This window comes from Neobacillus paridis (assembly GCF_016765675.1).
GTDB classification, from domain to species: domain Bacteria; phylum Bacillota; class Bacilli; order Bacillales; family Cytobacillaceae; genus Neobacillus; species Neobacillus paridis.
In genome coordinates, this window is the sequence record NZ_JAESWB010000355.1 from 1 (window position 1) to 55,884 (window position 55,884).

Consider the following 55,884-nt stretch of genomic DNA (forward strand, 5'->3'; position numbering starts at 1 on the left):
TCAGGTTTAACTGTAAATAAATTTCCAAATGGACAGAGCCACCTTTAAATGGGTATTTATCTTTTTGGCCCTAAAAAGGTGAAATATTTTAACTGAAAATTCCGATACTTTTTATGCAACACTAGTGCAAAGAAATATAAAAATCATAAAGTTGAAGTCATTTTTACAAGAGAAAATGAAACGGCTGATGAACGGATTGAAAAAATGGCAATTAGTTTAAATAATCGAAAAACACAGATCCATGTAGCCACTTCCGATTATACAGAGCAATGGGCCATTTTTGGACAAGGGGCACTGAGAATATCTGCCCGCGAGCTGCTGCATGAGATGACATCAGTTGAAAAAGGCATAAAACATCAAGTAAAAAGCATTCAAGAAAAAAAACCGGGATCGAAAATACCTATTAGTGATGAAATGGCAGAAATTTTCGAAAAATGGCGCCGAGGACATAAATGAGCCCTCGACTAGAAAATATTTCTAATGTATAATAATATTATCTACGCTTGTCGGTGGAGGGGATTACGCTTGAGTACGGACTTCGGAGCAAAGGTCAATGGGCAGCTGGTCATGATGGAAGACGAGGAAATTGTTGATCTGGTGCATAAAGGTGATAGTGATGCGTTGGATTATTTAATCCATAAGTATCGTAATTTTGTGCGTGCTAAAGCAAGATCCTATTTTCTGGTTGGGGCAGATAAGGAAGATATTGTTCAAGAGGGGATGATCGGTCTTTATAAGGCTATCCGTGATTACCGCGAGGACAAGCTCACTTCATTTAAAGCGTTTGCTGAGTTATGTATTACCCGCCAGATTATCACTGCCATAAAAACAGCAACAAGGCAGAAGCATATTCCATTAAATTCTTATGTATCATTGGACAAGCCGATATATGATGAAGAATCAGACCGTACCTTAATGGACGTATTGTCTGGCACCAAGGTATTGGATCCGGAAGAACTGATTATCAATCAAGAGGAATTTGACCATATTGAGATCAAAATGACCGAATTATTAAGCGATCTGGAGCGAAAGGTATTGGCTCTTTATTTAGATGGACAATCCTATCAGGAAATTTCAGAAGAGCTTAATCGCCATGTGAAGTCGATTGATAATGCTTTACAGCGGGTAAAGCGGAAGCTTGAGCGCTACTTGGAAATACGGGAATTAACCTTATGACATCTGGCGGGATAAAAAATTTGCCGTTGTTATCTGACGAATGGTTGATAGTTATTGACAAAAAAATGGACGTCATGTTAAAGTTTTAGGGATATATTGAAGGTGTTAAGATGAGTAAAAAAGTGATTCTGGCTTGTGCCGAATGCGGTTCAAGGAATTATTCCACTGAAAAAAAAGCGACACAATCAGATAGATTAGAATTAAAAAAATTCTGCAAAACTTGTGCAACCCATACAATCCACCGAGAAACAAAATAAGATTCAGATTCTGGCAATGCTATTTGCTCTAGTTGGGGGTTTCAAACATGCAACGCATAAAGAAGTTCTTCAGTGATATTGTCCGTGAAATGAGAAAAGTCAGCTGGCCCAAACGAGGAGAGCTTATTCGTTCGACGATTACCGTATTAACGACGGTTGCTTTTTTTGCTCTTTTTTTCACGGTGTTAGATTTAGGAATTTCAAGATTGATTCGTTTAATTCTTGAATAATAAGCGGTAGTTCATGGTATAATGGTAATCAATAAAGAAATTTTTAGCAAAAGCCCGTTTAAACGGGTTTTTTAATTTGCTTAGAAAACTGAAAGCGACCGGTAATAGGTATATTGTATTTGCAATTTCCTTGGTGGTGCAAGAAAGAGTAAAATGAATGGTAAGTTAATGAGTAGGGAGGGACGGACATTTAGTCCTACAAAATGGAAAAGAATTGGTATGTGGTTCATACTTATTCAGGTTATGAAAATAAGGTCAAAGCGAATTTGGAAAAACGTGTAGAGTCTATGGGTATGACGGATAAAATCTTCCGTGTGATTGTACCGGAAGAGGAAGAAACCGATGTCAAGAACGGAAAGAAAAAGGTAGTGAAACGCAAGGTATTCCCTGGATATGTATTAGTTGAACTCGTGATGACAGATGATTCCTGGTATGTCGTACGCAATACTCCCGGGGTTACTGGCTTCGTTGGGTCTGCAGGATCTGGTTCCAAGCCAACGCCGCTGCTTCCGGAAGAAGTGGGCGTTATTCTCAAGCGGATGGGTGTAGAGGAAAAACGGATTGATGTCGATTACCAAATCGGCGAAACGGTACGTGTAAAGGAAGGACCATTTGCCAACTTTACCGGCAATATTGAAGAGATGGATAAGGATAAAGCGAAGCTAAAAGTACTCGTTAATATGTTTGGCCGTGATACACCGGTTGAATTGGACTTCTCACAAATTGAGAAAATCTAATTAGATTGTAAAAAAACTTGAAATCAACTTTAAAAAATGTTAATATTTCATAGGTCAATATGTCTCAGTTTAAGAGACAGGACTTTTGTCAAGCTCTTTATTTTTTTATATAAAGACTATTAATGAGTGGGAGGGAATATTCCCAATTGGGTCCCTATTAACCACATCACGGACTTTAAGGAGGTGTGTCTCGTGGCTAAAAAAGTAATTAAAGTTGTTAAATTACAAATCCCTGCTGGTAAAGCGAACCCAGCACCGCCAGTTGGTCCTGCACTAGGTCAAGCCGGTGTTAACATCATGGGATTCTGTAAGGAATTTAACGCTCGTACAGCAGATCAAGCTGGATTGATTATTCCTGTTGAAATTACGGTATTTGAAGACCGTTCATTTACATTTATTACGAAAACTCCTCCTGCTGCCGTTCTTTTGAAAGTAGCAGCTGGAATTCAGTCTGGTTCAGGCCAGCCTAACCGTAATAAAGTAGCAACAGTAAAGCGTGATAAAGTACGCGAGATTGCGGAACAAAAGATGCCTGACCTTAACGCAGCAAGCGTTGAAGCAGCAATGCGCATGGTTGAAGGTACTGCACGCAGCATGGGTATCACCATCGAAGACTAATCCATGTAACTGTTAATGTGTAATGAGGGGGTTGCGTAGTTTTAAAATACTCGCAACCTTTTTCGTGGGAGTTATTTAACGACGTTAAAACCACATATCAAGGAGGAAAATAATAATGGCTAAAAAAGGTAAGAAGTATATAGAAGCTGCGAAGCTTGTTGACCGTTCAAAAGCTTATCCGGTTGCAGAAGCAATCGATCTTGCAAAGAAAACAAGCTATGCAAAATTTGATGCAACAGTTGAAGTTGCTTTTCGTTTAGGGGTTGACCCTAAGAGAGCGGACCAAAATATCCGCGGTGCTGTAGTACTACCAAACGGAACTGGTAAAACCCAACGCGTTTTAGTCTTTGCGAAGGGTGAAAAATTGAAGGAAGCAGAAGCAGCTGGCGCTGATTATGTAGGCGATACAGAATATATCAACAAAATTCAACAAGGCTGGTTCGATTTCGATGTCATCGTAGCAACACCTGACATGATGGGGGAAGTTGGTAAGCTTGGTCGTGTATTAGGACCTAAAGGCTTAATGCCAAACCCTAAAACAGGCACAGTTACATTTGATGTAGCCAGAGCAATTGCTGAAATTAAAGCTGGTAAAGTTGAATACCGTGTTGATAAAGCTGGAAACATCCACGTGCCAATTGGTAAAACTTCGTTTGAAAACGAAAAGTTAGTAGAAAACTTCACGACTGTATTTGACACAATGCTAAAAGCCAAACCTTCTGCAGCTAAAGGTACTTACATGAAGAACGTAACCGTTTCCTCTACAATGGGACCTGGCGTAAAAGTTGATCCTTCTTCAGTAGCTGCAAGATAATTTTTGCAAGGTAATTTTACCAATTGACAACAACAACGACATTTACTATAATGTGATTTGTTGTTAAAAATAAAACATTTGTACCGTAGACAGCAGGTGCTTATCAGGCTTAATTTCCTGCCGAGGTGATCCGAATAGATTTAGCATAATGCTATTTATGAGGCCTCTATGTCTATGAAAAGATGTGGAGGCTTTTTCATTGCCCGGTATAAATGGAGATAATCTACAGGAGGTGTTAAGAATGAGCAGTGCTATCGAAGCTAAAAAACAAATTGTTGAAGAGATTGCTGATAAATTAAAAAACAGCGTATCAACAGTTGTTGTCGATTACCGCGGACTTTCAGTTGCCCAAGTAACGGAACTGCGTAAACAACTTCGTGAAGCTGGTGTAGAATTCAAAGTTTACAAAAACTCGATGACTCGCCGTGCTGCTGAAGCAGCTGGACTTTCCGGCTTAAATGATGCATTAACTGGTCCTAACGCCATTGCGTTCAGTACTGAAGATGTAGTAGCTCCAGCCAAAATCTTAAATGATTTTGCCAAGAACAATGAGGCACTTGAATTAAAAGCAGGTGTCATCGAAGGCAATATCGCAACAGTTGAAGATGTAAAAGCTCTTGCGGAACTTCCATCACGCGAAGGCTTGCTATCTATGTTGCTTTCCGTACTACAAGCTCCAATTCGCAATCTGGCTCTTGCTGCAAAAGCAGTGGCAGATCAAAAAGAAGAACAAGGCGCATAGAAAAGCGAAAGCGACCACCCTTGGGCGCTTAGCATTTAAGTTTGACAATCTACCCGGTCTTTAAAATAATCAAACGAAAATTAAGGAGGAAACTTAATCATGACTAAAGAACAAATCATTGAAGCAGTTAAAAATATGACTGTTCTAGAACTTAACGATTTAGTAAAAGCAATTGAAGAAGAATTTGGTGTAACTGCAGCTGCTCCAGTAGCAGTTGTTGGTGGTGCAGGTGCTGCTGCTGCTGAAGAAAAAACTGAATTTGATGTTATCTTAGCTGGCGCTGGCGACCAAAAAATTAAGGTTATCAAAGTTGTTCGTGAAATCACTGGTCTTGGTCTTAAAGAAGCAAAAGACCTTGTTGACAACGCTCCAAAACCACTTAAAGAAGGTATTGCTAAAGAAGAAGCTGAAGAAATCAAAGCTAAACTTGAAGAAGTTGGGGCTAACGTCGAAGTTAAGTAATTTAAACGCTAAGAAAAGCTCGCTGGATAAGCGGGCTTTTTTTGCCTATCCGCGATATTCTTCTAAAATTAAACTCCTCAGGGGGTGAGTCAGGTGACTGAACACTACTATTCTCATGTTCAAAAGGTTGAAAGTGATCCAAAACACTGGGATTATACCTTAAGAAATCATTCTTTCCGCTTTAAGACTGACAATGGTGTTTTTTCAAAAAGAGAGGTAGATTTTGGCTCGCGTTTACTCATTGAGTCATTTGTGATGCCGGCTGTAGCTGGTCAGGTGTTGGATGTAGGCTGCGGTTATGGGCCAATTGGGTTAGCGATTGCCATGGATTATCCTGACCGGCTGGTGCACATGGTCGATGTAAATGAACGCGCCATCCAGTTGGCAAAGGATAATGCTGCCCTTAACCGGATTGATAATGTCAAAATCTATGAAAGTGACCGACTATTATCTGTTAAAGAAAAAGATTTTGCTGCGATCTTAACCAATCCGCCAATTCGGGCAGGAAAAAGAACAGTTCACGATATTTTTGAACAGAGTGCACAAATTCTTGTTCCAAGTGGTGAACTTTGGGTAGTGATTCAAAAGAAACAAGGTGCCCCTTCCGCATTGGAGAAGCTAAAAACTATTTTTTCAGTAGTTGAGACGGTAACGAAATCAAAAGGATATTATATATTTAAAGCAAAAATTAGTTGACTATATGTTACCTTTGTGGTAGCATTATAAAATGCCATCATAATATTTACCGTTTTATTCCTGCAAATGCTTATTTTTCAGTATAAAATAAGGATAAAACGGAAATGATGACAAAATAATAGTCAAAATGTGAAATTGTGGTTTTTGAGCAAAAAACCCTTTTTCTTTTTGTCTTTTGAAAAGGGGCTTTTCCCCTTCTTAAAAGTTCATAGATTTTTCAAATTACGCTTGATTTGAGGGGTGAATCAGTTGACAGGTCAACTAGTTCAGTATGGACGCCACCGTAAGCGGAGGAGTTACGCACGAATCAGTGAAGTTTTAGAATTACCAAATCTAATTGAGATCCAAACCTCTTCATATCAGTGGTTTCTTGATGAGGGGCTGCGTGAAATGTTCCAGGATATTTCACCAATTGAGGACTTTACAGGTAATCTATCACTGGAATTTATTGATTACAGTCTTGGCGATCCAAAGTATTCTGTCGAAGAATCAAAAGAACGGGACGTTACATATTCTGCTCCGTTACGTGTAAAAGTACGTCTGGTAAACAAAGAAACAGGTGAAGTAAAAGATCAAGATGTTTTCATGGGTGATTTTCCCCTAATGACAGAAACAGGCACGTTTGTGATTAATGGAGCAGAGCGCGTTATTGTTTCCCAGTTAGTACGTTCACCGAGCGTCTACTTTAGTGCGAAAGTCGATAAGAATGGGAAAAAAGGATTTACAGCAACAGTTATTCCGAACCGCGGCGCTTGGCTGGAGTATGAAACAGATGCCAAAGACGTCGTATATGTCAGAATTGATCGTACTCGGAAACTGCCCGTTACGGTTCTTTTGCGTGCATTAGGATTCGGCTCTGATCAAGAAATTATCGACTTAATTGGCGATAACGAATATTTACGAAACACCTTGGAAAAAGACAACACAGAAGGTATCGATAAAGCATTACTTGAAATCTACGAACGGCTTCGTCCCGGTGAGCCACCGACCGTTGAAAATGCGAGAAGTTTATTGATTTCCCGCTTTTTCGACCCAAAACGCTATGATCTAGCGAACGTAGGCCGTTACAAAATTAATAAAAAGCTTCATTTAAAAAATCGTTTATTTAATCAACGGTTAGCCGAAACACTGGTTGATCCTGAAACAGGTGAAATTATCGCTGAAAAAGGGACGGTTCTTGACCGCCGCAACCTCGATAAAATTTTACCGGCACTTGAGAAAAATATTAACTTTAAGAGTTTTACCCCTGTTGGCGGGGTAGTGGAAGACGAAATAATTCTTCAGAGCATTAAAATTTATGCTCCTGGTGATGAAAATGAAAAAGTGATCAATGTATTGGGAAATGCTTATGTGGCTGAGCCAATCAAGCATATTACCCCTGCAGACATCATTGCGTCAATCAGCTATTTCTTTGACTTGCTTCATGGTGTCGGCGATACAGACGATATCGACCATCTGGGAAATAGACGTTTGCGTTCTGTCGGTGAACTATTGCAAAACCAATTTCGGATTGGTTTATCCAGGATGGAGCGGGTTGTTCGTGAAAGAATGTCAATCCAAGACACAGCAACGATCACACCACAGCAGTTAATTAATATTCGCCCGGTGATTGCGTCGATCAAAGAGTTCTTTGGAAGTTCGCAGCTTTCCCAGTTCATGGACCAAACCAATCCGCTTGCAGAATTAACTCATAAGCGACGGTTATCAGCACTGGGACCTGGTGGATTAACGCGTGAACGTGCCGGGATGGAGGTTCGTGACGTTCACTACTCCCACTATGGCCGGATGTGTCCAATTGAAACGCCGGAAGGTCCAAACATTGGTTTGATTAACTCGTTATCAACTTATGCGAAGGTTAATCGGTTTGGCTTTATTGAAACACCTTACCGCCGGGTTGATCCTGACACCGGCAGGGTAACGGACAGAATTGATTATTTGACTGCTGATGAAGAAGATAACTATGTCGTCGCCCAGGCAAACTCTCGCCTTGACGAAAATGGCGCCTTCCTGGATGAAGAAGTAGTTGCTCGTTTCCGCGGGGAAAATACTGCCGTAAAACGTGAACGGATCGACTATATGGACGTTTCGCCAAAACAGGTTGTTTCAGCGGCCACAGCTTGTATTCCGTTCTTGGAAAATGACGACTCTAACCGTGCCTTGATGGGGGCAAACATGCAGCGTCAAGCGGTTCCGCTGATGCAGCCGGAAGCTCCAAGAGTGGGTACTGGTATGGAATATGTATCCGGTAAAGACTCCGGGGCAGCCGTGATTTGTAAACACGACGGTATTGTTGAACACGTAGAAGCCCGCCAAGTATGGGTTCGTCGTGTTACGGAAATAGACGGACAAGAGGTTAAAGGCAACCTTGATAAATACCGCTTATTAAAATTTGTCCGCTCTAACCAAGGAACCTGCTACAATCAACGCCCAATCGTAAAGCCTGGCGACCGTGTCGTAAAAGGTGAAATCCTTGCCGACGGTCCTTCAATGGAATTGGGAGAATTGGCCCTTGGACGTAATGTGCTGGTAGCCTTTATGACTTGGGATGGTTACAACTATGAAGATGCGATTATTATGAGTGAACGTCTTGTAAAAGACGATGTTTATACTTCGATTCATATTGAAGAATATGAATCAGAATCACGTGATACCAAGCTTGGCCCTGAGGAAATTACCCGTGATATTCCAAACGTTGGCGAAGATGCGCTAAAGAATTTGGATGAACGGGGAATCATCCGCATCGGTGCTGAGGTAAAAGACGGTGATTTGCTAGTTGGTAAAGTAACTCCCAAAGGGGTTACAGAACTTACTGCTGAGGAAAGACTTCTTCACGCCATTTTTGGTGAGAAGGCACGTGAGGTACGGGATACCTCCCTTCGCGTTCCACACGGTGGAGGGGGAATCGTTCACGATGTCAAAGTATTTAACCGTGAAGATGGCGATGAGCTTCCTCCGGGTGTAAACCAGCTTGTCCGTGTTTATATTGTTCAAAAACGTAAAATACACCAAGGCGATAAGATGGCTGGACGACATGGTAATAAAGGGGTTATCTCAAGGATTTTACCTGAAGAAGATATGCCGTTCATGCCGGACGGTACACCTGTTGATATCATGTTAAACCCATTAGGGGTTCCTTCCCGGATGAATATCGGACAGGTGCTGGAGCTTCACTTAGGAATGGCCGCAAGACAATTGGGCATCCATGTTGCCACACCGGTATTTGACGGTGCCACCGAGGATGATGTGTGGGCAACGATTGAAGAAGCCGGTATGGCACGTGATGCGAAGACCATTCTTTATGATGGCCGTACAGGTGAACCATTTGATAACCGTGTGTCTGTCGGGATCATGTATATGATTAAATTAGCACACATGGTTGATGATAAACTGCATGCCCGTTCAACCGGACCTTACTCACTAGTTACGCAGCAACCGCTTGGCGGTAAAGCTCAATTCGGCGGACAGCGTTTTGGTGAAATGGAAGTTTGGGCGCTTGAGGCTTACGGCGCAGCTTATACGCTTCAAGAAATTCTTACAGTTAAATCAGATGATGTTGTCGGACGTGTCAAAACATATGAAGCCATTGTAAAAGGTGAAAATGTTCCGGAACCAGGGGTTCCTGAGTCATTCAAGGTATTAATTAAAGAACTTCAAAGTCTTGGTATGGACGTGAAAATTCTCTCCGGTGACGAAGAGGAAATCGAAATGCGGGATATCGATGACGAAGACGACTTGCAGCAAGTTGATACGTTAAACCTTGCTCAGGATACACCAAATCTGGAATCGGAAAAGGTTGGTACGAAAGAATAACATAAATGGGCAAGCGCACGATTGGGTGTGCGCTTGCGTTCTCTCTTTATATTAAGGCAACTCGAAAACGTTGCAGCGATTTACAACTGTCAGAGGCTAGATGTCAGAACAGAAGTAATCGACGAATTAGCCGATTTCTTCAATCAAAAGGGAGGTAGGCCCCTTGCTGGATGTTAATAATTTTGAGTATATGAAAATTGGCCTTGCTTCACCGGATAAGATCCGTTCATGGTCTTACGGAGAGGTCAAAAAACCAGAAACCATTAACTATCGTACGTTAAAACCGGAAAAAGACGGCTTATTCTGTGAAAGAATTTTCGGTCCAACGAAGGATTGGGAATGTCACTGCGGTAAATACAAGCGGGTACGTTATAAAGGCGTTGTCTGCGACCGTTGTGGGGTTGAAGTGACACGGGCAAAGGTACGCCGTGAGCGTATGGGGCATATTGAATTGGCTGCTCCGGTTTCGCATATTTGGTATTTTAAAGGGATTCCAAGCCGGATGGGGCTTGTGTTGGATATGTCCCCAAGGGCGTTGGAAGAAGTTATTTACTTTGCTTCCTATGTAGTAACGGAAGCTGGTGACACGGCTCTGGAAAAGAAGCAGTTATTATCTGAAAAAGAATACCGTGCCTATCGCGAAAAGTATGGCAATAAGTTCCAAGCGTCTATGGGTGCAGAAGCAATTAAACGGCTTCTTTCCGATATCGACTTGGATAAGGAAGTAGATATTTTAAAAGAAGAATTGAAGACAGCACAAGGTCAGCGTCGTACTCGTGCGATTAAACGACTGGAGGTATTAGAGGCATTCCGCAACTCTGGAAATGAACCATCTTGGATGGTACTGGATGTGCTCCCGGTTATTCCTCCGGAACTTCGTCCAATGGTCCAGCTTGATGGCGGAAGATTTGCCACATCTGACCTGAATGATCTTTACCGGCGCGTGATTAACCGTAATAATCGCTTAAAGCGTTTGTTAGATTTAGGCGCACCAAGCATTATCGTACAAAACGAAAAGCGGATGCTGCAAGAAGCAGTGGATGCATTGATTGATAACGGCCGCCGCGGCCGTCCGGTTACAGGACCAGGCAATCGTCCGCTTAAGTCGCTTTCCCATATGTTAAAAGGGAAGCAAGGACGGTTCCGTCAGAACTTACTTGGTAAACGGGTTGACTACTCAGGCCGTTCGGTTATTGTTGTTGGTCCATACTTAAAAATGTACCAATGCGGCCTTCCAAAAGAAATGGCGTTGGAACTATTCAAGCCATTTGTGATGAAAGAGCTTGTAGAGAAAGGTTTAGCCCATAACATCAAATCTGCTAAACGTAAAATTGAACGTGTCTCTCCAGATGTCTGGGATGTGCTTGAAGATGTCATAAAAGAACATCCAGTTTTATTAAACCGCGCCCCTACATTGCATCGATTAGGGATTCAGGCATTTGAACCAACACTTGTAGAAGGCCGGGCGATCCGCCTGCATCCGCTTGTATGTACTGCCTACAATGCGGACTTTGACGGGGACCAGATGGCTGTACACGTACCGCTGTCGGCTGAAGCTCAAGCTGAAGCAAGACTGTTGATGCTGGCAGCGCAAAACATTCTAAACCCTAAAGATGGGAAACCAGTTGTCACTCCTTCTCAGGACATGGTATTAGGTAACTACTACCTGACATTGGAAAGAGAGGGTGCTATCGGCGAGGGAATGATTTTTAAAGATATAAACGAAGCATTGCTTGCCTATCAAAATGGTTTTGTCCATTTCCATTCCCGCGTTGCTGTCCATGCCGGTTCATTGCGGAACGAAACCTTTACCGAAGAACAAAACAATAAGCTTCTTATCACAACAGTGGGAAAACTTATTTTTAACGAAATTCTTCCAAAATCTTTCCCTTATCTCAACGAACCTACTAAGAGCAACTTAGAGGAAAAAACACCTGAGAAGTATTTTGTTGAAAAAGGTGAAGATGTAAAAGCGAAAATAAAGAGTATGCCGCTGGTTGATCCATTTAAAAAGAAAGTCCTTGGTAATATCATTGCCGAAGTCTTCAAGCGTTTCAAAATTACCGAAACGTCGAAAATGCTTGACCGTTTGAAGGATCTTGGTTTCAAATATTCAACCAAGGCCGGGATTACAGTCGGCGTGGCGGATATTGTCGTACTTGGTGAGAAGGAGCAGATCCTTCACGATGCTCAGGTCAAAGTCGATAACGTGCAAAAGCAGTTTAGACGGGGTCTCATTACCGAAGATGAACGGTATGACCGGGTGATCTCCATTTGGAGCCAGGCGAAGGATACCATTCAAGGACGCCTAATGAAGTCTTTGCATAAAACAAATCCAATCTTTATGATGAGCGATTCTGGTGCCCGTGGTAACGCCTCTAACTTTACACAGCTCGCCGGGATGCGCGGCTTGATGGCGAACCCGGCTGGTCGAATCATCGAGTTGCCGATTAAATCAAGTTTCCGTGAAGGACTGACGGTGTTAGAGTACTTTATTTCCACTCACGGCGCACGCAAAGGGCTTGCCGATACAGCGCTGAAAACAGCTGACTCTGGTTATTTGACACGCCGTCTGGTCGATGTAGCCCAGGACGTTATTGTCCGCGAAGATGACTGTGGAACGGACCGTGGTTTCTCCATCCGTGCCTTAAAAGATGGTACAGAAATCATCGAAACTTTGGAAGAGCGGTTAATTGGCCGTTATGCCCGTAATACGATCAAGCATCCTGAGACAAATGAAGTACTGGTTCGTGAAAATGAACTGATTACTGAAGACATTGCCAAGGCAATCGTGGATGCAGGAATAGAAGAAGTGAAAATCCGCTCCGCGTTTACATGTAATACCCGTCATGGAGTATGTAAAAAATGTTATGGGCGCAACCTGGCGACTGGTCAAGAGGTGGAGGTGGGTGAAGCAGTTGGTATTATTGCTGCTCAGTCCATCGGGGAACCAGGTACACAGTTAACGATGCGTACATTCCATACCGGCGGGGTAGCAGGAGACGATATTACTCAAGGTTTACCGCGGATTCAAGAAATTTTTGAAGCACGTAATCCTAAAGGTCAAGCGGTTATTTCTGAGATTGGCGGTACAGTTGTCGGCATTAATGAAGGCCGCGACCGCCAGCATGAAATTGTTGTTCAAGGTGAAGTAGAAACACGTACGTACAATGCTCCTTATACAGCACGTTTGAAAGTTGCTGTCGGTGATCAAATTGAACCTGGCCAAGAGTTAACGGAAGGCTCGATTGATCCGAAGGAATTATTGAAGGTAAAAGATGTTCTATCCGTTCAAGAGTACTTGCTGCGCGAAGTACAAAAGGTATACCGCATGCAAGGGGTTGAAATTGGCGATAAACACGTTGAAGTAATGGTACGGCAAATGCTGCGCAAAGTTCGTGTAGTTGATGCTGGGGAAACAGATGTATTACCTGGTACGCTGTTAGATGTTCACCAATTTACTGATGCCAACGAAAAGGCATTATTGGAGGGCAGATTACCAGCAACAGGTCGTCCGATATTGCTTGGTATCACAAAAGCATCTCTGGAAACAGATTCATTCTTATCCGCTGCATCGTTCCAAGAGACAACAAGAGTTCTAACCGATGCGGCGATCAAAGGCAAGCGGGATGAATTGTTGGGCTTGAAGGAAAATGTGATCATCGGGAAACTTGTTCCAGCAGGTACCGGCATGCAGCGGTATCGCAAAGCGGAGCCCATGTTTCGTGAAGTAACATCGGAAGAGCCGGTTTCAATTGATTAATTTGAAAAGCGGTACCTAGAAAAATTGGGTACCGCCTTTTTAAAGCTCCATTAATGAAACTGAAATTTTTGTTTGACATCTTATTTTGAAGATGGTAATATATCAAAGGTGCTCCTATACACCTGATACTTTGGAGGATATGAAAGATGTCTTATGAAAAAGTATTGCAGGCTGGTAAATTTATTATAGGAACAAAACAAACAGTGAAAGCACTGCAAGAGGGAATCGTCCGGGAACTTATTATTGCCAGCGATGCAGACCATAAGGTAGTTGCAAAAGCGGTGAATGAGGCCAAGGAGCGAAACATTCCGATCTATTACGTCGACTCTATGAAAAAGTTGGGGAAAGCGTGCAAAATAGAAGTTGGTGCGGCAGCTGTTGCAATTATTCGTTAAAAACTGTTTTTGTAGATTGTGCTGTCTACAAAAACTTTGTTTTTGCAAAAAAATGAACCACCTGGATGTGTGGGCTTAACAATCGTGAAGGGAGGAAATAAAAATGCCTACAATTAACCAATTAGTGCGCAAACCACGTCAAGCAGTGACGTATAAATCAAAATCTCCTGCACTGAATAAAGGTTATAACAGTTTTAAAAAATCTCAAACGAACTTATCATCACCACAAAAACGCGGGGTATGTACTCGTGTTGGTACGATGACACCAAAGAAGCCAAACTCAGCGTTACGTAAATATGCACGTGTACGTTTGACAAATGGTATTGAGGTAACTGCCTATATTCCTGGTATCGGCCACAACCTGCAAGAACACAGCGTTGTTCTAATCCGTGGCGGACGTGTTAAAGACTTACCAGGGGTACGTTATCACATTGTTCGTGGAGCCCTTGATACAGCTGGTGTTAACAACCGGATGCAAGGCCGCTCTAAATATGGTACAAAGAAACCAAAAGCAGCTAAGAAATAATCTGATTAATTAGGGAAGCTTCTTTGAAAGGAGGAAAAAACATGCCACGTAAAGGTCCAGTAGCAAAAAGAGACGTGTTACCAGATCCGCTTTACAATTCAAAATTAGTTACACGTTTAATCAATAAAATGATGATTGACGGTAAAAGAGGTAAATCTCAAGCAATTTTATACTCTGCTTTTGATATTATCCGCGAACGCACAGGCAAAGAACCAATGGAAGTGTTTGAAGCAGCATTAAAGAACATTATGCCGGTTCTTGAAGTAAGAGCCCGCCGCGTAGGTGGTGCAAACTATCAAGTTCCTGTTGAGGTGCGACCTGACCGCCGTACAACTCTTGGACTTCGCTGGTTAGTGAACTATTCCCGTCTTCGTGGAGAAAAGACGATGGAAGAACGTTTAGCTAACGAAATTATGGATGCGGCAAACAACACTGGTGCATCTGTTAAGAAGCGTGAAGATACACACAAAATGGCTGAAGCAAATAAAGCATTTGCTCACTATCGTTGGTAATTTTACATTCAAAAATACATTCTTACTAGGAAGGAGAAAGACTTAAATGGCAAGAGAGTTCTCCTTAGAAAAGACTCGTAATATAGGCATCATGGCACACATCGACGCCGGGAAAACCACGACCACTGAGCGTATCCTTTATTACACTGGTAAAATTCATAAAATCGGTGAAACTCATGAAGGTGCGTCTCAAATGGACTGGATGGAACAAGAGCAGGAACGCGGAATTACGATTACTTCTGCTGCAACTACCGCGCAATGGAAGAATCACCGCGTTAATATCATTGACACTCCAGGACACGTAGACTTTACCGTTGAAGTAGAACGTTCTCTTCGCGTACTTGATGGTGCTGTTGCCGTTCTTGATGCCCAGTCTGGAGTAGAACCACAAACAGAAACCGTTTGGCGCCAAGCAACAACATACGGCGTGCCGCGAATCGTGTTTGTTAATAAAATGGATAAAATCGGCGCAGACTTCTTATACTCTGTAAAAACATTGCATGAACGTCTGCAAGCGAATGCCCATCCAATTCAGCTGCCAATTGGTGCTGAAGACCAATTTAAAGGCATTATTGACCTGGTCGAAATGAAAGCGGAAATTTATGGAAATGACCTGGGGACAGATATAGAGGAAACAGAAATTCCTGAAGAGTACAAAGCTCAAGCTGAAGAGTACCGTGAAAAATTAATTGAAGCTGTTGCTGAAATTGATGAAGAATTAATGGAGAAGTACCTTGGCGGTGAAGAAATTACTGTCGAAGAACTGAAAGCAGGGATTCGTAAAGGTACTGTTAATGTAGAATTCTATCCTGTACTTTGTGGTTCAGCCTTTAAAAACAAAGGCGTACAACCAATGCTTGATGCTGTTATTGATTATCTTCCATCTCCATTAGATGTTCCTTCTATTAAAGGACATGCAGTGGATGACGAGGATGAAATTATTGAACGTCACTCAAGTGATGATGAGCCATTCTCTGCTCTTGCATTCAAAGTTATGACTGACCCTTATGTCGGTAAATTAACATTCTTCCGTGTATACTCTGGTACACTGGAGTCCGGATCCTATGTCCAAAACTCTACTAAAGGAAAGCGGGAACGTATCGGACGGATTCTGCAAATGCACGCAAATCACCGTCAAGAAATTTCTCAAGTATATGCCGGTGACATCGCTGCAGCTGTAGGTTTAAAAGATACGGCAACGGGCGACACTCTATGTGATGAGAAAAACCTGGTTATCCTAGAGTCAATGGTATTCCCTGAGCCGGTTATCGAACTTTCGGTAGAACCAAAGTCAAAAGCAGACCAAGACAAAATGGCCACTGCATTACAGAAACTTCAAGAGGAAGACCCAACATTCCGGGCTTCAACAAATCCTGAAACCGGACAAACGATTATCGCTGGTATGGGTGAACTTCACCTTGATATCATCGTTGACCGGATGAAGCGTGAATTTAAAGTTGAAGCAAACGTAGGTGCTCCGCAGGTAGCCTATCGCGAAACATTCCGTGGAACTGCACAAGTTCAAGGTAAGTTCGCGCGCCAATCAGGTGGACGTGGCCAATACGGGGATGTTTGGATCGAATTCTCACCAAATGAAGAAGGAAAAGGCTTTGAATTTGAAAATGCTATTGTCGGTGGTGTCGTTCCGCGTGAGTACATCCCTGCAGTTGAAGCAGGATTAAAAGATGCGCTTGAACGCGGCGTGCTTGCCGGTTATCCAATGGTTGACATCAAAGCGAAATTATTTGATGGTTCATACCATGATGTTGACTCATCAGAAATGGCATTTAAAATCGCAGCTTCATTAGCATTAAAAAATGCAGCAGCAAAGTGTAATCCAGTTATTCTCGAACCGGTCATGAGAGTAGAGGTTGTTATTCCTGAAGAATACTTAGGAGATATTATGGGACAACTTACTGCCCGCCGCGGCCGTGTTGAGGGAATGGAAGCACGCGGCAATGCCCAAGTTGTTCGCGCAATGGTTCCACTTTCAGAAATGTTTGGTTATGCTACAGCTCTTCGTTCAAGCACTCAAGGTCGCGGTGTATTTACCATGCACTTTGATCATTACGAAGAGGTTCCAAAATCAATTTCTGATGAAATTATCAAAAAAAATAAAGGGGAATAATTGATTTTCCCTATTCTTTAAAGTATAACTATTTTAGTAAGAATGGAGGCTGTAATCACAGGAACTCCTGGTATTACAGTTTCCACTTAAATATACTTAACAATTTAATCCAAAGGAGGATTTTCTAAAATGGCAAAAGCGAAATTTGACCGCTCAAAACCACACGTTAATATTGGTACAATTGGTCACGTTGACCACGGTAAAACTACTTTAACAGCTGCAATCACTTCTGTTCTTGCAAAACAAGGTAAAGCAGAAGCTCGTGCATATGATCAAATCGACGGTGCTCCAGAAGAAAGAGAACGTGGTATTACAATCTCTACTGCACACGTTGAGTATGAAACTGATAATCGTCACTATGCACACGTTGACTGCCCAGGACACGCTGACTATGTTAAAAACATGATCACTGGTGCTGCCCAAATGGACGGTGCGATTCTAGTTGTATCTGCAGCAGACGGTCCAATGCCACAAACTCGTGAGCACATTCTTCTATCTCGTCAAGTAGGTGTACCTTACATCGTTGTATTCTTAAACAAATGCGACATGGTTGACGACGAAGAACTTTTAGAATTAGTTGAAATGGAAGTTCGTGACCTTCTATCAGAATACGACTTCCCTGGTGATGATATTCCGATCATCAAAGGTTCCGCTCTGAAAGCATTAGAAGGCGATGCTCAATGGGAAGAAAAAATCGTTGAACTTATGAACGCGGTTGACGAATATATTCCAACTCCAACTCGTGACAACGACAAACCATTCATGATGCCAGTTGAAGACGTATTCTCCATTACTGGTCGTGGTACAGTTGCTACCGGCCGTGTAGAGCGTGGTATGGTTAAAGTCGGTGACGTAGTTGAGATCGTTGGTTTCACTGAAGAGCCAAAATCTACTACTGTAACTGGTGTAGAAATGTTCCGTAAACTATTAGACTTTGCTGAAGCTGGTGACAACATCGGTGCCCTTCTACGTGGTGTTTCTCGTGAAGAAGTTGAGCGCGGACAAGTTTTGGCTAAGCCAAAATCCATCACTCCACACAAAAAGTTTAAAGCACAAGTTTACGTATTATCTAAAGAAGAAGGCGGACGTCATACTCCATTCTTCTCAAACTATCGTCCACAATTCTATTTCCGTACTTCTGATATTACTGGTATCATTACTCTACCAGAAGGTACTGAAATGGTAATGCCTGGCGATAATACTGAAATGACTGTTGAGCTTATCGCTCCAGTTGCGATTGAAGAAGGAACTAAGTTCTCTATCCGTGAAGGTGGACGTACTGTAGGTTCTGGTTCAATCACTACCGTTATCGAATAATAAATGAATTCATGAAAGCAGCTGGAAACCTAGGATCCAGCTGTTTTTTCATCTAATTACCATACGTTTCTTCTATTATAATATATTAATCATTTTCTGACTCTAAAGACGGTAATTAGGAATTATTGGTGGGTGTTTTAAAGCTATTGAAAAAGACAACATCGCCCGCTATAATAGGAAAAGTGAAATTCACCGCAGTGAATGCAAGATAAATGTTGCGTTCACCCTGTGTTTTATGTATAATTAACAATGTTGGTCTTTGACTGCGATGATGTGGGAGGTTGCTGACACACCCGGCCGCTTTGCCATGGCGCTGTGTTAGGGAAATTCTCACGGAGAATGTCTATTTTAAAAATAGGCGAATAAAGGAGGGAAAATAATGGCAAAACAAAAAATTCGTATCCGCTTAAAGGCATATGATCACAGAATTCTTGATCAATCCGCTGAAAAAATTGTTGAAACAGCAAAACGTTCAGGTGCAGCCGTTTCTGGTCCGATTCCGCTTCCAACTGAAAAATCTGTTTACACTATTCTTCGTGCGGTACACAAGTACAAAGATTCTCGTGAACAATTTGAAATGCGGACACATAAGCGTCTAATCGACATTGTAAATCCAACACCACAAACTGTGGATGCACTCATGCGTTTAGATTTGCCATCAGGTGTTGATATTGAAATTAAACTCTAATCAAAATAAATGTTAAGAAAAATAGGAGGTGTGACTGAAATGACCAAAGGAATCTTAGGAAGAAAGATTGGTATGACTCAAGTATTTGTAGAAAACGGTGATTTAATTCCGGTAACTGTAGTTGAGGTAGCTCCAAACGTAGTTCTTCAAAAGAAATCAGTTGAAAACGACGGGTATGAAGCCGTACAGCTTGGTTTCGAAGATAAACGCGAAAAGCTTGCCAACAAGCCGGAAAAAGGTCATGCTAGCAAAGCAAATACTGCTCCTAAGCGCTTCGTTCGTGAATTTCGCGGAGATGACTTAGCAGGCTATGAAGTTGGTCAAGAAGTCAAAGTTGATATTTTCGCTGCAGGCGATTTAGTAGATGTAACAGGAATCTCAAAGGGTAAAGGTTTCCAAGGCTCGATCAAACGCCACGGACAATCTCGCGGCCCGATGGCACATGGTTCACGTTATCATCGTCGCCCTGGTTCTATGGGACCGGTTGCTCCAAACCGCGTATTCAAAGGTAAAATGTTACCAGGACGTATGGGCGGAGAACAAGTTACAGTTCAAAACCTTGAGATCGTTAAGGTTGATACAGAACGCAACTTGCTTTTAATTAAAGGTAATGTGCCAGGTGCAAAAAAAGCATTACTAAAAATCAAAAGTGCGGTAAAGGCATAACGATTTCATAAGAAAGGAGGAACAATAGAATGCCAAAAGTAACATTATTCAACCAAAACGGTTCACAAGTCGGCGAAATCGAGTTAAATGAATCCGTTTTTGGTATTGAACCTAACCAACACGTATTATTTGAAGCAATTGTGATGCAAAGGGCTTCATTACGTCAAGGGACTCATAAAGTTAAAAACCGTTCAGAAGTTGCAGGCGGTGGACGTAAACCATGGCGTCAAAAAGGAACAGGCCGTGCTCGTCAAGGGTCTATCCGCTCACCACAATGGCGCGGAGGTGGTACTGTATTTGGTCCGCAGCCACGCAGCTATAGCTATAAATTACCGAAAAAGGTTCGTCGCTTAGCGATCAAATCGGCATTATCTTCTAAAGTATTAGATGAAAATCTTATAGTATTAGAGAACTTAGCTTTCGAAGCTCCAAAAACAAAAGAATTCAAAGCTGTTTTAAACAACCTTTCTGTTGAGAAAAAGGCGTTAGTTGTTACTGCTGACTTGGATGAAAACGTAGCATTATCCGCTCGTAACATCCCGGGAGTAACGGTCGTAACAGCAGATGGCATCAATGTATTGGATGTTGTGGGTCATGATCAACTTATTATGACCAAAGCAGCGGTTGAAAAAGTAGAGGAGGTGCTTGCATAATGGATGCACGCGAAATCATTAAGCGCCCCGTTATCACTGAACGTTCTACTGATCTAATGGCTGAGAAAAAATACACTTTTGATGTAGATGTAAAAGCAAACAAAACTCAAGTCAAAGACGCAATTGAAGAAATCTTCGGTGTAGAAGTAGAAAAAGTAAACATCATGAACTATAAAGGCAAATTCAAGCGAATGGGTAAATTTGGCGGATACACGAACAAACGTCGTAAGGCCATTGTCAAGCTAACTGCTGACAGCAAAGAAATTGAGATCTTTGAATCATAAAATGTGACAAGAAGAGGAGGGAAATAAAATGGCGATTAAAAAGTACAAACCTACCTCTAATGGTCGTCGTGGCATGACAGTATTAGATTTCGCAGAAATCACTACTGACACTCCAGAAAAATCTCTTTTAGCACCATTGAAAAAGAGAGGCGGCCGTAATAATCAAGGTAAGTTAACTGTTCGTCATCAAGGTGGCGGCCATAAGCGTCAATATCGTCTTATCGATTTTAAACGCGATAAAGATGGCATTCCAGGACGCGTTGCCACTATCGAATACGATCCAAATCGTTCCGCGAATATCGCGTTAATTAATTATGCTGATGGAGAAAAGCGTTATATCTTAGCTCCAAAAAATTTAGAAGTTGGAATGGAAGTTATGTCTGGTCCTGAGGCAGATATTAAAGTGGGGAATGCACTTCCACTTGCTAACATTCCTGTTGGTACTGTTGTACACAATATCGAATTAAAACCTGGAAAAGGCGGTCAATTGGTCCGTTCTGCAGGTACCAGTGCTCAAGTACTTGGTAAAGAAGGCAAATATGTTCTAGTTCGTTTAACTTCTGGTGAAGTCCGCATGATCCTGGCAGAGTGCCGTGCATCTGTAGGTCAAGTAGGGAACGAGCAACATGAACTTATTAATGTCGGTAAAGCAGGTCGTTCACGCTGGTTAGGTAAACGTCCAACTGTTCGTGGTTCTGTTATGAACCCTAACGATCACCCACATGGTGGTGGTGAAGGTCGTGCTCCTATCGGACGTAAATCACCAATGACACCTTGGGGCAAACCAACTCTTGGTTACAAAACTCGTAAGAAGAAAAACAAGTCTGATAAACTTATTATTCGTCGTCGTAAAAAATAACGGGATTGAACTACGGTTCAAAGATAGAACCGTAGAGCAATCACGAAGGGAGGTTCATTCATGGGTCGCAGCTTAAAAAAAGGACCATTTGTCGATGATCATTTAATGGTTAAGGTCGAAAAGTTAAATGAAGCGGATAAGAAACAAGTAATTAAAACTTGGTCTCGCCGTTCTACGATCTTCCCACAATTTATTGGTCACACAATTGCTGTATATGATGGCCGTAAACATGTGCCTGTTTATATTACGGAAGACATGGTAGGTCACAAGCTTGGAGAATTTGCGCCAACTCGTACCTACAAAGGTCATGCCGGTGATGATAAGAAAACAAGACGTTAAGAGAGGAGGGCATCCTAATGCAAGCAAAAGCTGTTGCAAGAACAGTTCGAATTGCTCCTCGTAAAGCACGTTTAGTCGTTGATTTAATCCGAGGTAAGCAAGTTGGTGAAGCGGTAGCCATTTTGAAACTAACTCCGAAGGCTGCTTCTCCAATCGTTGAAAAAGTATTAAAGTCAGCTATGGCCAATGCTGAGCACAATTACGAAATGGACGTAAATGATCTGGTTGTAGCTCAAGCATTTGTTGATGAAGGGCCAACATTGAAACGTTTCCGCCCACGCGCTATGGGTCGTGCAAGCCAAATTAATAAACGCACAAGCCACATTACAATCGTTTTATCAGAGAAGAAGGAGGGATAATCTGTGGGTCAAAAAGTAAATCCGGTCGGTATGCGTATCGGGATCATCCGTGACTGGGAATCAAAATGGTACGCAGGCAAAGACTTTGCTGAACTTTTACACGAAGACATTAAAGTTCGTGAATACATCACGAAGCGTTTAAAAGATGCTTCTGTATCCAAAGTAGAAATTGAACGCGCTGCTAACCGTGTGAACGTAACAGTCCATACTGCGAAGCCTGGTATGGTTATCGGTAAAGGCGGTACAGAAGTGGAGGCACTTCGTAAAGCTTTAAATCAACTTACCGGCAAACGCGTACACATCAATATTCTTGAAATTAAAAAGGCAGATATTGATGCGAAACTAGTTGCTGAAAATATCGCCCGCCAATTAGAAAATCGGGTATCTTTCCGTCGCGCCCAAAAGCAGGCTATTCAACGTGCCATGCGCGCTGGTGCACAAGGTATTAAAACAATGGTATCCGGTCGTTTAGGCGGAGCTGATATCGCCCGTGCAGAACATTACAGCGAAGGAACAGTTCCACTTCATACACTTCGCGCTGATATCGATTATGCTACAGCTGAAGCTGACACTACTTATGGCAAGCTTGGTGTAAAAGTATGGATCTATCGTGGAGAGGTCCTTCCTACAAAGAAGAAAACTGAGGAAGGAGGCAAATAAGATGTTATTGCCAAAACGCGTAAAATTCCGCCGTCAACATCGTGGGAAAATGCGTGGAAACGCAAAAGGCGGTACTGAAGTAACTTTCGGTGAATTCGGTTTACAAGCAACAGAAGCTTCTTGGATTACAAACCGTCAAATTGAAGCGGCTCGTATTGCGATGACTCGTTACATGAAACGTGGCGGTAAGGTATGGATCAAAATTTTCCCTCATAAGCCTTACACTGCTAAGCCTCTAGAAGTCCGGATGGGTTCCGGTAAAGGTGCTCCAGAAGGCTGGGTAGCTGTGGTAAAGCCAGGGAAAGTAATGTTTGAAATTGCCGGTGTTTCTGAAGAAATCGCTCGTGAAGCTCTTCGTCTAGCATCACACAAACTTCCTGTAAAATGTAAGTTTGTAAAACGTGAAGAAATTGGTGGTGAATCAAATGAAAGCTAATGATATTCGTGACCTTACCACTGCTGAAATTGAACAAAAAGTTAAATCCCTAAAAGAAGAGCTTTTCAACCTTCGCTTTCAATTGGCGACAGGACAACTTGAAAATACAGCTCGCATTCGTGAAGTACGCAAAGCGATTGCTCGCATGAAGACTGTTATTCGTGAAAGAGAAATCAGCTTTAACAAGTAAAACTCGAGAGGAGGTTCACATTGATGAGTGAACGTAACCACCGCAAGGTTTACACTGGACGCGTTGTTTCCGACAAAATGGATAAAACTGTTACCGTTCTTGTTGAAACATACAAAAAGCATCCGCTTTATGGTAAACGCGTTAAGTACTCTAAAAAGTTCAAAGCTCATGATGAGCAAAATCAAGCAAAAGTTGGCGACATCGTACGTATAATGGAAACTCGCCCGCTTTCAGCTACAAAGCGCTTTCGTCTAGTTGAAATAGTAGAAAAAGCTGTTATTATTTAATTGTTCGGAAGATAGCTTTTCCGAAGGGAGGTTACACATATGATTCAACAGGAAACACGTTTGAAAGTTGCTGACAACTCCGGTGCTCGTGAAGTACTGACGATTAAAGTTCTCGGTGGTTCAGGCCGCAAAACGGCTAACATTGGTGATGTGATCGTTTGTACCGTCAAACAAGCAACACCAGGAGGCGTTGTTAAAAAAGGTGACGTTGTTAAAGCAGTTGTTGTCCGTACTAAGAGCGGTGTACGCCGGCCAGATGGTTCCTACATTCGTTTTGATGAAAACGCATGTGTGATTATTAAAGAAGATAAGAGCCCACGTGGTACTCGTATCTTTGGACCAGTAGCCCGTGAACTTCGCGATAACAACTTTATGAAAATTATTTCTTTAGCTCCAGAAGTTTTATAATATCAATTAAATTGCCTTTAAGGAGGTGCGAATAGATGCATGTAAAAAAGGGTGATAAAGTCAGAGTCATCTCTGGTAAGGATAAAGGCAAAACAGGCGTAATCCTGGCGGCTTATCCAAAAGACAACCGCGTATTAGTAGAAGGTGTAAACATTGTGAAAAAACACTCTAAACCTTCTCAAGCAAATCCACAAGGCGGAATCCTCAGCTTTGAGGCACCAATTCATGTATCAAACGTAATGCCTATCGATCCTAAGACAGGTAACCCGACTCGTGTAGGTTATAAGACGGTTGATGGCAAAAAAGTACGCGTAGCAAAATCCGGTGAAGTTTTAGATAAATAGTTTATAGAAGAAGGGAGGTACACGAAATGAACCGCCTAAAAGAAAAATATGTGAAAGACATTACCCCAGCTCTTATGAGCAAGTTTAATTATAAATCTGTTATGCAAGTACCAAAAATCGAAAAAGTCGTTATCAATATGGGTGTTGGTGACGCCGTTCAAAATGCAAAAGCACTTGATAACGCAGTAGAAGAACTATCCTTAATTACAGGTCAAAAACCTGTGGTAACTCGTGCGAAGAAATCAATTGCTGGATTCCGTCTGCGTGAAGGGATGCCGATCGGTGCAAAAGTTACCCTTCGTGGTGAGCGCATGTACGAATTCCTGGATAAATTAGTTTCTGTATCTTTACCTCGTGTACGTGACTTCCGTGGAGTTTCTAAAAAAGCTTTCGATGGTCGCGGTAACTACACATTAGGTATTAAAGAGCAGCTAATCTTCCCTGAAATTGATTACGATAAAGTAAGCAAAGTTCGTGGTATGGATATCGTTATCGTAACTACTGCCAACACTGATGAAGAAGCTCATGAGCTCTTAACTCAAATTGGAATGCCATTCCAAAAGTAATCGCTAAATAAGGGAGGCGAAAATGTGGCTAAAAAGTCAATGATTGCGAAACAAAAACGCACGCCTAAATTCAAAGTACAAGAGTACACACGCTGCGAACGTTGCGGACGTCCACACTCTGTATATCGCAAATTTAAGCTTTGCCGTATTTGTTTCCGTGAATTAGCATACAAAGGACAAATTCCTGGTGTTAAAAAAGCTAGCTGGTAAAACTAGAGTTTGTGGAAGGAGGTAAAAATAATGGTCATGACAGATCCGATTGCAGATATGCTTACTCGTATTCGCAACGCGAATATGGTACGTCACGAAAAATTAGAAGTACCTGCTTCTAATATTAAAAAAGAAATCGCCGAAATCTTAAAACGTGAAGGTTTCGTACGTGATGTTGAATATATCGATGACAATAAACAAGGAATTATCCGTATCTTCTTAAAGTACGGTGCAAATAATGAACGTGTTATTACTGGCTTGAAGCGCATTAGCAAGCCTGGCCTGCGGGTTTATGCTAAATCAAATGAGGTACCACGTGTCCTAAATGGTCTGGGTATTGCGCTTGTATCAACTTCACAAGGTGTTTTAACCGATAAAGAAGCTCGGGCAAAACAAATCGGTGGCGAAGTATTAGCTTACGTTTGGTAAGTCGAGTTTTTGAATGAATGGAGGTGCACTAAATGTCTCGCGTAGGAAAAAAACCTATTGAAATTCCGGCAGGTGTAACAGTTTCTTTAAACAATCATACTGTTACCGTAAAAGGCCCAAAAGGCGAGCTTACTCGCTCTTTCAATCCGGAAATTACTATTAATATTGAAGAAAACATCGTTACAGTTACTCGTCCTTCAGATTCAAAAGAACACCGCACATTACATGGAACAACTCGTGCGCTCTTAGCGAACATGGTTGAGGGTGTTTCTAAAGGATTCGAGAAAAGTCTAGAACTAATCGGGGTTGGATACCGTGCTCAAAAACAAGGTAAAAAGCTTGTATTGAACGTTGGTTATTCACATCCTGTAGAAATGGAACCAGAAACTGGCCTGGAAATTGAAGTACCATCCAATACAAAGGTTACGGTAAAAGGTACCGATAAAGAACGTGTTGGTGCATTGGCAGCCAATATTCGTGCGGTTCGTCCTCCAGAGCCTTATAAAGGCAAAGGAATTCGCTATGAAGGTGAATATGTACGCCGCAAAGAAGGTAAAACAGGTAAGTAATGCCGCATAGGTAAACGAAAGGAGTGACGTAAATGATTACGAAGCTAGATAAAAACGCTGTTCGCCGTAAAAGACATGCTCGTGTACGCGCGAAATTAAGCGGAACTTCAGCTCGTCCACGTCTAAATGTGTTTCGTTCAAATAAGCATATTTATGCTCAGTTAATCGATGACAGCAAAGGAGTTACTTTAGCAAGTGCTTCTACACTAGATAAAGAGCTTAACCTTGAGTCTTCAAGCAATATCGAAGCAGCTAAAAAAGTCGGAGAATTAGTTGCAAAACGTGCGGTGGAAAAAGGTATTACAGCTGTTGTGTTTGACCGTGGAGGATACCTATACCATGGACGTATTCAAGCATTAGCCGATGCTGCACGCGAAAACGGCTTACAATTTTAATAGACAAAGGAGGGACTAAAGAAAGATGCGTCGTATTGATCCAAACAAGCTTGAACTAGAAGAACGCGTAGTTACGGTTAACCGTGTTGCGAAGGTTGTAAAAGGTGGACGTCGTTTCCGTTTCTCTGCACTTGTTGTAGTCGGAGACAGAAACGGTCATGTCGGTTTCGGAACCGGTAAAGCACAGGAAGTTCCTGATGCAATTCGTAAAGCAATTGAAGATGCCAAGAAAAATCTAATTGAAGTACCAATGGTTGGAACGACTGTTCCTCACGAAGTAGTTGGACGGTTTGGAGCTGGCGAAGTCTTGTTAAAACCGGCTGCAGAAGGTACCGGAGTTATTGCAGGTGGCCCAGTTCGTGCGGTTCTTGAATTAGCTGGGGTTCAGGATATCCTTTCCAAATCTCAAGGAACAAATACACCAATTAACGTAATTCGTGCAACCATTCAAGGATTAACACAATTAAAACGTGCTGAAGACGTAGCGAAATTACGTGGTAAATCAGTAGAAGAACTGTTAGGATAAGGAGGGAAATCAAATGGCAAATAAACTTGTAATTACCCTCAGCAAAAGCGTGATCGGTCGCCCGCAGGACCAACGCGAAACAGTTAAAGCACTGGGCTTACGTAAATTAAATCAAACAGTTGAGCATCAAGATAATCCAGCCATTCGCGGCATGATCAATAAAGTTGCTCACCTTGTAACTGTTAAAGAACAATAATCGAACGTTGTTTTTCATAAGGAGGTGCCGAAATGAAACTTCATGAATTAAAACCTGCAGAAGGTTCACGTCAGGAACGTAAACGTAAAGGACGCGGTATTGGCTCAGGTAATGGGAAAACTGCCGGTAAAGGTCATAAAGGTCAAAAGGCCCGTTCTGGCGGTGGAGTCCGCATTGGTTTTGAAGGTGGCCAAACACCGTTAGCCCGCCGTTTACCGAAACGGGGCTTTACGAATATTAGCCGTAAAGAGTACGCCATTGTGAACCTTGATGTGTTAAACCGTTTTGAAGAAGGTACAGAAGTAACTCCAGAACTTCTGATTGAAACGGGTGTCGTAAGTAACGAAAAATCTGGAATTAAAATTCTTGCAAAAGGGAACGTAGAGAAAAAGTTGACTGTCAAAGCTCACAAATTCTCCTCTGCTGCTAAAGAAGCGATTGAAGCTGCCGGTGGAACTACCGAGGTGATCTAATGTTCCAAACACTCTCCAATTTTATGCGCGTGGGTGATATACGACGTAAGATCATATTCACCCTTTTAATGTTGGTCGTTTTCCGACTGGGTACGTTTATTCCGGTACCTAACGTAAATGCAGAGGTGCTGGCAGATCAAGATAAGTTAAGTGTTTTTGGTATATTAAATACCTTTGGCGGTGGGGCACTGAGACAGTTTTCCATCTTTGCCATGGGTGTTATGCCATACATTACAGCTTCGATTATTATCCAGCTCCTGCAAATGGATGTAGTACCAAAGTTAACGGAGTGGTCTAAACAAGGAGAGGCGGGACGCCGTAAGACAGCCCAGCTTACCCGTTATATGACCGTAGTTCTTGGATTTATCCAGGCTCTAGGGATGTCCTATGGCTTTAATAATTTGGCAGGCGGTCAATTAGTTGAAAACCCTGGAATTCCTACTTATTTACTAATTGCGGTTGTATTAACAGCTGGCACAGCCTTTTTAATGTGGCTGGGTGAGCAAATAACAGAGAAAGGTGTTGGAAATGGTATTTCCATCATCATTTTTGCTGGGATTGTTGCTGGTATTCCCAATGTTTTAAACCAAATTTACGTACAACAATTTGAAAATGCTGGAGAAGCATTATTCATCCGTATTGTAACCATGTTGGTCATCGCATTAGTAATTATTGCTATTTTTGTTGGAGTTATTTTCATTCAACAAGCAACACGTAAAATTCCGATTCAATATGCAAAACGGATGGCAGTAGGACGGAATCCGGTTGGCGGTCAGTCGACCCATATGCCATTAAAGGTAAATGCAGCTGGCGTTATTCCAGTTATCTTTGCTGTCTCCTTTCTCGTAACACCAAGAACGATTGCCTCATTCTTTCCACAAAATAGTGTAACACTGTGGATTATGAAGGTATTTGATTACTCTCACCCGATCGGGATGATCATATATGCTGCCTTAATTATCGCGTTTACTTATTTTTATGCTTTTATTCAAGTTAATCCTGAACAAGCAGCGGAAAACTTACAAAAGCAAAGTGGCTATATTCCAGGTATTCGTCCTGGTAAAAGCACACAGGAATATTTAACACGCGTCTTATATCGTTTAACATTTGTCGGAGCGCTTTTCCTTACGGTGATTGCGGTGCTTCCGGTCTTCTTTATTAAGATTGCCAACCTGCCACAATCTGCACAAATCGGCGGAACAAGTCTGCTCATTGTAGTCGGGGTTGCTCTGGAAACATATAAGCAGCTTGAGGCACAATTAGTTAAACGTCATTATAAAGGTTTTATTAAGTAACAGGTGAACGGGTTCCTCACACAGAGGACCCAATCAACCTACTTTAGAGCACGAGGGGGAACACGTGTGAATTTAGTATTAATGGGGCTTCCAGGTGCCGGTAAAGGTACGCAGGCAGAACAAATCGTTGAAAAATACGGCATCCCTCATATCTCAACAGGAGATATGTTCCGTGCAGCGATGAAAGAGGGAACAGCGTTAGGATTACAAGCAAAGTCATTCATGGACAAAGGTGAACTGGTCCCGGATGAAGTTACGATTGGGATTGTCCGTGAACGGCTCAGTAAAGAAGACTGTAAGCAAGGCTTCTTGCTGGATGGTTTTCCGAGAACCGTACCTCAGGCAGAAGCGTTGGAAACTCTGTTACAAGAGTTGGGTAAAAAAATTGATTATGTCATTAATATTAATGTTGATAAAAGTATTTTAATGGAGCGTTTGACTGGACGGAGGATCTGTAAGAGCTGTGGTGCTACCTATCATCTAGTATTTAACCCTCCGGCAAAAGAGGGCATTTGTGACCGTTGTGGCGGAGAGCTCTACCAACGGGCTGATGATAATGCGGATACAGTTCAAAACAGATTAGATGTCAATATCAAACAACAAGAACCATTATTGACTTTCTATGAAACAAAAGGATATTTACGCAACATTGATGGTCAGCAGGATATTAAAAAAGTTTTTGCTGATATCGAAGAATTGTTGAGGGTTATCAGTTAATGTTCAACCCGATAAATCCTGGCATGCGACTCTCGATTATCTCCCTAAAGATTTGATAGTATGTGAAAGCAATTGGCTTTTCTATTGTCCTAAGAATATAGGACCGAGAGTTGGGCAAGAATGACATGAGGATAATATTCCTTCATTAAGTAAAATTTACTTGCGGACAAATAACGTACAGTATGGTAAACTGGAAAGGTTGCTAACAACTTACGAATGGGAAGACCCGCTTTACATTACTAGTCTTAATGAACCGCTTATTTCCAAATGAGAAGGGAGACGAGACCGATGGCCAAAGATGATGTCATTGAAATTGAAGGTAAAGTCATTGAAACTTTGCCAAACGCGATGTTTAAGGTAGAATTAGAAAATGGTCATACAGTGCTGGCTCATGTTTCCGGAAAAATTCGAATGCACTTTATTCGTATTCTTCCTGGTGATAAGGTCACTGTTGAGCTTTCTCCATATGACTTAACACGCGGAAGAATTACGTACCGCTTTAAATAATCGCTTGCACTCCGTACTATTAAGGAGGTTAGGATAATGAAAGTAAGACCATCTGTTAAACCGATCTGCGAAAAATGTAAAGTTATCCGTAGACGCGGAAAAGTTATGGTTATCTGTGAAAACCCTAAACATAAACAAAAACAAGGATAAACTCGAGGGAGGTGCACATTCTAAATGGCACGTATTGCTGGTGTAGATATTCCACGTGAAAAACGTGTAGTAATCTCATTAACTTACATTTATGGTATTGGTAAAAATACCGCGCAAAAAATCTTAGCGGAAGCTGGCGTTTCAGAAGATACACGTGTACGTGATTTAACGGAAAGTGAACTTGATAAAATCCGTGATATTGTCGACCACTTAAAAGTTGAAGGTGATCTTCGTCGTGAAGTTTCTCTTAACATTAAGCGTTTGATGGAAATTGGCTGCTATCGTGGCTTACGTCATCGCCGCGGCTTACCGGTTCGTGGACAAAATACGAAAAACAATGCTCGTACACGCAAAGGTCCTCGTAAGACTGTAGCGAACAAGAAGAAGTAATCGGCAAAGGAGGTAAATGAAATGGCACGTAAAACAAATACACGTAAACGTCGTGTAAAAAAGAATATTGAATCAGGTGTTGCACACATCCGTTCAACTTTCAATAATACAATTGTAACCATCACTGATGTACATGGAAATGCGATTTCATGGTCAAGTGCAGGGGCGCTTGGATTTAAAGGCTCTCGTAAGTCTACTCCATTTGCCGCACAAATGGCTGCAGAAACAGCTGCAAAGGCATCGATGGAGCATGGAATGAAAACTTTAGAAGTAACGGTTAAAGGACCTGGTGCAGGACGTGAAGCTGCTATTCGTGCACTTCAAGCTGCTGGTCTTGAAGTTACCGCTATTAAAGATGTTACACCTGTTCCACATAACGGCTGCCGTCCGCCAAAACGTCGTCGTGTATAATTTTTCTGTATAGAATTTATATCACCTGTCTATAATGGGATATGATATGAATTTGTGTAAACTTTATACGGAAGACTTATTCCAGTTGTTGTGCTTAAAAACGGGAACATATACATGGGGGAATTTCGATTAGCAACTGTCTAATTGAGGTTTCGACGTTTTGAAGGAGGGTTAATGGATGATCGAAATAGAAAAACCAAAAATCGAAACGGTTGAGATCAGCGATGATGCCAAATACGGTAAGTTCGTCGTAGAGCCACTAGAGCGTGGATATGGTACCACTTTGGGTAACTCCTTACGTCGTATCCTTTTATCTTCACTGCCTGGTGCCGCTGTTACCGCGATTCAGGTCGATGGGGTACTTCATGAGTTCTCAACAATTGAAGGCGTCGTAGAGGATGTAACTTCCATTATCTTAAACATCAAAAAAATTGCTTTAAAAATCTATTCTGACGAAGAAAAAACATTGGAGATTGATATGCAAGGTCCTGGTCCGGTCCTAGCAGGGAACATTACCCATGATAGTGACGTTGAGATCTTAAATCCAGACCTTCATATTGCAACATTAGCGGCAAATGGGCATCTCCGTATGCGGTTAACAGCCAGACGGGGCCGTGGTTATACACCGGCTGATCAAAATAAACGTGAAGACCAGCCAATTGGTGTGATTCCGATTGATTCCATTTATACGCCTGTTTCTCGTGTGTCTTATCAGGTAGAGAACACTCGTGTAGGACAACTGTCGAATTACGACAAGCTTACACTTGATGTGTGGACAGATGGAAGCACTGGACCTAAGGAAGCAATTGCTCTTGGTTCAAAAATTTTAACGGAGCATTTAAATATCTTCGTTGGCTTAACGGATGAAGCGCAAAATGCTGAAATCATGATTGAAAAAGAAGAAGATCAAAAAGAAAAAGTTCTCGAAATGACCATTGAGGAACTTGATCTTTCCGTTCGTTCATATAACTGCTTAAAGCGTGCTGGCATTAATACGGTTCAGGAATTGGCCAACAAAACTGAAGAAGATATGATGAAAGTACGGAATTTAGGCCGTAAATCACTTGAAGAAGTGAAGGCAAAACTAGAAGAGCTTGGATTAGGCTTGCGTAAAGACGATTAGTCCGTTTTTTGAACACTAAGAATTTTTACCTAAGCGATCCGTTTTAATGACTTCAACAAAGGAGGGAACCCTTCATGGCATACAGAAAGCTAGGACGCACAAGTGCACAAAGAAAAGCAATGCTGCGTGATTTAACAACCGATTTAATTATCAATGAGCGCATTGAAACAACAGAAACACGTGCCAAAGAATTACGTTCGACTGTTGAGAAAATGATTACGCTTGGAAAACGTGGTGACCTTCATGCTCGCCGTCAAGCCGCTGCTTACGTACGTAACGAAGTAGCAGATGCAGAAAATGGTCAAGATGCACTACAAAAGCTATTCTCTGATATCGCTCCACGTTACCAAGAGCGCCAAGGTGGATATACTAGAATTATGAAACTTGGACCACGCCGCGGCGATGGTGCTCCAATGGTTATTATCGAATTAGTATAAAAATCTTTTCAGACAACAAGGGCGCTGGACAGTTTTGTAACAAACTTGTTCTCTGCCCTTTTGTTGTACAGAGGCGAAGCGTCGCAATAGCGAATCTGAATATTTAAGTATTAGTGGAAATGATTGAATTTCAGACTTGAATATAGGCAAGCTAAGCTCTGCTCACACCGCCTGATGAACCAGCCAAAAAGAGTGTTATGATGAGCACAACTCTGTTTTTTAGAGCTTCCGGTTTTCCATTAACCATCTGAAGAAAGGAGCACCGATCTCCTTTTTTGTGACTCGTCTAGCTCATGCACCTCTTCCATTTAAAAAATTTTTATACATGCAGAAGTTGCTAAAAGCACTGCCCTGGGAAGAGGTGCAGGCTTTTTTTGTATATCAGAAAGGGACGAAATATAGCAAAGTTCTATTTCTTCAAACAAATCTATGTTATTTTTATAGATAGTATACGAAATGGAGCTATAGCTTAACGTAAGCTGCCATTTAGAAAGGCAGTTGGGTTAGGGGGGAACACAGCAATGAGCAAAGCAATTGTGTCACTAAAAGAGGTGACTTTTCAATATGATGGACAGGAGCGAAATGCCCTTAATCATGTTTCCTTTGAAATATATGAGGGGGAGTGGCTGGCGATTGTCGGTCATAATGGGTCGGGAAAATCGACAATGGCAAAACTGTTAAATGGTCTACAATTTCCCAAAGAGGGGGAAATCACTGTATCCGGTATGAAATTAGTCGAAGAAAACATTTGGGATATTCGTAAAAAGATCGGGATGGTGTTTCAAAACCCTGATAATCAATTTGTTGGAACAACTGTCCAGGATGATGTGGCTTTTGGTTTAGAAAACATGGGCATCCCCAGGGAAGAGATGATCCATAGGGTTGAGGATTCATTAAAAAAGGTTAAAATGGATACGTTTCTGCATCAAGAGCCGCACCATCTTTCAGGCGGACAAAAGCAGCGCGTTGCCATTGCCGGTGTCCTCGCATTAAGGCCAGCCATCATCATTTTGGATGAAGCAACATCTATGCTGGATCCAAGGGGCCGGGCAGAAGTATTAGAAACGGTCAGAACGCTAAAGGATGAAAAAGCTTTGACGGTTATTTCGATAACCCATGATTTAGAGGAGGCTGCAAAAGCTGATCGAATCATTGTGATGAATAAAGGCGAAGTTTTTCGGGAAGGCACACCTGAAGAAATTTTCTCAATGGATGAGCAATTGATTGAATTAGGATTAGATATCCCATTTTCAGTTAAAGTGATGAAAGCATTTAGAAAACAAGGAATTTCGTTAGCAAAGCATTATTTATCGGAAGAAGAGTTGGTGGAAGAGTTATGGACATTTCGCTCTCGCATGTAGATTACCGTTATCAAGCTAACACCCCATTTGAGCGGCTTGCGATCCAGGATGTATCGATTGAAATTCCCTCAGGTACGTATTTGGCGATCATCGGGCATACCGGTTCCGGCAAGTCTACCGTGTTGCAGCATTTAAATGCTTTGCTGATTCCTTCTGAAGGAACCGTGACAATAGGGGATAGAGAAATTAAAGCACATCAAAAAAATAAAGACCTGCGTCCTGTCCGTCAGCGTGTTGGGATTGTCTTTCAGTTTCCAGAACATCAGCTGTTTGAGGAAACAGTCGAAAAGGACATCATATTTGGACCCATGAATTTCGGTGTTTCCGAAGCAGAGGCAAAGAAACGGGCCCGAATTGCCTTGAAACAGGTGGGCTTAACTGAGGAAATCCTCGATAAATCTCCATTTGATTTATCGGGCGGGCAAATGCGCCGGGTGGCGATCGCAGGGGTGTTAGCAATGGATCCGGATGTGATTGTTCTCGATGAACCAACAGCTGGGTTGGATCCTCGCGGGCGCAAAGAAATTATGGACATGTTTTATGCGCTTCACAATGAACGGAAGCTATCGACCATTCTGGTAACCCATAGTATGGAGGACGCCGCTAGATATGCGGATCAAATTGTCATCATGCAACAGGGGAAGGTTGTTAAAAAAGGATCCCCTGAAGAAATTTTCTCCGCTCCCCAGGATTTAATGCAAATGGGGCTGGATGTCCCTGAGGTAGTCCGTTTTCAATTAAAGCTAGAGGAAAAAGGGAACATCAAGCTGGAGAAGATCTTTTTATCGATTGAACAATTATCGGCGGCTGTAGCGGAGCAGTTAAGGCGGGGTGTGACATCATGATGGAGAAAATGATTTTTGGCCGTTATGTTCCTGCAGACTCGATGATTCATAAAATGGACCCGCGTTCGAAATTAACGATTATTTTTCTGTTTGTTTGTATTATCTTTATCGCAAATAATTGGCTGACTTATACCATTATTGGCGTTTATACATTTTTGATGATCGGGTTGTCGCGGATACCCATCCGCTTCTTATATGGCGGCTTAAAGCCGGTTCTATGGCTGGTAGCATTTACCTTTCTGTTACAGCTGTTTTTTACGCGGGAAGGAACCGTTGTGGTGGATTGGGGGTTCGTGAAAATCTATGCTGAAGGAATTAAGATGGGTTTCTATATCTCCTTTCGGTTTTTCTTTCTGATCTTAATGACTTCCTTATTGACATTGACAACGACCCCAATTGAAATTACCGATGGACTTGAAAGCCTGTTAAACCCATTAAAGAAACTCCGCTTTCCGGTTCATGAAATGGCGCTGATGATGTCTATTTCATTAAGGTTTATTCCAACGCTGATGCAGGAAACAGACAAAATCATGAAAGCACAGATTGCCAGAGGCGTCGAATTTGCCAGCGGGCCGCTAATGGAACGGATTAAGGCGATTATCCCACTATTGATCCCGTTGTTTGTCAGCTCGTTTAAGCGAGCCGAGGAGCTAGCGATTGCCATGGAAGCGAGGGGCTATCGCGGCGGTGAAGGTCGAACCAAATATCGCCAGTTGAGCTGGAAAACAGTTGATACCTTGCAGCTGGCTTTCCTAGCAGTGGTGACAATTATGCTAATCTATTTTCGTTCCTAATGGAGTTTAACTATGCAACGGTATAAAGCAATTATTGCCTACGATGGCACAGATTTTTTCGGGTATCAAGTCCAACCCAACAAGCGCACCGTGCAAGCGGAATTGGAAGCGGTGTTGGCGAAGATGCATAAAGGGCGTGAAGTGAAAGTATCGGCTTCAGGCCGTACGGATGCCGGCGTTCATGCCAAGGGACAGGTAATTCACTTTGACTCACCGCTATTGATCCCTGATGATAAGTGGGTCGTTGCCTTAAATTCACTGCTTCCTGACGATCTTTCCATTCTTCATGTTGAAAAGGTCAGCCCTTCCTTCCATGCCCGCTATGATGCGGTTGGGAAGGAGTATCGCTATCGGCTGCTGTTGTCAAAAAAGCGGGACCCGTTTGAACGAAAATTTTCGTATCGTTATCCTTACGCCTTGGATTTGGCGGCCATGCGGCAGGCAAGTCAGTATGTAGTTGGCCAGCCGCTAGACTTTACCAGTTTTTGCTCAGCCAAGACAGAGGTGGTCGATAAGGTACGGACAATTGAAACGATTGATTTTTTGCTCGATGACGATTTACTCACACTTCGTTTTGTGGGCAATGGCTTCTTGTACAATATGGTACGGATATTAGTCGGAACATTGCTGGAAGTAGGATCTGGTGAACGGTCTCCCGAAGATATGACGGCTATTTTAGCCAAAAAAGATCGGCGCTTTGCCGGTAAAACAGCCCCACCGCAGGGATTGTTTTTGTGGAAGGTGTTTTACGAAAAGTATGGTTAAAATAAATGAATGAAAACAACCCTACCAGGTGTAACATTTTTCTTGACAATTAGTCCCTGAATATTTATTATATAATATGTGTGTGTTTTTAATCCCACGATAAAGCCCCGGAAAGTTTTAGTCGTGATTTGAAAATATATGATCGAAAAATTAAGCTGTACAGCGGCAATGATCGTTAATTCCAAGAAACAGAATTTGACGCTCGCTGCTGGTGATAGTGCCAAAAAATAATTTTTGAGGATTTTAATTAGGAGGGAAATTCATGCGTACAACGTTTATGGCAAATGCCAACAATATCGAGCGCAAATGGTACGTTGTTGATGCAGAAGGCAAAACCCTTGGTCGTCTTGCTTCCGAAGTAGCATCAATCTTACGTGGAAAACATAAACCAACTTATACACCACATGTTGACACTGGTGATCATGTAATTATTCTAAATGCATCTAAAATTCAACTTACTGGTAATAAATTGAATGATAAAATTTACTACCGTCACAGCTTACATCCAGGCGGTTTAAAACAAAGAACGGCTCTTGAGATGCGTACGAACTATGCTGAGAAAATGCTTGAGCTTGCAGTAAAAGGCATGCTTCCAAAAAACTCTCTAGGTCGCGCAATGTTCAAAAAATTACATGTGTATGCTGGCGCAGAGCATCCACACCAAGCACAAAAACCAGAAGTTTACGAGCTTCGCGGTTAATTAAAAGGAGGGAAATCACTTGGCACAAGTTCAATATATTGGTACCGGTCGCCGTAAGAGCTCAGTTGCTCGCGTACGTTTAGTCCCAGGTACAGGTAAAATTGTTGTTAATGGTCGTGACATTGAAGAATATATCCCATTTGAAGCTTTACGTGTTGTTGTAAGACAACCATTAGTAGCTACTGAAACTCTTGGCAGCTATGATGTTCTAGTCAACGTAAAAGGAGGCGGCTACACTGGTCAAGCTGGCGCAATCCGTCATGGTATTGCCCGTGCATTACTGCAAGTTGACCCAGAATTCCGTCCAACCTTAAAACGTGCAGGCTTGTTAACTCGTGACGCCCGTATGAAAGAGCGTAAGAAATACGGTCTTAAAGGCGCTCGTCGTGCACCTCAGTTCTCAAAACGTTAATCTTCATGAAAACAATGATATATCAACGTTTACAGGCTATTTCATTTCTGGTGAAATAGCCTGTTTTTGTTTTACCGATCCTTTTATACCAGTTCGTTATATGGTTATGCCGGGAATGCCGCGGTCGGATAAACAGGAGAATAAACCTTTTTGATAAAAGAATAGAGATAGGTGTATTCATTGGGATGATTTTGATAAATCTCGCGCATGGTCTGATTCGGAAATTGAAACACGAGAAGGCTCTTAGTCATGTACTCGTTGTAAACACCGTAATTTAAATAATCAAGCAAATGATTTTCTTTATACATCAACCCTTTTCCGAAGGTGATTTGCATGCCAATACGAAAATATTGGGCAAACACCGTAGAATTGGCAATCCAGGGAAAGTCTGGCCCGGTGGTTCCATAAAAATTTGGATGCGTACAGGTAGCGTCAAAGCCAAACTTTTTCCATTCCACGCATCCGACAGAACCATATTGTTGCAGCCATAAAGACAGTAACCCTTTTTGTCGAATATAGGTGGTCATCTTTTGCACAAGATTTTCATCTTGGCTGTCAATGGATGCCCGCGGCCAGACAAATCCTCGAAGGGTTAATTTTTCTTGGAGATGCTTGGCCTTTTCCCATTTGCTTAAAAACCTGTTGATCCACCATGTCATCGCTAAGACTCTATGTTCTTCAATTTTAAAATTAATGGCTGCCCCTTCCACTTTACCAAAGTTTGTTTGGGTAATATTGGGATATGGGACGGTCACCCATATATCCAGCTTTTTTCCGTCTGTTGTGTTTTTTGCTGCAGCATCCAAATTATAATTTCGTAAGAAAAGTCGCTTTAATGCTAGCTTCCAATCTTCCTTTTCTACTGGTTTGCCAAAATCAGTATACATCGGGTACATAAAATGATCTTTTCTACCGCAGATTGGATTGAAGATCAATCCGCCAAACATTGAATCGATGGCAACATCATTTACTAAATAGAATTGATATGGTTTTAAATCCTCCGCTGTCCAATTACAAATCCCGCTTTCAGATTCATCTCCATAAGGAAGCACACAAAGATGATTTTGGATACCAAGTTCTTCGGCTGTCATATATTGATTTGTTGACAAATGAATTCTCACCCTTTCCTTTTGTCCTATTACAGCGTATGAGCCCTTGGAATAAATGGTGAGTCCGCACGTCCCTATTTTTTGTAATATAACTAACCAACTTATCCAATGTGAATATACTATAGCGGAAGGAGAGATGTATATGAACATTGTGCATGCCCCAACTGAAATTGCTGGGCAGATGGGGATTATTTGTAAAGAGCTGCGGAAAAAGGGACATCATGTTGCCGGATATAACTGTTTTCACACGTATTTGAATTATAAGGGAGACATTATCAATACGGATGCCTTTGAGATATTGAAGGAAATGGAGTTTCTCGTTAAGAATACGGATATTTTCCACTTTCATAATGCTAACACGTTAATGCAAGATTTCGCGGATCTTCCGCTCTTAAAAGCAAACGGGAAGAAAATGATCATGCATCACTGGGGCAGTGACGTCCGCAGTGAAGCAATGGTCAAAAAGCTGAATCCCTATCCGCTTCCGCCCACCTATTATACGGATGAAGAAATTCACAAACAGCTTACGTTTCTTTCTCAGTATATTGATACAGCCATCGTCCAAGATTATGAAACGTACCCTTACGTAAAGGATTATTACAAAAATGTCTTTATACTGCCACTTGCCTGTAATGTCGAAGAATTTGAGCCTGCGTATCCATCTGTTACAAATCATCATCCTGTCATTATTCATGCCCCAACCAATCGCGCCTTTAAAGGCTCTGACTATGTAGAAGCAGCTATGGAGCAAATTCAAGGCAAGGCACCGTTTACATTTAAAATTCTCGAAAAGATGAGTCATGAAAAAGCCATCGCTGAGTATAAGAATGCAGATATTATTATTGATCAGCTGCTCTGTGGAACATATGGCATGTTCAGTGTTGAGGCAATGGCGATGGGGAAACCGGTCGTCGCATTCATTAGAGATGATGTCCGCAGTAAGTTTCCTGACGAACTGCCCATTGTCCAGGCAACTCCGGAAACTCTTGCTGATGTACTACTTGAATTAATTCAAGACCCACAGCGGCGCTATCAACTTGGAGTAGCCGGTAGAAAATATGTGGAAACCTATCATTCGGGTGAAAAAATAGCAAGCGAGCTTTTATCCATTTACCAGCAGCTTTGATAGTGAAAGTGAAGCGTTATCTCTTATGGGAAACAGCTTCACTTATTCCATTATAGGAGGGGGTCGGTGTATGATCCATGCATCAGCACAAATAGGTCATAATGTCACATTTGGGGAGAACGTAGTAATTGAAGAGAATGTCGTAATCGGAAACAATGTCACGATTGGGCATAACGTGATTATTAAAAAGGATACGAGGATTGGGGATTTTGTTCAAATTGGAGAACTGACGGTTCTTGGCAAGCCAACATCTTCTAACAAAAAAATGGCACGAAAGCCGGGAAAAACCCTTGATCCATTAGTGATTGCAGATCATGTTACGATTGGCTGTAATAGTGTGATCTATCGTCATGTCAAGTTAGAATCTGGTGTTTTTGTCGGTGACTTAACAAGTATCCGAGAAAAGGTAACAGTCGGCGAAGACAGCATTGTGGGCCGTAATGCCATCGTGGAAACAAACACACGGATTGGAAAGCGTGTGACTATTCAAACGGGCTGCTATATTACCGCAGATATGATCATTGAAGATGAAGTATTTATTGGACCATGTGTTTCTTCATCAAATGATAAGTATATGGGGATGGGGAATTTCAAACATCAAGGCCCCGTTATTAAAAGAGGAGCAAAGATTGGGAACAATGCGACCCTTTTACCGGCAGTTACGATTGGGGAAAATGCCATTGTTGGAGCGGGCAGTGTGATTACGAAGGATGTTCCGGCCAACAAGACCGTTGTTGGAAATCCAGGAAGAATAAAAGAATAGCCCCTCTATAGGGACAATATGAATTGTTAAACCACAAGGACCGGGTCGTATTGCCCGGTTTTTCAGATGAAAAATGAAAAAACTCCAGCACTTTTTTCGAAAAACCATCCAGCGTTAGCGTTATTCCGAGGTTTTTTAAGTCTGTTACAGAGGATAGTCAACGATGTGGACAATAAAAATCAGTGGGAAAGGATAATCCCCCACTGATCAAAGTAATCCTCTATAAATTGTCTCCTTCTCCAAGACGAACGACATGGGCTGTGCCTTGATGTCCTTTTGTCACATTCCTCGTATCAAAAACAAGCTGGGCGTGGTGTAAGATTTTGTCCAGTGGAATGGATGAGTGATCTGTTAAAATAATCACACAATCCATTTCGCTTAATAAGTTCTCTGTTAAAGCAACACTGGTCATCGAATGCTCCAGAATTGTTAATTGTGGAATATATGGGTCATGGTAGCTGACAGTGGCCCCTTTTTGGATAAATTGTTTCATGATCTCTAATGTCGGAGAGTCCCGTATATCAGCGACATCCTTTTTATAAGTGATACCGTAAATCAAGATTTTTGCAGAAGAAAGTGTCTGTGTTGGTTTTAGCAGCTCCTCAGTCCGAGTCACGATGTAGTCAATCATCTTTGTATTGATTTGGTCCGAGATGGTGATAAAGGCACTACTTGTCTCATATTGTTGCAGTTTCCATTGAAGATAGATCGGATCAACCGGGATGCAATGACCACCAATTCCCGGCCCCGGGTAAAATGGGGTAAATCCATATGGTTTAGTGGCAGCGGCACTAATCACTTCCCAGATATCAACTTTTAATTGATCACACAGCATCGCCATCTCATTTATAAATGAAATATTGACAAAACGGAACGTATTTTCAAGTAGCTTGGTCAGTTCTGCAGCTTCTGTTGAAGAAACAGGTACCACTTCACGGTAAATTTTCTGGTAAAGAGCTAATGCCTTGTCTCGACACTGCTCCGTCACTCCCCCAATGACCTTCGGGATCTCATCGACCCGAAAATTTTTATTGCCTGGGTCAATTCGTTCAGGTGAATTCGCCAAGAAGAAATCAGTGCCCACCTTTAACCCGCCTTTTTTCAGAATAGGCAAAAGTACTTCTTTTGAAGTACCCGGGAAAGTAGAGCTTTCTAAAATAACAAGCTGGCCTTTTTGAAGTCTTGCGGAAATTTCCATTCCGGCACTCATAATAAAGCTTACATCCGGTGTCTTATGCTGAGTTAAGGGGGTAGGTACACAAATAATAATGGCATCGACAGCTTTTATCGCATCAAAATTGGTGGTGGCATGGAAGTGCCCGCTATCTGTGACCTTTTTTAATGTCGTGTCATCAATGTCTCCGATATAGCTTCTTCCCTGTTGTAGCTTCATTACCCGATTAGTATCTAGATCAATTCCTGTTACATAAAAGCCTTTTTCCCCGAGCATGACAGATAAAGGAAGACCTACGTATCCTAATCCAATAACTGCAATGGTCTCTGTTTTCCTCTGTGAATCTTGGATGTCCATTTATTTACTCTCCTCATTTCTAAAAAATATATTACATCATATGTCTGCCAATTAGGGTGGAAATGGACAAACATCTAAATCGTGAAATTCGATCACAATTTAGGACATAATCATACAATTTGCGGAAAAACGGTTAATGGAGCCATAGAGGGTGATAAAAAAGGGAAAATCAATGATGAATAGTTACCTGCCGTTTCCCCGTGTATCTGTAAGTCATAGATTAGGATGACATATAAACAACATGACTAGATCAAATGATGTTTATCTGGCTTTCTTCATGATGCGCAGCCTGAAAAATAGAACATGCATGGAAAAGGCGGATGCTTGAAAGACCAGTGTACGCATATTTGATATAGAGAGAAGGGGAAGAGAATGATTAACCTTGTCGATTTAAGACGTCAGTTCAAAAGTGTTGAACAAGAAGTGCTGCAGGCTATAGCAGAGGTGATTGAAGGCGGCCAGTATATTTTAGGGCCAAAAGTGAAAGAGCTTGAGGCAAAAATTGCAGGGCGGTTAGGTGTTACAGAAGCGGTTGCTGTTGCCAATGGAACGGATGCACTTGTGCTTACCCTTGAGGCATACGGAATTGGGCCTGGAGATGAAGTGATTACCACACCATTTACCTTCTTTGCAAGCGCGGAAGCCATCTCGAGAGTCGGAGCTGTTCCGGTGTTTGCAGATGTAGACCCGGTATCCTATAATATTAGCCCTAGTGAAATAGAGGGGAAAATAACAGAAAAGACAAAGGCCATTATTCCTGTACATCTATTCGGGCTGCCCGCTGATATGGATGAAATTAATGAGATTGCACAAAGACATGGACTCATCGTTATCGAAGATGCCTGTCAAGCGTTTGGAGCTATGTATAAGAATCAAGCGGTTGGCAGTCTGGGAGATGCTGCATGTTTCTCCTTTTTCCCAACAAAAAATCTTGGAACCATGGGGGATGGGGGAATCATTACAACATCGGATCGTGAACTGGCAGATAAAATTAGAAAACTTCGCACCCATGGAACAACCAAGAAATATTTCCATGATCGCATCGGTTATAATAGCCGGCTTGATGAAATGCATGCCGCCATCCTGCTCATCAATCTTGCGAAAATTGACGAATGGAATCAAAGAAGAAGAGAGCTTGCGGAGCGTTATCGTACGTCTCTCGCGGGAGTCTCCGATTTAACATTACCCGTAGAGTCCGATCACTGTACTCATATTTATCACTTGTTTTGTATAGGTTCACAGCGCCGTGAAGAACGGATGAAGAAGTTGCTGCAAGCGCAGATCCAAACAGCCGTGTATTACCCCCGTTGCCTTCATTTACAGCAGGTATATGCTCCATTAGGATACAAAACAGGGGATTTCTCGGTTGCCGAAGCGTTGTCTGAAAGGCTTTTTGCGGTTCCTATGCATCCATTTTTAACAGAGCAGGAACAAGATCAAATTATTTCGATATTAAAACAAAAGGATGAAAACTAAAATGACGGTTCGATTTGGCTTGATTGGCTGCGGGTTCATCTCAAGAAAGCATCTTCAGGCATTGGCCAGCTGTAAGGATGCACAGCTAACCGCCATTAGTGACCTGCATGTGGCGCGAATGGAGGAAACAAAGGAGTACTATCAATCCATTTCAGGAGAACCCCAAACGATCACATGTTACACAGATTATCGAGAAATGCTTGCAGATTCGCAAATTGATGCCATTATTATTGCTTCTTTCTCCGGATTGCATGCCTTGATGGCTAAAGAAGTCCTCCGCGCGCAAAAACATGTTGTCCTGGAAAAGCCGATGGCACTGTCTATTGCAGAGGCGAATGAAATCATCGCACTGGCAGAGAAACAGCAAAGGGAACTTATGGTTTGCCACCAACTGCGGTTTCGGCCAGTCATGCAAAAAATAAAACAGCTGATTGACACCGGAAAAATTGGAAAACCTTATTTGGGTGTTGCTTCGATTCGAATTAATCGCACACCAGACTATTATTCAGCTGCTGCTTGGCGGGGGAAATGGTCTACTGATGGTGGAATGCTAATCAATCAAGGCATTCATCTAGTGGATCTGCTGCAATGGTTTCTTGGCGATGTAAAAACGGTGTATGGAGAAATCACTCAAACATCGCCAATCAAGGAAACGGAGGATGTGGCGGTAGGGATTATTCATTTTAAAAATAACGCCAAGGGGATTATCGAGGCGAATATAGTTACAAAGCCTTATAATCTTGGTTACTCTCTATCAATTTTTGGGGAAAAAGGGACAATCTCCATCGAAGGTCCCTCTCTTAATAAAATATCGCGCTGGTTTATGGAAGGAGAGGAAACCAATATGGAAGAACTGGACCAGCTTCTAAATGATGGGAATGAAGAGCTTTATATGTATGAGGACTTTATTGCAGCGGTAAATTCACAGGGCCGACATGTGCTGATTGATGGAAAAGAGGGGAAAAAAGCACTGGAAGTTATTTTTGCTATCTACCAATCAGAATTGAAGAAACAAGTTGTCAACTTTCCATTAACCTCATTCTCCACAACGGATATGAACAGAAAGGAAGGAAACTGACGATGAAATTTGGAAATGTTGTTGTGACGGGCGGTGCCGGATTTTTAGGGTCGCAGCTTGTTAGAAGACTTATGCCCTTATGTGACCATATTTATATTATCGATGATTTATCAACCGGAAATAGGGAGGCCATTCCGCAATCAGACCGGGTCACCTTCTATGAAGGAAGTATTACGAATGAAAAAATATTGGAAGAGGTATTGCCTCAGGTAGAATATGTCTTCCATTTTGCCTGTAAAAATCTCGTCTTATCCGTAGAGAGCATGAATGATGATTTTGAAACCAATCTTTTTGGAGGCTATTTGCTTCTGCAAAAGACACAGGAATGCTGCCGTGGATTAAAGCGATTTGTCTATGCCTCCACTACCTCTATATACAGCCAAGCTGACATTTTACCGACACCGGAATCTTTCTATAATATCAAACTTCCTTATGCAGCCAGCAAATTTTCAATGGAGCATTATTGTCATGTCTATCAGGAAATGTATCAAATGCCGATTAGCATTCTAAGATTTTCCAATGTCTATGGACCAGGGCAGCTCGCTAGCAATCCCTATTGCGGGGTGGTGGCGAAATTCTTCGAGGCAGCGCAAAATCAACAGCCACTGGTTATTTTCGGCGACGGAAGTCAAACGCGGGATTTCACCTATGTGGAAGACGCGATGGATGCGGTATTGCTGGCGGCTAAGAACGAGAAAGCCGTTGGGGCTGTTTATAATGTGGGAACCGGGATTGAAACAAGCGTCCTTGACTTAGCGGAAGAGGTTCGCAAAGTATGCGGGCAGAAAGACCTTCCATTACAGTTTGCTCCAAAGCGAAAAGTGGATGTCGTACAAAGGAGGAGTATCCTGGCTGAGAAGATCCGCGCTGATTTAAAATGGCAACCATCTCATACCATTGCCGAGGGAGTTGCTAAAACCTATCAATGGCTTCAAGGAGGGAAGAAGCTTGAAAATCTTTCACGGAACGACTGAAATTGCCGGACAAATGGGAATTTTGAGCAGTGCTCTGGCAAAAAAAGGGCATTATTCAATAGGCTATAACACGTTCCATTCTTACCTTGGTTATAAGGATTTTCTCGTCAATACCGATCAGGACGGCCTTGAAGAAAAGACTCAGTATATTCTCGATTACTTTGATCTATTTCATTTTCATTATGGCACAACCCTTTCCCCGGAATTTACCGATTTGCCGGAAATAAAAAGCCGAAATAAAAAAATGGTTATGCATCACTGGGGGAATGATGTCCGGTTTCATGACCGGGCGAAAATCCACAATCCATATGTATATACGGGAGACTCCCCACCTAATGAAGATATCCATGCCAAATTATTGAAAATTACCACCTATATAAAAGAAGCCATTGTTCAAGATTATGAGGTGTATGAATACGTCAAAGACTATTATGAGAAGGTACATGTCGTACCCATTGCGATTGACCTGTCCCATTTCGAGCCCAATTATCCGTCCGTGCAAAAGAAAAGGCCGCTTATTCTTCATGCCCCAACCAATCCGGACTTTAAAGGTACCCGCTATATTGAACAGACAATAGAAAGATTAAAGGATGAGTATGATTTTGACTATCAGCGAATTGAGAAAATGAACCATGAGGAAGCGATTAAAGTTTACAGGAATGCGGATATCATTCTTGATCAGGTCTTATGCGGATCCTACGGATTACTAAGTGTGGAATCGATGGCCCTAGGGAAGCCTGTAGTCACATTTATTCGTCCTGATCTTATTTCTACCTTTCCGCCCGGGTTACCAATTGTGAATGCTAATCCTGATAATTTATATGAACAAACCAAAAAGCTGCTTGAACATCCTGAATGGCGTCGTGAACTTGGTGAAAAAGGCCGACAATATGTGGAAAAGGTTCATTCACATGATATCGTAGCCGACCAATTGCTCACCATTTATTTTAATTTAAAGGAATAGAAAAGGAGGACAAAAATTTGCTCGAAGTGTTCGTTATCAAGCGGATGCAGGGCAAAACGGGATAAAAAATTTGGCAATGGAATTCAATCAACTCTTTGCATTTCTTCTGAACGCGGGATAAAGAATAGTGCTAAGAGGTGAAAAGAAGTGACTGTAATTACAACCTTTAAAGAAAAGCGACTGGAAAAACAAATGAAATATGAACGCTCTGTCCTGCGTGAGTTATCGATCCAATCGCTAAAGACGCGGGTGCAGCAATTATTTGGTTCAATGAGACTTACCTCGAACTTGATTATGAATGCGGGTGTTGAAGAGGCCTGTTATGATATCGCCCTTGAAGCTTATTTATTGGGAGCAAAATTCAGCAAGTTTGGCTACTACGGTGAGGAAATCGAAAAAGTCAGACTGCGCTGTTTTCAAGAAGAGAAACATTTAATTGATACCCTGTATAATTTTTTATTATATTGGGGCAGCGGACAAGAAGGCGCAATGAGCGAAGCGCTTTATTACCAGTGCGAGCAATATGTCCATATCTGGTGGCAAGAGGGCTTTGAAAAAGGAAAAATGCGCCATAAACTGCGGTTACATTAACGAATTTACTGTGCATCAGAATGTCCCTAAAAATACATTGACGGCTCACGAAAGAATTTGTCATAGTAGATGGTGACGAGGACCGTTATTTCTGTTTTTTCTGAGAGGGATAAAAATGTTTAGTTACCAATTCAAAGTAACGAAAGAAAATGGACTGCATATCCGGGTTGTGGCAACATTGATAGCCAAATTTCAAGGCATCCTGGAAAGTCACGAGAAACTGAAGAATGTCATACTCGAATATCGGGAACAAAAAGTTCCAATCACCCATTTTTATCAGATCGTTTCATTAAAAATCAAACGGGGAGAGTCAGTCTCGATTCATTGTGAGAATCCGCTTACCCCATGCGAACAAGCAGAGATTGCGCAACTGCTCCAGCAGCAGCCAGATGATGGGATCCAGAAAGAAGCGGATCGGCTGTTAGTGGAAAACTCGTTAACGTTTGATGTCATCCTTAAGCATATTCTTAGCGGTATTATCGTAGTGAATAAGGAAAATAGAATTACCTTTGTAAATGATGAAGCACAACGGTTATTAGGAAAACAAGATAGGGACTTGCTCAACCAAAAGGCAGATGAGGTCATTCCTGACTCCCATTTGGCCTTTATATTAAAGTCAGGAAAAAAAGAGGCAGCCCAAAGGCAGCAGCTCGGCAACAGAGTTATTATGACAAATAGATCACCGATTTTGTTAGACGATGAAATTATTGGAGCTACGGCCATTTTTCAAGATATTTCAACTATAGAGGCTTTGAGCAGAGAGCTAAGCGAGACAAAGAAATTACAGAAAGAGCTAGAGCTGGTCCTTCAATCTGTCGATGATTTAATGGCCTTGTCTGATGTCAGCGGGAAATTAATCTTTTTAAATTCCGCCTTTATGAACTTAATGGAACAGGAACGACTGAATTACCATGTTCGTGATATTGTCGGTGAGGATCTGTGGAACGAGATCCATACTCAATATGTCTCACGGGCGAAAATTGTCTCATTTTCCAGGCAGGCTACCTATATTGCCCGAGTCAATCCGACGATGGTCGATGGTGAATTTCGCGGGACGGTCATTGCCTTGCTTCCTATTGATGATATGAAAAAGCTGGTTGAACAACTGCAAATGGAAAAGGAAAGAACCCGATATTTAGAAAGGGAGCTGTCGAAACATCAATTATTTGATGCCGCCTTTAATCCATTGATTGGTGAAAGTTCAACGTTTAAAGATACGATTTCGCTTGCAAACAAAGTGGCCAAAACAGATGCGACCGTGCTGATTACCGGTGAGAGCGGGACGGGAAAGGAACTGGTGGCTAAAGCGATTCATGGGGCCAGTTCCCGCAAAGAAAAGCCATTTATTCGTGTTAATTGTGCCGCGATCCCGCCGCAGTTGATTGAAAGTGAATTATTTGGCCATGAAAAAGGGGCCTTTACCGGAGCAATTCAAACGAGAAAAGGAAAATTTGAATTAGCCAATCATGGCACAATCTTTTTGGATGAAATCGGTGATCTCAATTTTGATTTGCAAGCCAAAATATTGCGCGTTTTACAAGAAAAAGAGCTGGAACGTGTCGGGGGATACGAAACGATTTCTCTCGATGTCCGGGTTATCGCAGCAACCCACCAAGATTTAGAGCAGATGGTGGAAAAGGGCACATTTCGTGAAGATCTTTATTACCGGCTTCATGTCGTACCGATCCATCTTCCCCCGTTAAGAAAGCGATTATCCGATATTCCGCTGTTGGCAGAATATTTTCGGATCCGATATAATGACCGCTTGGGAAAAAATATCAACAAATATGAAGCAGGCTTTATGGAAGTGCTAAAAAATTATCAGTGGCCCGGCAATATTCGTGAATTGCAGAATATGATGGAGCGTTTACTTACACTGGAAGATGGCGACACCCTATCGATTACCAGCCTTCCTGATTATATTATCAATCCATCACAATCAAGCGGTAAAGAAACGAAGGCAGCCTTCGCGGAATTAATTGAAAATTTGCCAATTCAAATGATGGAAGACTATGAAAAAATGATCTATACTCATGTCGTTCAGTTTTACCCAAGTTTTAACCAAATCGCTCAGGCACTAGGGGTCACCCATAAAACGGTCGCTGCCAAGGTGAGAAAATATCATTTAACCAGCCTTGTTGGGAAAAAGTATCAACACCATTGATACATTTTCCCTATTTTTTTGGAATCGATTTCAAAAGGCCTGAAATAGAGCCCTTTTTCATTTGGCATGAATTATGCATTGAAGGTTTATGTACAGGCATATATATTGAGGAGGTTTTTTCAATGAAAAAAGTAATCAATAACCCAGAAGCCGTGGTTCATGAAATGATTGAAGGGATGGTTCAGGCATATCCCGATAAACTTCGCCATCTCGAAGGAACAACGGTAATCGTTCGTGCCGATGCTCCTGTTCCCGGCAAAGTGGCCGTGATCAGCGGAGGAGGCAGCGGTCATGAACCATCACATGCAGGTTACGTTGGTCGAGGGATGCTGGATGCTGCAGTCGCAGGTGAAGTATTTACGTCTCCTACTCCGGATCAAATTTACGAAGGTATGAAGGCCATTGACAGTGGTAATGGCGTCCTAATGGTGATTAAGAATTACACCGGCGATGTTATGAATTTTGAAATGGCTGCAGAATTAGCGGAAGCGGAAGGAATTAAGGTTGCCAAAGTCATTGTTAATGATGACGTTGCCGTTGAAAACAGCACGTTTACCACCGGCCGCCGCGGTATTGCCGGTACGGTTTTTGTACATAAAATTGCCGGAGCAAAAGCGGAAAAAGGCGGTTCCTTAGAAGAAGTCGAAGCGGTCGCCAATAAAGTAATCAGCCACGTAAAAAGTATGGGGATTGCCCTCACTCCATGTACGATTCCAGCTGTAGGGAAGCCGGGATTTGAAATTTCTGAAGAAGAAATGGAAGTGGGCATGGGGATCCATGGTGAACCTGGTATTGAGAGAACAAAGGTGAAAACCTCCCATGAAATTGCTGAGCTGCTCGTTGAAAAAGTTCTCGCTGAACATCAGCTCACAGCGGAAGATAAGGTTGCCGTCCTGATCAATGGCTTAGGTGCCACACCACTGATGGAATTATTTATTTTCAATAAAGACGTTTCGGAAATTTTGGCGAAGAAGGGTGTCCAAGTGTATAAAACCTTTGTTGGCGAGTATATGACATCGATTGAGATGGCAGGCCTTTCCCTGTCAATTTTGAAACTGGATGATGAATTGACTGAACTTCTTGAAGCACCTGCGGATACAGCTGCTTGGAAATAATGGAGGTGGAAAGCAGATGAATCAACAAAATATGAAAGACTGGCTGATTCTGGCAAATGAAAGAATCCAAGAACAAAAAGATTATCTCTCGGAATTAGACCGGGCAATTGGTGACGGAGACCATGGTGTCAACATGGCGAGAGGATTTCAAGAAGTGAGTAATAAACTAGCTACCCAGGAATTCACGGACATCGGTGCGATGCTACAGCAGGTAGCGATGACGCTGATTGGAAAAGTGGGCGGCGCCTCGGGACCGCTTTACGGGACGGCCTTTTTAAAAGCCTCTACCGCTTTGAAAGGAAAAGGGGAGTGCACTAATATTGATTTGGCCAATGCCCTAAATGAAGCACTGAAAGGAATTAAACTACGGGGAAAGGCGGAAATAGGCGAGAAAACGATGGTCGATGTATGGGAGCCCGTCGTTAGCAAATGGCTGGACAATCCAGAAGCAGGCATGGATGAGTTAATCGAATTTACGCATGAATGCATGGTGGAAACAAAAGCGATGGAAGCTAAAAAGGGCAGGGCAGCCTATTTAGGAAAAAGATCAATTGGGACGTTCGATCCCGGCGCCGTTTCCTCCGAACTTTTATTTAGCTCTTTATTCACGGTATTAAAGGGTGCTGCCTCATGAGTGTCGGTATTGTATTAATCTCTCATAGTCACGAACTGGTGGAAGGTCTGCGAAAAATCTTGCATCAAATCCAGCCAGAGGTAGAGATTGCTATTGCCGGCGGGACAGAAGAAAATGAAATTGGAACAAGCGCAATCAAAATCAAGCAGGCAATTGAAAAAGCGGACTCAGAAAGCGGCGTCGCTGTGTTATTTGATTTAGGCAGCGCTTTGTTAAATGCCCAGCTGGCAGTCGAATTGTTGGAAACTAATACAAAAGTTGCTTTTTGCGATGCCCCGTTGGTTGAAGGAGCTTACACCGCGGTTATTGAAGCGGGAATTGGAAGTTCTTTGGAGGAAGTCGTCAAGGCGGCAGAAAGTGTCAAAGAAGTTCCCAAGCTTTTGTAAAGAATCAGGAGTTGAAGATATGATTCAAAAACAAATTGAAGTGCGAATTGAAAATGGGTTGCATGCTCGTCCGGCGGGGGAGCTTGTAAAATTATTAAAGCCATATAAAAGCACCGTCCATTTAGTGAAAGATGGTAAAAAGTTTAATATGAAAAGCATTATCCATATTATGTCGACTTCCGTTAAGGAAGGAGATCTCCTTCATTTGGAAGTGGACGGTGAAGACGAAGACGAAGTAGCCGCGAAGCTGGCATCCTTTTTTCAGCAGCATTGATCAATAAGCTGTAAAGGCTCTCAACAAATTGGTTGGGGGTCTTTATTTTTTTTAAAAGGGCTGTATCCCTCCGTTCGTGGCCTACTCAAACTGATGGTAGATTGGGTCCTTAGTATGAATGTTCCTTAGCAAAGCAAATATGGGGACAAGCCGTTACGATATGCACGGTCCTATGAGAAACCTCCGACACCTTGGGTCGATAACCAAAGGGTTTGTTGTTTAATCAACTAATTGATGTTTCACAGCGTAAAGGGCAGCCTGCGTCCGATCGGCAAGCTCAAGTTTGGCCAGCAAGTTCGAGACATGGGTTTTCACGGTTTTTTCAGTGATATATAATGCCGCTGCAATTTCTTTATTGCTTTTCCCTTTGGCAATTTCCTTTAAAACTTCCAACTCTCGTTTCGTCAATTCTTCGAGCGGCTCTTTTGTCCGGCTTTTTTGATTGGACAAGTTTGCCAGTAAGTGGGAGGTGGCTTTAGGGTGCAGCTGACTTTCGCCGCAGATTATTTTTCTGATGGAGGTAACTAGTTCATCAGGCTGGATATCCTTTAGCTGAAATCCGGAAGCACCGGCTTCAAGGGCGGGAATGACATGATCTTGATCGGAAAAACTGGTTAGCATCATAATTTTGATCTCAGCTTGCTGGTTTTTGATGATCTTGGTTGCTTCAATTCCGTCCATCTCCGGCATCAGCAAATCCATCAGAATGAGATCAGGCTTTAATGCTTTGGCTAGCTCAACTGCTTCCTTCCCATTAGCTGCTTCCCCAATAATTTCGAGGTCCTTTTGCGTCCGTAGAAAAAAAGCAAGTCCTCTTCTGACAACATGATGATCATCGGCGATTAAAATGCGAATGCTCAAAGTTTTCACTCCTTTAAATGGTTTTGTGTTCCGTAATATGGTCTCAACCTAAAGGAAAGCGGATTTGACCTTAAAATGGAATCTGGATTTGGATTTCTGTTCCACTCCCCGGTTTGCTTTTTAATTGAAAAGTCCCATGTAACGCTTCTGTCCGTACTTTCATATTTTTCAGACCTAAGGAGGGAATTTCATGATTTTCTTCATATTGAAAGCCACAGCCATTATCTTTTATGGTCATGACAATCGCATCATGAGAAATATGAACAAATAACCTTGCTGCAGCCGTTTGTGAATGTTTTTTACAATTGCCAAGGGCTTCTTGTCCGATACGCCACAAAGCTTCCTCGACTTTCCCCGGTATGCTGGCGGCACCGGTAACCTTCGTTTCAAGTGAAAGATCCAGCATCTCTGCATAACTTCTAAGTGCACTGACAAGGCCATTTTCCAGTCCCTGCGGTCGGAGCTGCCAGATAAGAGCACGCATTTCTCCCAAGGCTTGCTGAGCTAAATCTTGAATATAACTAAACGTTTGTTTAACTTCTTTGTTCGCTGACATTTCCACTCCCGCCCTTGCGGTAAGGCTGAGGGAAAATAACAACTGGTTAACGGAATCGTGAAGATCTCTTGCCAGCCGATTGCGTTCGGCAATCAGCGCTGTCTCCTGCTCCCTTTGTGTCAGCTTTATGCGTTTTAAGGCAGTGCCGATTTGATAAGCAACTGCCTCAAGCAAGGCCAGTTCATTTTTTTCAAAATGCGTTTTAAATGGCGAGCCGACATTTAGAATCCCGAACCGCTCATGTCCCGCTCTTAGCGGCACAGTGGCGTGGTGGGTCAGGCCGCCTGTATCTCCCGCGCCTTCTTCGAGTACATCTTCAATTCGTTTACATTCGATAATATTAGTGGCCTTGTTTAACTTGCGTTTATTGTACCTGTCGATACACCAGCAATCATCATGGCACATCCGCTGATGATGGTTGTCGGCTAAGACTGGCGGGAGGGCTTCAGCAGCAGCGAGATGATGCTTTCCATGATCGTCGATTAAAAAGATCCAGCCCGTTTGCAGCCCTGTCACATCAAGGAGTTTCTTTAGCACACCGGATAGCACGTCGCTTGTGTCTGTTCCCTCATTCAAAAGCTCAGCAATTTCTTTTAAAAGGATCATTTCCTCGTTTCGAGACTCAATCGGCATCCTGTTTCCCTCCCGATCTATTGTTCATAGCAATATTATAACTTATTTATAATTTCAGACTTCTGCTTTTTTTAGAAAGGACTTATTTTTGACCAAAGACAATAGTGGATGAAAGACAAGCTTTTTGAAAAAATGTAAGGCCGGTGTTGTCAGCCCACCAATCATAAAATCAAATTCATATCGCCAAATTCATGCCAAAGATAACCGGATTTAATAGCTTGATCATAGGCTTTCAGCAAATCATGTTCCGAGATAAAGGCGGTAAGCATATCGAGATGGCTGGCTTTTGGTTCGTGAAAGCCGGTTATGATTCCATCAGCTATTTTTAAAGGAAAATGGCGATCGATATATAAATTGGTTACCCCTGACGGTGCACAATATTTGGCTGCAGTTTCAAGTGCTCGAACAACCGTTGTCCCCACCGCTATCACCCTTTTCCCGCTTGCTTTTGTTTGCCGTATGAGTTCCAATGTTTTTTCTGAAATGTGGTACTCCTCATCGTTCTCTTCAGGGGACTGGTGCCACTGATCATCGAGTAAATAGCTTAAGCCGGTGTGTAGTTGGATGAATTCCACTTGAATCCCTTTTCGGTTTAGTTTAAACAGCAGCTCCCAGCTAAAAGCCCGGCCTGCTGAGGGCATCTCGACTGAACCGGGGTGGCTGGCAAAGACCGTTTGATAATAGTCCAAAGCCCATGGCTCAACAATATACTCATAGCGGATCGGCTCCCCGAGCGCATAAATCATATTGAAAAGCTCGGTACCTTTTTTCGAAAAATGGATCATTTTAAGCGGTGAATTTTCTTTTTCCGCAAGCACCGATGCCGATAGCTCTGGTGCGAACCTCAGGGTGTCGCCTATTGTGATTGGATTCGCTGCAATAAGTGCCTCCCATATATCCTCTTGAAGCCGTCTTGCCAGCCGAACCTCGACCTTTTCCGCAAGTAATTTCCCGTTTCTGCACCATTCAGCCTGTAAAACGGCCGGGATCGTCCGGCTGTTATTCAATATCAGGAGGTCTCCCGGCTGGAGATACTCCGTTAACTGAAAAAAACAATCATGCTTCGTTTCTCCTGTATGCCGATTCAACACCATTATTCGAACATGATCCCTTCTTAATCCGCGTTTTTCTGGGGGATAAGAAGCGTTCAATTCATCAGGAAGATAAAAATCCCAAGATTTTACCGTCATTTTTTTACACCTCCCCTGATTGTGCTGTCAACCGCTGGCCATTCATCTCCGCTGCTTGATCGGATGCCAAATATAAAAAGACGCCAACAACATCTTCCGGATCGGCCAATCGATAATCGCAATCGGGGACTGCCAGACGATGCATTTCGGTATCCATTTCACCAGGGTCCACCATGTTTACCCGGACATTTGTCGCGCTTAATTCATCAGCCCATGTTTGCGTGAGGCCCTCGACGGCGAATTTTGAAATTCCGTATGCTCCCCAGCCGGCGTAGCCAACGTTTCCGGCTTCCGATGTAACATTAATAATCGATCCTTGGTTTCGTTCAAGCATGCCCGAGATCACCCTTCTCGTGACGAGAAATGGTGAAACGGCATTCACCCGTAATACTTCAGCGAAGTCCTCTTCGGGGTAATCAAGCAGTAGCGGCATCGGGCTTGGCCCCAAGATCGAAGCATTATTAATGAGGACATCAATTTTTCCATAAGCCGCTTCTGCTAGTGCAACGAACCGTTCGACATCTCTTGGATTGGAAACATCAGCACAAACCGCAAGTACTTCTGCACCTAAACCCTTGGCCTCTTGCCTCACTTTTTCCAGCGGTGCTTCTGTTCTAGCGCAGATTGCCAGCTTTGCCCCCTGTTTGGCAAACGCCAATGTTAATGCTCGGCCCAGACCTTTTGATGCCCCAGTAATCATAACTATCTTATTATTTAACATCTGAATCTCCCCTTTGTTCTTGATGTCTTAAAGATATCAATGGTTGGAAAATTCCTCCTCGGAGAAAAGCTTGAAGTTTTTCTACAACTTTGGGAGGAGAAATTTCAAAGG

At 42.3% G+C, this 55,884-nt stretch carries 69 protein-coding genes, 1 pseudogene and 1 other annotated feature; of the genes and pseudogenes, 64 read left to right on the forward strand and 6 right to left on the reverse strand.

What is annotated here, in order from left to right; translation table 11 throughout:
* Positions 1–129: 129 nt before the first annotated feature.
* The 52 genes and pseudogenes from JK635_RS20490 to rpsI form a co-directional block, all read left to right on the forward strand.
* A pseudogene (locus JK635_RS20490) lies at positions 130–456 on the forward strand (NYN domain-containing protein); the annotation flags it as partial.
* Positions 457–567: 111 nt separating this feature from the next.
* Positions 568–1,176, forward strand: coding sequence for an RNA polymerase sporulation sigma factor SigH (sigH, locus tag JK635_RS20495; RefSeq protein WP_202655858.1), 609 nt, complete (start codon positions 568–570; stop codon positions 1,174–1,176).
* Positions 1,177–1,286: 110 nt separating this feature from the next.
* Positions 1,287–1,433 (forward strand): 50S ribosomal protein L33, encoded by a 147-nt coding sequence (gene rpmG / locus JK635_RS20500; RefSeq protein WP_202655790.1) that lies wholly within the window; start codon positions 1,287–1,289, stop codon positions 1,431–1,433.
* Positions 1,434–1,480: 47 nt separating this feature from the next.
* Positions 1,481–1,663, forward strand: a complete 183-nt coding sequence (gene secE, locus JK635_RS20505) for a preprotein translocase subunit SecE (RefSeq protein ID WP_202655791.1) — start codon at positions 1,481–1,483, stop codon at positions 1,661–1,663.
* 203 nt (positions 1,664–1,866) lie between these two features.
* Positions 1,867–2,400 carry a transcription termination/antitermination protein NusG gene (gene nusG / locus JK635_RS20510; RefSeq protein ID WP_202655792.1) on the forward strand — a complete coding sequence of 178 codons (534 nt, stop codon included), beginning with the start codon at positions 1,867–1,869 and terminating at the stop codon, positions 2,398–2,400.
* Positions 2,401–2,592: 192 nt separating this feature from the next.
* Entirely contained in the window at positions 2,593–3,018 is a 426-nt protein-coding gene (gene rplK, locus JK635_RS20515) for a 50S ribosomal protein L11 (protein WP_048822996.1), read from the forward strand.
* Between the two features lie 115 nt (positions 3,019–3,133).
* Positions 3,134–3,832: a 50S ribosomal protein L1 gene (rplA, locus tag JK635_RS20520; protein WP_202655793.1), complete on the forward strand. Its 699-nt coding sequence runs from the start codon at positions 3,134–3,136 to the stop codon at positions 3,830–3,832.
* A 65-nt stretch (positions 3,833–3,897) separates the two neighbouring features.
* Positions 3,898–4,039: a sequence feature (ribosomal protein L10 leader region), on the forward strand.
* A gap of 34 nt (positions 4,040–4,073) precedes the next feature.
* Positions 4,074–4,574 (forward strand): 50S ribosomal protein L10, encoded by a 501-nt coding sequence (rplJ, locus tag JK635_RS20525; protein WP_202655794.1) that lies wholly within the window; start codon positions 4,074–4,076, stop codon positions 4,572–4,574.
* Positions 4,575–4,673: 99 nt separating this feature from the next.
* Positions 4,674–5,036, forward strand: a complete 363-nt coding sequence (rplL, locus tag JK635_RS20530) for a 50S ribosomal protein L7/L12 (RefSeq protein WP_202655795.1) — start codon at positions 4,674–4,676, stop codon at positions 5,034–5,036.
* 93 nt (positions 5,037–5,129) lie between these two features.
* Positions 5,130–5,732 carry a class I SAM-dependent methyltransferase gene (locus tag JK635_RS20535; protein ID WP_202655796.1) on the forward strand — a complete coding sequence of 201 codons (603 nt, stop codon included), beginning with the start codon at positions 5,130–5,132 and terminating at the stop codon, positions 5,730–5,732.
* 249 nt (positions 5,733–5,981) lie between these two features.
* The gene (gene rpoB / locus JK635_RS20540) at positions 5,982–9,542 is read left to right on the forward strand and encodes a DNA-directed RNA polymerase subunit beta (RefSeq protein ID WP_202655797.1); all 3,561 of its coding nucleotides are present in this window, start codon (positions 5,982–5,984) and stop codon (positions 9,540–9,542) included.
* A 163-nt stretch (positions 9,543–9,705) separates the two neighbouring features.
* The gene (gene rpoC / locus JK635_RS20545) at positions 9,706–13,305 is read left to right on the forward strand and encodes a DNA-directed RNA polymerase subunit beta' (RefSeq protein WP_202655798.1); all 3,600 of its coding nucleotides are present in this window, start codon (positions 9,706–9,708) and stop codon (positions 13,303–13,305) included.
* A gap of 146 nt (positions 13,306–13,451) precedes the next feature.
* Positions 13,452–13,700 (forward strand): 50S ribosomal protein L7ae-like protein, encoded by a 249-nt coding sequence (locus JK635_RS20550; protein ID WP_202655799.1) that lies wholly within the window; start codon positions 13,452–13,454, stop codon positions 13,698–13,700.
* A 103-nt stretch (positions 13,701–13,803) separates the two neighbouring features.
* Entirely contained in the window at positions 13,804–14,226 is a 423-nt protein-coding gene (rpsL, locus tag JK635_RS20555) for a 30S ribosomal protein S12 (RefSeq protein WP_202655800.1), read from the forward strand.
* A gap of 41 nt (positions 14,227–14,267) precedes the next feature.
* Positions 14,268–14,738 (forward strand): 30S ribosomal protein S7, encoded by a 471-nt coding sequence (rpsG, locus tag JK635_RS20560; RefSeq protein WP_202655801.1) that lies wholly within the window; start codon positions 14,268–14,270, stop codon positions 14,736–14,738.
* A 46-nt stretch (positions 14,739–14,784) separates the two neighbouring features.
* Positions 14,785–16,866 carry an elongation factor G gene (gene fusA, locus JK635_RS20565; protein WP_202655802.1) on the forward strand — a complete coding sequence of 694 codons (2,082 nt, stop codon included), beginning with the start codon at positions 14,785–14,787 and terminating at the stop codon, positions 16,864–16,866.
* 129 nt (positions 16,867–16,995) lie between these two features.
* Positions 16,996–18,183: an elongation factor Tu gene (gene tuf / locus JK635_RS20570; protein WP_202655803.1), complete on the forward strand. Its 1,188-nt coding sequence runs from the start codon at positions 16,996–16,998 to the stop codon at positions 18,181–18,183.
* Between the two features lie 379 nt (positions 18,184–18,562).
* On the forward strand, positions 18,563–18,871 hold the full coding sequence (rpsJ, locus tag JK635_RS20575; protein WP_007085291.1) for a 30S ribosomal protein S10: 309 nt from the start codon (positions 18,563–18,565) through the stop codon (positions 18,869–18,871).
* A 39-nt stretch (positions 18,872–18,910) separates the two neighbouring features.
* Entirely contained in the window at positions 18,911–19,537 is a 627-nt protein-coding gene (gene rplC, locus JK635_RS20580) for a 50S ribosomal protein L3 (RefSeq protein ID WP_202655804.1), read from the forward strand.
* Positions 19,538–19,566: 29 nt separating this feature from the next.
* Complete coding sequence (gene rplD, locus JK635_RS20585) at positions 19,567–20,190, forward strand: 50S ribosomal protein L4 (protein WP_202655805.1); 624 nt, start codon at positions 19,567–19,569, stop codon at positions 20,188–20,190.
* A complete protein-coding gene (rplW, locus tag JK635_RS20590) occupies positions 20,190–20,474 on the forward strand; it encodes a 50S ribosomal protein L23 (RefSeq protein ID WP_202655806.1) in 285 nt (94 codons plus the stop codon). Before rplD ends, rplW begins: the two co-directional genes overlap by 1 nt.
* 28 nt (positions 20,475–20,502) lie before the next feature.
* A complete protein-coding gene (gene rplB / locus JK635_RS20595) occupies positions 20,503–21,333 on the forward strand; it encodes a 50S ribosomal protein L2 (RefSeq protein WP_202655807.1) in 831 nt (276 codons plus the stop codon).
* Between the two features lie 60 nt (positions 21,334–21,393).
* Positions 21,394–21,672, forward strand: a complete 279-nt coding sequence (rpsS, locus tag JK635_RS20600; RefSeq protein WP_202655808.1) for a 30S ribosomal protein S19 — start codon at positions 21,394–21,396, stop codon at positions 21,670–21,672.
* Positions 21,673–21,689: 17 nt separating this feature from the next.
* A complete protein-coding gene (gene rplV, locus JK635_RS20605; RefSeq protein WP_202655809.1) occupies positions 21,690–22,031 on the forward strand; it encodes a 50S ribosomal protein L22 in 342 nt (113 codons plus the stop codon).
* A 3-nt stretch (positions 22,032–22,034) separates the two neighbouring features.
* On the forward strand, positions 22,035–22,691 hold the full coding sequence (gene rpsC / locus JK635_RS20610) for a 30S ribosomal protein S3 (protein ID WP_202655810.1): 657 nt from the start codon (positions 22,035–22,037) through the stop codon (positions 22,689–22,691).
* 1 nt (position 22,692) lies between these two features.
* Entirely contained in the window at positions 22,693–23,127 is a 435-nt protein-coding gene (rplP, locus tag JK635_RS20615; protein ID WP_202655811.1) for a 50S ribosomal protein L16, read from the forward strand.
* Positions 23,117–23,317 carry a 50S ribosomal protein L29 gene (gene rpmC, locus JK635_RS20620; RefSeq protein WP_202655812.1) on the forward strand — a complete coding sequence of 67 codons (201 nt, stop codon included), beginning with the start codon at positions 23,117–23,119 and terminating at the stop codon, positions 23,315–23,317. Before rplP ends, rpmC begins: the two co-directional genes overlap by 11 nt.
* Before the next feature lie 23 nt (positions 23,318–23,340).
* Positions 23,341–23,604 carry a 30S ribosomal protein S17 gene (rpsQ, locus tag JK635_RS20625; RefSeq protein WP_202655813.1) on the forward strand — a complete coding sequence of 88 codons (264 nt, stop codon included), beginning with the start codon at positions 23,341–23,343 and terminating at the stop codon, positions 23,602–23,604.
* A 39-nt stretch (positions 23,605–23,643) separates the two neighbouring features.
* Positions 23,644–24,012: a 50S ribosomal protein L14 gene (gene rplN / locus JK635_RS20630; protein ID WP_202655814.1), complete on the forward strand. Its 369-nt coding sequence runs from the start codon at positions 23,644–23,646 to the stop codon at positions 24,010–24,012.
* Between the two features lie 35 nt (positions 24,013–24,047).
* Positions 24,048–24,356, forward strand: coding sequence for a 50S ribosomal protein L24 (rplX, locus tag JK635_RS20635; RefSeq protein ID WP_202655815.1), 309 nt, complete (start codon positions 24,048–24,050; stop codon positions 24,354–24,356).
* Positions 24,357–24,382: 26 nt separating this feature from the next.
* Positions 24,383–24,922, forward strand: a complete 540-nt coding sequence (gene rplE / locus JK635_RS20640) for a 50S ribosomal protein L5 (RefSeq protein WP_202655816.1) — start codon at positions 24,383–24,385, stop codon at positions 24,920–24,922.
* A 24-nt stretch (positions 24,923–24,946) separates the two neighbouring features.
* Positions 24,947–25,132 (forward strand): 30S ribosomal protein S14, encoded by a 186-nt coding sequence (gene rpsN, locus JK635_RS20645; protein WP_001085700.1) that lies wholly within the window; start codon positions 24,947–24,949, stop codon positions 25,130–25,132.
* 30 nt (positions 25,133–25,162) lie between these two features.
* Positions 25,163–25,561 carry a 30S ribosomal protein S8 gene (gene rpsH, locus JK635_RS20650; protein WP_202655817.1) on the forward strand — a complete coding sequence of 133 codons (399 nt, stop codon included), beginning with the start codon at positions 25,163–25,165 and terminating at the stop codon, positions 25,559–25,561.
* Between the two features lie 32 nt (positions 25,562–25,593).
* Positions 25,594–26,130 carry a 50S ribosomal protein L6 gene (rplF, locus tag JK635_RS20655; protein WP_202655818.1) on the forward strand — a complete coding sequence of 179 codons (537 nt, stop codon included), beginning with the start codon at positions 25,594–25,596 and terminating at the stop codon, positions 26,128–26,130.
* A 32-nt stretch (positions 26,131–26,162) separates the two neighbouring features.
* The gene (gene rplR / locus JK635_RS20660; protein ID WP_202655819.1) at positions 26,163–26,525 is read left to right on the forward strand and encodes a 50S ribosomal protein L18; all 363 of its coding nucleotides are present in this window, start codon (positions 26,163–26,165) and stop codon (positions 26,523–26,525) included.
* Positions 26,526–26,550: 25 nt separating this feature from the next.
* Positions 26,551–27,051, forward strand: a complete 501-nt coding sequence (gene rpsE, locus JK635_RS20665) for a 30S ribosomal protein S5 (protein WP_202655820.1) — start codon at positions 26,551–26,553, stop codon at positions 27,049–27,051.
* Positions 27,052–27,064: 13 nt separating this feature from the next.
* Entirely contained in the window at positions 27,065–27,247 is a 183-nt protein-coding gene (gene rpmD / locus JK635_RS20670; RefSeq protein WP_202655821.1) for a 50S ribosomal protein L30, read from the forward strand.
* Positions 27,248–27,279: 32 nt separating this feature from the next.
* Complete coding sequence (gene rplO, locus JK635_RS20675) at positions 27,280–27,720, forward strand: 50S ribosomal protein L15 (protein WP_202655822.1); 441 nt, start codon at positions 27,280–27,282, stop codon at positions 27,718–27,720.
* A complete protein-coding gene (gene secY / locus JK635_RS20680) occupies positions 27,720–29,015 on the forward strand; it encodes a preprotein translocase subunit SecY (RefSeq protein WP_202655823.1) in 1,296 nt (431 codons plus the stop codon). Before rplO ends, secY begins: the two co-directional genes overlap by 1 nt.
* A 66-nt stretch (positions 29,016–29,081) precedes the next feature.
* The gene (locus JK635_RS20685) at positions 29,082–29,732 is read left to right on the forward strand and encodes an adenylate kinase (protein ID WP_202655824.1); all 651 of its coding nucleotides are present in this window, start codon (positions 29,082–29,084) and stop codon (positions 29,730–29,732) included.
* A gap of 288 nt (positions 29,733–30,020) precedes the next feature.
* Positions 30,021–30,239 (forward strand): translation initiation factor IF-1, encoded by a 219-nt coding sequence (gene infA, locus JK635_RS20690; protein ID WP_007085268.1) that lies wholly within the window; start codon positions 30,021–30,023, stop codon positions 30,237–30,239.
* Positions 30,240–30,275: 36 nt separating this feature from the next.
* Positions 30,276–30,389: a 50S ribosomal protein L36 gene (gene rpmJ, locus JK635_RS20695; protein WP_000868344.1), complete on the forward strand. Its 114-nt coding sequence runs from the start codon at positions 30,276–30,278 to the stop codon at positions 30,387–30,389.
* A gap of 24 nt (positions 30,390–30,413) precedes the next feature.
* Positions 30,414–30,779 carry a 30S ribosomal protein S13 gene (rpsM, locus tag JK635_RS20700; RefSeq protein WP_202655825.1) on the forward strand — a complete coding sequence of 122 codons (366 nt, stop codon included), beginning with the start codon at positions 30,414–30,416 and terminating at the stop codon, positions 30,777–30,779.
* A gap of 21 nt (positions 30,780–30,800) precedes the next feature.
* A complete protein-coding gene (gene rpsK, locus JK635_RS20705) occupies positions 30,801–31,190 on the forward strand; it encodes a 30S ribosomal protein S11 (protein WP_202655826.1) in 390 nt (129 codons plus the stop codon).
* Between the two features lie 178 nt (positions 31,191–31,368).
* On the forward strand, positions 31,369–32,313 hold the full coding sequence (locus tag JK635_RS20710) for a DNA-directed RNA polymerase subunit alpha (RefSeq protein ID WP_202655827.1): 945 nt from the start codon (positions 31,369–31,371) through the stop codon (positions 32,311–32,313).
* Between the two features lie 74 nt (positions 32,314–32,387).
* Positions 32,388–32,750, forward strand: coding sequence for a 50S ribosomal protein L17 (gene rplQ / locus JK635_RS20715; protein WP_202655828.1), 363 nt, complete (start codon positions 32,388–32,390; stop codon positions 32,748–32,750).
* 521 nt (positions 32,751–33,271) lie between these two features.
* Complete coding sequence (locus JK635_RS20720) at positions 33,272–34,111, forward strand: energy-coupling factor ABC transporter ATP-binding protein (RefSeq protein WP_202655829.1); 840 nt, start codon at positions 33,272–33,274, stop codon at positions 34,109–34,111.
* Positions 34,087–34,956 carry an energy-coupling factor ABC transporter ATP-binding protein gene (locus JK635_RS20725; RefSeq protein ID WP_202655830.1) on the forward strand — a complete coding sequence of 290 codons (870 nt, stop codon included), beginning with the start codon at positions 34,087–34,089 and terminating at the stop codon, positions 34,954–34,956. Before JK635_RS20720 ends, JK635_RS20725 begins: the two co-directional genes overlap by 25 nt.
* On the forward strand, positions 34,953–35,750 hold the full coding sequence (locus JK635_RS20730) for an energy-coupling factor transporter transmembrane component T family protein (protein ID WP_202655831.1): 798 nt from the start codon (positions 34,953–34,955) through the stop codon (positions 35,748–35,750). The genes JK635_RS20725 and JK635_RS20730 overlap by 4 nt, the downstream gene beginning before the upstream one ends.
* Positions 35,751–35,762: 12 nt before the next feature.
* On the forward strand, positions 35,763–36,515 hold the full coding sequence (truA, locus tag JK635_RS20735) for a tRNA pseudouridine(38-40) synthase TruA (protein ID WP_202655832.1): 753 nt from the start codon (positions 35,763–35,765) through the stop codon (positions 36,513–36,515).
* Positions 36,516–36,777: 262 nt separating this feature from the next.
* Entirely contained in the window at positions 36,778–37,215 is a 438-nt protein-coding gene (gene rplM / locus JK635_RS20740) for a 50S ribosomal protein L13 (protein WP_202655833.1), read from the forward strand.
* A 19-nt stretch (positions 37,216–37,234) separates the two neighbouring features.
* Positions 37,235–37,627, forward strand: coding sequence for a 30S ribosomal protein S9 (gene rpsI / locus JK635_RS20745; RefSeq protein WP_202655834.1), 393 nt, complete (start codon positions 37,235–37,237; stop codon positions 37,625–37,627).
* Positions 37,628–37,731: 104 nt separating this feature from the next.
* Here the strand turns inward: rpsI and JK635_RS20750 are convergent, their stop codons facing one another.
* Positions 37,732–38,736: a DUF4855 domain-containing protein gene (locus JK635_RS20750; RefSeq protein WP_202655835.1), complete on the reverse strand. Its 1,005-nt coding sequence runs from the start codon at positions 38,734–38,736 to the stop codon at positions 37,732–37,734.
* A 142-nt stretch (positions 38,737–38,878) separates the two neighbouring features.
* On the opposite strand from JK635_RS20750, the gene JK635_RS20755 reads away from it, so the two are divergent.
* Together JK635_RS20755 and JK635_RS20760 are read left to right on the forward strand one after the other, a co-directional pair.
* Complete coding sequence (locus JK635_RS20755; RefSeq protein WP_202655836.1) at positions 38,879–39,862, forward strand: glycosyltransferase family 4 protein; 984 nt, start codon at positions 38,879–38,881, stop codon at positions 39,860–39,862.
* Between the two features lie 70 nt (positions 39,863–39,932).
* Positions 39,933–40,625, forward strand: a complete 693-nt coding sequence (locus JK635_RS20760; RefSeq protein WP_202655837.1) for an N-acetyltransferase — start codon at positions 39,933–39,935, stop codon at positions 40,623–40,625.
* A 220-nt stretch (positions 40,626–40,845) separates the two neighbouring features.
* Here JK635_RS20760 and JK635_RS20765 read toward each other — a convergent pair whose 3' ends face one another.
* A complete protein-coding gene (locus JK635_RS20765) occupies positions 40,846–42,156 on the reverse strand; it encodes a nucleotide sugar dehydrogenase (protein ID WP_202655838.1) in 1,311 nt (436 codons plus the stop codon).
* Between the two features lie 372 nt (positions 42,157–42,528).
* On the opposite strand from JK635_RS20765, the gene JK635_RS20770 reads away from it, so the two are divergent.
* The 10 genes from JK635_RS20770 to JK635_RS20815 all read left to right on the forward strand — a co-directional run bounded on the left by JK635_RS20770 (position 42,529) and on the right by JK635_RS20815 (position 51,812).
* Positions 42,529–43,632 (forward strand): DegT/DnrJ/EryC1/StrS family aminotransferase, encoded by a 1,104-nt coding sequence (locus JK635_RS20770; RefSeq protein ID WP_202655839.1) that lies wholly within the window; start codon positions 42,529–42,531, stop codon positions 43,630–43,632.
* Between the two features lies 1 nt (position 43,633).
* Entirely contained in the window at positions 43,634–44,710 is a 1,077-nt protein-coding gene (locus tag JK635_RS20775) for a Gfo/Idh/MocA family protein (protein ID WP_202655840.1), read from the forward strand.
* Positions 44,711–44,712: 2 nt separating this feature from the next.
* The gene (locus JK635_RS20780; RefSeq protein WP_202655841.1) at positions 44,713–45,684 is read left to right on the forward strand and encodes an NAD-dependent epimerase/dehydratase family protein; all 972 of its coding nucleotides are present in this window, start codon (positions 44,713–44,715) and stop codon (positions 45,682–45,684) included.
* Complete coding sequence (locus JK635_RS20785; RefSeq protein WP_202655842.1) at positions 45,659–46,648, forward strand: glycosyltransferase family 4 protein; 990 nt, start codon at positions 45,659–45,661, stop codon at positions 46,646–46,648. The genes JK635_RS20780 and JK635_RS20785 overlap by 26 nt, the downstream gene beginning before the upstream one ends.
* 147 nt (positions 46,649–46,795) lie before the next feature.
* Positions 46,796–47,239 (forward strand): YbaK family protein, encoded by a 444-nt coding sequence (locus tag JK635_RS20790; protein WP_202655843.1) that lies wholly within the window; start codon positions 46,796–46,798, stop codon positions 47,237–47,239.
* 115 nt (positions 47,240–47,354) lie between these two features.
* Positions 47,355–49,403: a sigma 54-interacting transcriptional regulator gene (locus tag JK635_RS24820; RefSeq protein WP_202655844.1), complete on the forward strand. Its 2,049-nt coding sequence runs from the start codon at positions 47,355–47,357 to the stop codon at positions 49,401–49,403.
* 122 nt (positions 49,404–49,525) lie between these two features.
* Positions 49,526–50,518 carry a dihydroxyacetone kinase subunit DhaK gene (gene dhaK, locus JK635_RS20800; RefSeq protein WP_202655845.1) on the forward strand — a complete coding sequence of 331 codons (993 nt, stop codon included), beginning with the start codon at positions 49,526–49,528 and terminating at the stop codon, positions 50,516–50,518.
* Between the two features lie 16 nt (positions 50,519–50,534).
* On the forward strand, positions 50,535–51,152 hold the full coding sequence (dhaL, locus tag JK635_RS20805; RefSeq protein WP_202655846.1) for a dihydroxyacetone kinase subunit DhaL: 618 nt from the start codon (positions 50,535–50,537) through the stop codon (positions 51,150–51,152).
* Positions 51,149–51,538 carry a dihydroxyacetone kinase phosphoryl donor subunit DhaM gene (gene dhaM / locus JK635_RS20810; RefSeq protein WP_202655847.1) on the forward strand — a complete coding sequence of 130 codons (390 nt, stop codon included), beginning with the start codon at positions 51,149–51,151 and terminating at the stop codon, positions 51,536–51,538. Before dhaL ends, dhaM begins: the two co-directional genes overlap by 4 nt.
* A gap of 19 nt (positions 51,539–51,557) precedes the next feature.
* Positions 51,558–51,812: an HPr family phosphocarrier protein gene (locus JK635_RS20815; RefSeq protein ID WP_202655848.1), complete on the forward strand. Its 255-nt coding sequence runs from the start codon at positions 51,558–51,560 to the stop codon at positions 51,810–51,812.
* 219 nt (positions 51,813–52,031) lie between these two features.
* Here JK635_RS20815 and JK635_RS20820 read toward each other — a convergent pair whose 3' ends face one another.
* From JK635_RS20820 to JK635_RS20835, 4 genes are all read right to left on the reverse strand, one after another.
* Positions 52,032–52,673: a response regulator gene (locus tag JK635_RS20820; RefSeq protein WP_235888276.1), complete on the reverse strand. Its 642-nt coding sequence runs from the start codon at positions 52,671–52,673 to the stop codon at positions 52,032–52,034.
* A gap of 70 nt (positions 52,674–52,743) precedes the next feature.
* On the reverse strand, positions 52,744–53,862 hold the full coding sequence (locus JK635_RS20825; RefSeq protein ID WP_202655849.1) for a GAF domain-containing sensor histidine kinase: 1,119 nt from the start codon (positions 53,860–53,862) through the stop codon (positions 52,744–52,746).
* A 161-nt stretch (positions 53,863–54,023) separates the two neighbouring features.
* Entirely contained in the window at positions 54,024–55,052 is a 1,029-nt protein-coding gene (locus tag JK635_RS20830) for an S-adenosylmethionine:tRNA ribosyltransferase-isomerase (RefSeq protein ID WP_202655850.1), read from the reverse strand.
* Positions 55,053–55,056: 4 nt separating this feature from the next.
* Positions 55,057–55,773: an SDR family NAD(P)-dependent oxidoreductase gene (locus JK635_RS20835; protein ID WP_202655851.1), complete on the reverse strand. Its 717-nt coding sequence runs from the start codon at positions 55,771–55,773 to the stop codon at positions 55,057–55,059.
* Positions 55,774–55,884 lie beyond the last annotated feature (111 nt).

Excerpts from the sequence above, each read along its gene's own strand:
- JK635_RS20550 (WP_202655799.1), top strand. The coding sequence starts at position 13,452 with ATGTCTTATGAAAAAGTATTGCAGGCTGGTAAATTTATTATAGGAACA.
- fusA (WP_202655802.1), top strand. The coding sequence starts at position 14,785 with ATGGCAAGAGAGTTCTCCTTAGAAAAGACTCGTAATATAGGCATCATG.
- rpsG (WP_202655801.1), top strand. The coding sequence starts at position 14,268 with ATGCCACGTAAAGGTCCAGTAGCAAAAAGAGACGTGTTACCAGATCCG.
- rplW (WP_202655806.1), top strand. The coding sequence starts at position 20,190 with ATGGATGCACGCGAAATCATTAAGCGCCCCGTTATCACTGAACGTTCT.
- rpsL (WP_202655800.1), top strand. The coding sequence starts at position 13,804 with ATGCCTACAATTAACCAATTAGTGCGCAAACCACGTCAAGCAGTGACG.
- JK635_RS20760 (WP_202655837.1), top strand. The coding sequence starts at position 39,933 with ATGATCCATGCATCAGCACAAATAGGTCATAATGTCACATTTGGGGAG.
- rpsJ (WP_007085291.1), top strand. The coding sequence starts at position 18,563 with ATGGCAAAACAAAAAATTCGTATCCGCTTAAAGGCATATGATCACAGA.
- dhaL (WP_202655846.1), top strand. The coding sequence starts at position 50,535 with ATGAATCAACAAAATATGAAAGACTGGCTGATTCTGGCAAATGAAAGA.
- infA (WP_007085268.1), top strand. The coding sequence starts at position 30,021 with ATGGCCAAAGATGATGTCATTGAAATTGAAGGTAAAGTCATTGAAACT.
- rpsM (WP_202655825.1), top strand. The coding sequence starts at position 30,414 with ATGGCACGTATTGCTGGTGTAGATATTCCACGTGAAAAACGTGTAGTA.
- JK635_RS20770 (WP_202655839.1), top strand. The coding sequence starts at position 42,529 with ATGATTAACCTTGTCGATTTAAGACGTCAGTTCAAAAGTGTTGAACAA.
- rplD (WP_202655805.1), top strand. The coding sequence starts at position 19,567 with ATGCCAAAAGTAACATTATTCAACCAAAACGGTTCACAAGTCGGCGAA.
- rplR (WP_202655819.1), top strand. The coding sequence starts at position 26,163 with ATGATTACGAAGCTAGATAAAAACGCTGTTCGCCGTAAAAGACATGCT.
- JK635_RS20730 (WP_202655831.1), top strand. The coding sequence starts at position 34,953 with ATGATGGAGAAAATGATTTTTGGCCGTTATGTTCCTGCAGACTCGATG.
- rplB (WP_202655807.1), top strand. The coding sequence starts at position 20,503 with ATGGCGATTAAAAAGTACAAACCTACCTCTAATGGTCGTCGTGGCATG.
- JK635_RS20720 (WP_202655829.1), top strand. The coding sequence starts at position 33,272 with ATGAGCAAAGCAATTGTGTCACTAAAAGAGGTGACTTTTCAATATGAT.
- rplP (WP_202655811.1), top strand. The coding sequence starts at position 22,693 with ATGTTATTGCCAAAACGCGTAAAATTCCGCCGTCAACATCGTGGGAAA.
- rplQ (WP_202655828.1), top strand. The coding sequence starts at position 32,388 with ATGGCATACAGAAAGCTAGGACGCACAAGTGCACAAAGAAAAGCAATG.
- rpsH (WP_202655817.1), top strand. The coding sequence starts at position 25,163 with ATGGTCATGACAGATCCGATTGCAGATATGCTTACTCGTATTCGCAAC.
- rplF (WP_202655818.1), top strand. The coding sequence starts at position 25,594 with ATGTCTCGCGTAGGAAAAAAACCTATTGAAATTCCGGCAGGTGTAACA.
- dhaK (WP_202655845.1), top strand. The coding sequence starts at position 49,526 with ATGAAAAAAGTAATCAATAACCCAGAAGCCGTGGTTCATGAAATGATT.
- rplN (WP_202655814.1), top strand. The coding sequence starts at position 23,644 with ATGATTCAACAGGAAACACGTTTGAAAGTTGCTGACAACTCCGGTGCT.
- rplL (WP_202655795.1), top strand. The coding sequence starts at position 4,674 with ATGACTAAAGAACAAATCATTGAAGCAGTTAAAAATATGACTGTTCTA.
- rpsS (WP_202655808.1), top strand. The coding sequence starts at position 21,394 with ATGGGTCGCAGCTTAAAAAAAGGACCATTTGTCGATGATCATTTAATG.
- sigH (WP_202655858.1), top strand. The coding sequence starts at position 568 with ATGATGGAAGACGAGGAAATTGTTGATCTGGTGCATAAAGGTGATAGT.
- rplX (WP_202655815.1), top strand. The coding sequence starts at position 24,048 with ATGCATGTAAAAAAGGGTGATAAAGTCAGAGTCATCTCTGGTAAGGAT.
- rpmG (WP_202655790.1), top strand. The coding sequence starts at position 1,287 with ATGAGTAAAAAAGTGATTCTGGCTTGTGCCGAATGCGGTTCAAGGAAT.
- nusG (WP_202655792.1), top strand. The coding sequence starts at position 1,867 with ATGGAAAAGAATTGGTATGTGGTTCATACTTATTCAGGTTATGAAAAT.
- secY (WP_202655823.1), top strand. The coding sequence starts at position 27,720 with ATGTTCCAAACACTCTCCAATTTTATGCGCGTGGGTGATATACGACGT.
- rplJ (WP_202655794.1), top strand. The coding sequence starts at position 4,074 with ATGAGCAGTGCTATCGAAGCTAAAAAACAAATTGTTGAAGAGATTGCT.
- JK635_RS20825 (WP_202655849.1), bottom strand. The coding sequence starts at position 53,862 with ATGCCGATTGAGTCTCGAAACGAGGAAATGATCCTTTTAAAAGAAATT.
- JK635_RS20815 (WP_202655848.1), top strand. The coding sequence starts at position 51,558 with ATGATTCAAAAACAAATTGAAGTGCGAATTGAAAATGGGTTGCATGCT.
- rplO (WP_202655822.1), top strand. The coding sequence starts at position 27,280 with ATGAAACTTCATGAATTAAAACCTGCAGAAGGTTCACGTCAGGAACGT.
- JK635_RS20755 (WP_202655836.1), top strand. The coding sequence starts at position 38,879 with ATGAACATTGTGCATGCCCCAACTGAAATTGCTGGGCAGATGGGGATT.
- JK635_RS20835 (WP_202655851.1), bottom strand. The coding sequence starts at position 55,773 with ATGTTAAATAATAAGATAGTTATGATTACTGGGGCATCAAAAGGTCTG.
- dhaM (WP_202655847.1), top strand. The coding sequence starts at position 51,149 with ATGAGTGTCGGTATTGTATTAATCTCTCATAGTCACGAACTGGTGGAA.
- rpmJ (WP_000868344.1), top strand. The coding sequence starts at position 30,276 with ATGAAAGTAAGACCATCTGTTAAACCGATCTGCGAAAAATGTAAAGTT.
- secE (WP_202655791.1), top strand. The coding sequence starts at position 1,481 with ATGCAACGCATAAAGAAGTTCTTCAGTGATATTGTCCGTGAAATGAGA.
- JK635_RS20725 (WP_202655830.1), top strand. The coding sequence starts at position 34,087 with ATGGACATTTCGCTCTCGCATGTAGATTACCGTTATCAAGCTAACACC.
- JK635_RS20710 (WP_202655827.1), top strand. The coding sequence starts at position 31,369 with ATGATCGAAATAGAAAAACCAAAAATCGAAACGGTTGAGATCAGCGAT.
- rplV (WP_202655809.1), top strand. The coding sequence starts at position 21,690 with ATGCAAGCAAAAGCTGTTGCAAGAACAGTTCGAATTGCTCCTCGTAAA.
- rplA (WP_202655793.1), top strand. The coding sequence starts at position 3,134 with ATGGCTAAAAAAGGTAAGAAGTATATAGAAGCTGCGAAGCTTGTTGAC.
- rplM (WP_202655833.1), top strand. The coding sequence starts at position 36,778 with ATGCGTACAACGTTTATGGCAAATGCCAACAATATCGAGCGCAAATGG.
- truA (WP_202655832.1), top strand. The coding sequence starts at position 35,763 with ATGCAACGGTATAAAGCAATTATTGCCTACGATGGCACAGATTTTTTC.
- rplC (WP_202655804.1), top strand. The coding sequence starts at position 18,911 with ATGACCAAAGGAATCTTAGGAAGAAAGATTGGTATGACTCAAGTATTT.
- rpsE (WP_202655820.1), top strand. The coding sequence starts at position 26,551 with ATGCGTCGTATTGATCCAAACAAGCTTGAACTAGAAGAACGCGTAGTT.
- rpmD (WP_202655821.1), top strand. The coding sequence starts at position 27,065 with ATGGCAAATAAACTTGTAATTACCCTCAGCAAAAGCGTGATCGGTCGC.
- rpmC (WP_202655812.1), top strand. The coding sequence starts at position 23,117 with ATGAAAGCTAATGATATTCGTGACCTTACCACTGCTGAAATTGAACAA.
- tuf (WP_202655803.1), top strand. The coding sequence starts at position 16,996 with ATGGCAAAAGCGAAATTTGACCGCTCAAAACCACACGTTAATATTGGT.
- rpsK (WP_202655826.1), top strand. The coding sequence starts at position 30,801 with ATGGCACGTAAAACAAATACACGTAAACGTCGTGTAAAAAAGAATATT.
- JK635_RS20830 (WP_202655850.1), bottom strand. The coding sequence starts at position 55,052 with ATGACGGTAAAATCTTGGGATTTTTATCTTCCTGATGAATTGAACGCT.
- rplE (WP_202655816.1), top strand. The coding sequence starts at position 24,383 with ATGAACCGCCTAAAAGAAAAATATGTGAAAGACATTACCCCAGCTCTT.
- JK635_RS24820 (WP_202655844.1), top strand. The coding sequence starts at position 47,355 with ATGTTTAGTTACCAATTCAAAGTAACGAAAGAAAATGGACTGCATATC.
- JK635_RS20775 (WP_202655840.1), top strand. The coding sequence starts at position 43,634 with ATGACGGTTCGATTTGGCTTGATTGGCTGCGGGTTCATCTCAAGAAAG.
- rpsQ (WP_202655813.1), top strand. The coding sequence starts at position 23,341 with ATGAGTGAACGTAACCACCGCAAGGTTTACACTGGACGCGTTGTTTCC.
- JK635_RS20780 (WP_202655841.1), top strand. The coding sequence starts at position 44,713 with ATGAAATTTGGAAATGTTGTTGTGACGGGCGGTGCCGGATTTTTAGGG.
- JK635_RS20765 (WP_202655838.1), bottom strand. The coding sequence starts at position 42,156 with ATGGACATCCAAGATTCACAGAGGAAAACAGAGACCATTGCAGTTATT.